Annotated in this window: 46 protein-coding genes and 9 pseudogenes; 24 read left to right on the top strand and 31 right to left on the bottom strand. The window is 60.4% G+C overall.

Annotated features, from left to right (window positions below; translation table 11 throughout):
• Positions 1-498: 498 nt before the first annotated feature.
• From NKH30_RS30320 to NKH30_RS30290, 7 genes are all read right to left on the bottom strand, one after another.
• Positions 499-1,203 carry a GntR family transcriptional regulator gene (locus tag NKH30_RS30320; RefSeq protein WP_352474573.1) on the bottom strand — a complete coding sequence of 235 codons (705 nt, stop codon included), beginning with the start codon at positions 1,201-1,203 and terminating at the stop codon, positions 499-501.
• A 102-nt stretch (positions 1,204-1,305) separates the two neighbouring features.
• Positions 1,306-2,046 carry an aspartate/glutamate racemase family protein gene (locus NKH30_RS30315; RefSeq protein ID WP_352503768.1) on the bottom strand — a complete coding sequence of 247 codons (741 nt, stop codon included), beginning with the start codon at positions 2,044-2,046 and terminating at the stop codon, positions 1,306-1,308.
• 8 nt (positions 2,047-2,054) lie between these two features.
• The gene (locus tag NKH30_RS30310; protein WP_352503769.1) at positions 2,055-2,777 is read right to left on the bottom strand and encodes an ABC transporter ATP-binding protein; all 723 of its coding nucleotides are present in this window, start codon (positions 2,775-2,777) and stop codon (positions 2,055-2,057) included.
• A gap of 2 nt (positions 2,778-2,779) precedes the next feature.
• The gene (locus NKH30_RS30305) at positions 2,780-3,559 is read right to left on the bottom strand and encodes an ABC transporter ATP-binding protein (RefSeq protein ID WP_352474568.1); all 780 of its coding nucleotides are present in this window, start codon (positions 3,557-3,559) and stop codon (positions 2,780-2,782) included.
• Between the two features lie 4 nt (positions 3,560-3,563).
• Positions 3,564-4,538 carry a branched-chain amino acid ABC transporter permease gene (locus NKH30_RS30300; protein WP_352923050.1) on the bottom strand — a complete coding sequence of 325 codons (975 nt, stop codon included), beginning with the start codon at positions 4,536-4,538 and terminating at the stop codon, positions 3,564-3,566.
• A 5-nt stretch (positions 4,539-4,543) separates the two neighbouring features.
• Positions 4,544-5,410 carry a branched-chain amino acid ABC transporter permease gene (locus NKH30_RS30295; RefSeq protein ID WP_352452194.1) on the bottom strand — a complete coding sequence of 289 codons (867 nt, stop codon included), beginning with the start codon at positions 5,408-5,410 and terminating at the stop codon, positions 4,544-4,546.
• A 78-nt stretch (positions 5,411-5,488) separates the two neighbouring features.
• Positions 5,489-6,691 carry an ABC transporter substrate-binding protein gene (locus tag NKH30_RS30290; protein WP_352997797.1) on the bottom strand — a complete coding sequence of 401 codons (1,203 nt, stop codon included), beginning with the start codon at positions 6,689-6,691 and terminating at the stop codon, positions 5,489-5,491.
• 653 nt (positions 6,692-7,344) lie between these two features.
• Here NKH30_RS30290 and NKH30_RS30285 point away from each other — a divergent pair.
• The 8 genes and pseudogenes from NKH30_RS30285 to NKH30_RS30250 all read left to right on the top strand — a co-directional run bounded on the left by NKH30_RS30285 (position 7,345) and on the right by NKH30_RS30250 (position 13,558).
• Positions 7,345-7,626, top strand: coding sequence for a VanZ family protein (locus tag NKH30_RS30285; RefSeq protein ID WP_352503771.1), 282 nt, complete (start codon positions 7,345-7,347; stop codon positions 7,624-7,626).
• 1,291 nt (positions 7,627-8,917) lie between these two features.
• Positions 8,918-9,169, top strand: a pseudogene (locus NKH30_RS30280) (Tn3 family transposase); the annotation flags it as partial.
• A 245-nt stretch (positions 9,170-9,414) separates the two neighbouring features.
• The gene (locus NKH30_RS30275; protein WP_352773274.1) at positions 9,415-9,666 is read left to right on the top strand and encodes a type II toxin-antitoxin system Phd/YefM family antitoxin; all 252 of its coding nucleotides are present in this window, start codon (positions 9,415-9,417) and stop codon (positions 9,664-9,666) included.
• Between the two features lie 119 nt (positions 9,667-9,785).
• Positions 9,786-10,052 carry a hypothetical protein gene (locus NKH30_RS30270; RefSeq protein ID WP_352503773.1) on the top strand — a complete coding sequence of 89 codons (267 nt, stop codon included), beginning with the start codon at positions 9,786-9,788 and terminating at the stop codon, positions 10,050-10,052.
• Positions 10,053-10,736: 684 nt separating this feature from the next.
• Positions 10,737-12,056 (top strand): DUF2130 domain-containing protein, encoded by a 1,320-nt coding sequence (locus NKH30_RS30265; protein ID WP_352923053.1) that lies wholly within the window; start codon positions 10,737-10,739, stop codon positions 12,054-12,056.
• Between the two features lie 187 nt (positions 12,057-12,243).
• On the top strand, positions 12,244-12,591 hold the full coding sequence (locus NKH30_RS30260) for an ArsR/SmtB family transcription factor (protein ID WP_352473191.1): 348 nt from the start codon (positions 12,244-12,246) through the stop codon (positions 12,589-12,591).
• Position 12,592: 1 nt separating this feature from the next.
• Positions 12,593-13,099 (top strand): SRPBCC family protein, encoded by a 507-nt coding sequence (locus NKH30_RS30255; RefSeq protein ID WP_352997795.1) that lies wholly within the window; start codon positions 12,593-12,595, stop codon positions 13,097-13,099.
• A gap of 6 nt (positions 13,100-13,105) precedes the next feature.
• On the top strand, positions 13,106-13,558 hold the full coding sequence (locus NKH30_RS30250; protein ID WP_352473188.1) for an MAPEG family protein: 453 nt from the start codon (positions 13,106-13,108) through the stop codon (positions 13,556-13,558).
• 863 nt (positions 13,559-14,421) lie between these two features.
• On the opposite strand, the gene NKH30_RS30245 is transcribed toward NKH30_RS30250, so the two are convergent.
• From NKH30_RS30245 to NKH30_RS30215, 7 genes are all read right to left on the bottom strand, one after another.
• Positions 14,422-15,300: an SMP-30/gluconolactonase/LRE family protein gene (locus NKH30_RS30245; protein WP_352980016.1), complete on the bottom strand. Its 879-nt coding sequence runs from the start codon at positions 15,298-15,300 to the stop codon at positions 14,422-14,424.
• Positions 15,301-15,335: 35 nt separating this feature from the next.
• Entirely contained in the window at positions 15,336-16,298 is a 963-nt protein-coding gene (gene kce, locus NKH30_RS30240) for a 3,5-dioxohexanoate:acetyl-CoA acetone transferase (protein WP_352686489.1), read from the bottom strand.
• A complete protein-coding gene (locus NKH30_RS30235; protein WP_352923057.1) occupies positions 16,295-17,242 on the bottom strand; it encodes a 3-hydroxyacyl-CoA dehydrogenase in 948 nt (315 codons plus the stop codon). Before NKH30_RS30235 ends, kce begins: the two co-directional genes overlap by 4 nt.
• A gap of 10 nt (positions 17,243-17,252) precedes the next feature.
• Positions 17,253-18,059 carry an SDR family oxidoreductase gene (locus NKH30_RS30230; RefSeq protein ID WP_352923060.1) on the bottom strand — a complete coding sequence of 269 codons (807 nt, stop codon included), beginning with the start codon at positions 18,057-18,059 and terminating at the stop codon, positions 17,253-17,255.
• 13 nt (positions 18,060-18,072) lie between these two features.
• The gene (locus tag NKH30_RS30225) at positions 18,073-20,145 is read right to left on the bottom strand and encodes an ABC transporter permease (protein ID WP_352997793.1); all 2,073 of its coding nucleotides are present in this window, start codon (positions 20,143-20,145) and stop codon (positions 18,073-18,075) included.
• Complete coding sequence (locus tag NKH30_RS30220) at positions 20,142-21,680, bottom strand: sugar ABC transporter ATP-binding protein (RefSeq protein ID WP_352923065.1); 1,539 nt, start codon at positions 21,678-21,680, stop codon at positions 20,142-20,144. The genes NKH30_RS30225 and NKH30_RS30220 overlap by 4 nt, the downstream gene beginning before the upstream one ends.
• A 71-nt stretch (positions 21,681-21,751) precedes the next feature.
• Positions 21,752-22,879, bottom strand: a complete 1,128-nt coding sequence (locus NKH30_RS30215) for a sugar ABC transporter substrate-binding protein (RefSeq protein WP_352542536.1) — start codon at positions 22,877-22,879, stop codon at positions 21,752-21,754.
• A gap of 230 nt (positions 22,880-23,109) precedes the next feature.
• Between NKH30_RS30215 and NKH30_RS30210 the strand changes: the two genes are divergently transcribed.
• Positions 23,110-23,790: a GntR family transcriptional regulator gene (locus NKH30_RS30210; RefSeq protein ID WP_352473177.1), complete on the top strand. Its 681-nt coding sequence runs from the start codon at positions 23,110-23,112 to the stop codon at positions 23,788-23,790.
• Between the two features lie 41 nt (positions 23,791-23,831).
• Here the strand turns inward: NKH30_RS30210 and NKH30_RS30205 are convergent, their stop codons facing one another.
• The 8 genes and pseudogenes from NKH30_RS30205 to NKH30_RS30170 all read right to left on the bottom strand — a co-directional run bounded on the left by NKH30_RS30205 (position 23,832) and on the right by NKH30_RS30170 (position 29,240).
• Entirely contained in the window at positions 23,832-24,011 is a 180-nt protein-coding gene (locus NKH30_RS30205; RefSeq protein ID WP_352503780.1) for a hypothetical protein, read from the bottom strand.
• A gap of 231 nt (positions 24,012-24,242) precedes the next feature.
• Positions 24,243-24,905, bottom strand: a complete 663-nt coding sequence (locus NKH30_RS30200) for a nucleotidyltransferase domain-containing protein (protein ID WP_352923067.1) — start codon at positions 24,903-24,905, stop codon at positions 24,243-24,245.
• Positions 24,906-25,499: 594 nt separating this feature from the next.
• On the bottom strand, positions 25,500-25,643 hold the full coding sequence (locus NKH30_RS30195; RefSeq protein ID WP_352923090.1) for a tyrosine-type recombinase/integrase: 144 nt from the start codon (positions 25,641-25,643) through the stop codon (positions 25,500-25,502).
• 197 nt (positions 25,644-25,840) lie between these two features.
• Positions 25,841-25,969 (bottom strand): annotated as a pseudogene (locus tag NKH30_RS30190) (phage integrase N-terminal SAM-like domain-containing protein); the annotation flags it as partial.
• 146 nt (positions 25,970-26,115) lie between these two features.
• Positions 26,116-26,832 (bottom strand): pentapeptide repeat-containing protein, encoded by a 717-nt coding sequence (locus tag NKH30_RS30185; RefSeq protein ID WP_352456374.1) that lies wholly within the window; start codon positions 26,830-26,832, stop codon positions 26,116-26,118.
• 1,502 nt (positions 26,833-28,334) lie between these two features.
• Positions 28,335-28,553 carry a hypothetical protein gene (locus tag NKH30_RS30180; RefSeq protein WP_352542932.1) on the bottom strand — a complete coding sequence of 73 codons (219 nt, stop codon included), beginning with the start codon at positions 28,551-28,553 and terminating at the stop codon, positions 28,335-28,337.
• Positions 28,554-28,587: 34 nt separating this feature from the next.
• Entirely contained in the window at positions 28,588-28,893 is a 306-nt protein-coding gene (locus NKH30_RS30175; RefSeq protein WP_352997801.1) for a hypothetical protein, read from the bottom strand.
• 185 nt (positions 28,894-29,078) lie between these two features.
• Positions 29,079-29,240, bottom strand: a complete 162-nt coding sequence (locus NKH30_RS30170; protein ID WP_352923072.1) for a hypothetical protein — start codon at positions 29,238-29,240, stop codon at positions 29,079-29,081.
• A 224-nt stretch (positions 29,241-29,464) separates the two neighbouring features.
• Between NKH30_RS30170 and NKH30_RS30165 the strand changes: the two genes are divergently transcribed.
• Both NKH30_RS30165 and NKH30_RS30160 read left to right on the top strand, forming a co-directional pair.
• On the top strand, positions 29,465-30,136 hold the full coding sequence (locus tag NKH30_RS30165; protein WP_029356805.1) for a Crp/Fnr family transcriptional regulator: 672 nt from the start codon (positions 29,465-29,467) through the stop codon (positions 30,134-30,136).
• Positions 30,137-30,358: 222 nt separating this feature from the next.
• Positions 30,359-30,783: pseudogene (locus tag NKH30_RS30160) on the top strand (DUF4062 domain-containing protein).
• Positions 30,784-31,038: 255 nt separating this feature from the next.
• Here NKH30_RS30160 and NKH30_RS30155 read toward each other — a convergent pair.
• Entirely contained in the window at positions 31,039-31,314 is a 276-nt protein-coding gene (locus tag NKH30_RS30155) for a hypothetical protein (RefSeq protein WP_352980024.1), read from the bottom strand.
• A 24-nt stretch (positions 31,315-31,338) separates the two neighbouring features.
• Between NKH30_RS30155 and NKH30_RS30150 the strand changes: the two genes are divergently transcribed.
• The 4 genes from NKH30_RS30150 (at position 31,339) to NKH30_RS30135 (ending at position 32,719) form a co-directional block, all read left to right on the top strand.
• A complete protein-coding gene (locus NKH30_RS30150) occupies positions 31,339-31,554 on the top strand; it encodes a hypothetical protein (protein WP_352473169.1) in 216 nt (71 codons plus the stop codon).
• Positions 31,472-31,720: a hypothetical protein gene (locus tag NKH30_RS30145; protein WP_352997799.1), complete on the top strand. Its 249-nt coding sequence runs from the start codon at positions 31,472-31,474 to the stop codon at positions 31,718-31,720. The genes NKH30_RS30150 and NKH30_RS30145 overlap by 83 nt, the downstream gene beginning before the upstream one ends.
• A gap of 322 nt (positions 31,721-32,042) precedes the next feature.
• Positions 32,043-32,471: a putative toxin-antitoxin system toxin component, PIN family gene (locus tag NKH30_RS30140; protein WP_352923074.1), complete on the top strand. Its 429-nt coding sequence runs from the start codon at positions 32,043-32,045 to the stop codon at positions 32,469-32,471.
• On the top strand, positions 32,468-32,719 hold the full coding sequence (locus NKH30_RS30135; RefSeq protein ID WP_023722511.1) for a hypothetical protein: 252 nt from the start codon (positions 32,468-32,470) through the stop codon (positions 32,717-32,719). The genes NKH30_RS30140 and NKH30_RS30135 overlap by 4 nt, the downstream gene beginning before the upstream one ends.
• A 192-nt stretch (positions 32,720-32,911) precedes the next feature.
• Here the strand turns inward: NKH30_RS30135 and NKH30_RS33290 are convergent, their stop codons facing one another.
• Positions 32,912-33,061, bottom strand: coding sequence for a Y4oE-related protein (locus NKH30_RS33290; protein WP_502906641.1), 150 nt, complete (start codon positions 33,059-33,061; stop codon positions 32,912-32,914).
• A gap of 331 nt (positions 33,062-33,392) precedes the next feature.
• Here NKH30_RS33290 and NKH30_RS30130 point away from each other — a divergent pair, with 331 nt between their 5' ends.
• The 4 genes and pseudogenes from NKH30_RS30130 (at position 33,393) to NKH30_RS30115 (ending at position 35,446) form a co-directional block, all read left to right on the top strand.
• The gene (locus NKH30_RS30130; RefSeq protein WP_352507621.1) at positions 33,393-33,647 is read left to right on the top strand and encodes a type II toxin-antitoxin system VapB family antitoxin; all 255 of its coding nucleotides are present in this window, start codon (positions 33,393-33,395) and stop codon (positions 33,645-33,647) included.
• Positions 33,647-33,748, top strand: a pseudogene (locus NKH30_RS30125) (type II toxin-antitoxin system VapC family toxin); the annotation flags it as partial. The gene NKH30_RS30130 and the pseudogene NKH30_RS30125, both read left to right, overlap by 1 nt.
• A gap of 368 nt (positions 33,749-34,116) precedes the next feature.
• Positions 34,117-35,028: pseudogene (gene adh / locus NKH30_RS30120) on the top strand (aldehyde dehydrogenase); the annotation flags it as partial.
• A gap of 52 nt (positions 35,029-35,080) precedes the next feature.
• Positions 35,081-35,446, top strand: a complete 366-nt coding sequence (locus NKH30_RS30115; RefSeq protein WP_352923092.1) for a DUF779 domain-containing protein — start codon at positions 35,081-35,083, stop codon at positions 35,444-35,446.
• A 34-nt stretch (positions 35,447-35,480) separates the two neighbouring features.
• Here the strand turns inward: NKH30_RS30115 and NKH30_RS30110 are convergent.
• Positions 35,481-35,654, bottom strand: a pseudogene (locus NKH30_RS30110) (coproporphyrinogen III oxidase); the annotation flags it as partial.
• Between the two features lie 371 nt (positions 35,655-36,025).
• Between NKH30_RS30110 and NKH30_RS33285 the strand changes: the two are divergent.
• Positions 36,026-36,109: pseudogene (locus NKH30_RS33285) on the top strand (IS6 family transposase); the annotation flags it as partial.
• On the opposite strand, the pseudogene NKH30_RS30105 reads toward NKH30_RS33285, so the two are convergent.
• Positions 36,102-36,239: pseudogene (locus NKH30_RS30105) on the bottom strand (exopolysaccharide biosynthesis protein); the annotation flags it as partial. The pseudogenes NKH30_RS33285 and NKH30_RS30105 overlap by 8 nt on opposite strands.
• A gap of 5 nt (positions 36,240-36,244) precedes the next feature.
• On the opposite strand from NKH30_RS30105, the pseudogene NKH30_RS30100 reads away from it, so the two are divergent.
• From NKH30_RS30100 to NKH30_RS30085, 4 genes and pseudogenes are all read left to right on the top strand, one after another.
• Positions 36,245-36,393: pseudogene (locus NKH30_RS30100) on the top strand (EAL domain-containing protein); the annotation flags it as partial.
• 160 nt (positions 36,394-36,553) lie between these two features.
• The gene (locus NKH30_RS30095; protein WP_352542777.1) at positions 36,554-37,636 is read left to right on the top strand and encodes a sensor histidine kinase; all 1,083 of its coding nucleotides are present in this window, start codon (positions 36,554-36,556) and stop codon (positions 37,634-37,636) included.
• A 148-nt stretch (positions 37,637-37,784) separates the two neighbouring features.
• Positions 37,785-38,006, top strand: coding sequence for a spore coat protein U domain-containing protein (locus NKH30_RS30090; protein ID WP_352816333.1), 222 nt, complete (start codon positions 37,785-37,787; stop codon positions 38,004-38,006).
• 226 nt (positions 38,007-38,232) lie between these two features.
• A complete protein-coding gene (locus NKH30_RS30085; RefSeq protein WP_352923079.1) occupies positions 38,233-38,685 on the top strand; it encodes a Csu type fimbrial protein in 453 nt (150 codons plus the stop codon).
• 107 nt (positions 38,686-38,792) lie between these two features.
• Here NKH30_RS30085 and NKH30_RS30080 read toward each other — a convergent pair whose 3' ends face one another.
• From NKH30_RS30080 to NKH30_RS30060, 5 genes are all read right to left on the bottom strand, one after another.
• The gene (locus NKH30_RS30080; RefSeq protein WP_352542754.1) at positions 38,793-39,485 is read right to left on the bottom strand and encodes a hypothetical protein; all 693 of its coding nucleotides are present in this window, start codon (positions 39,483-39,485) and stop codon (positions 38,793-38,795) included.
• Positions 39,486-40,135: 650 nt separating this feature from the next.
• On the bottom strand, positions 40,136-40,399 hold the full coding sequence (locus NKH30_RS30075) for a DUF982 domain-containing protein (protein ID WP_352923081.1): 264 nt from the start codon (positions 40,397-40,399) through the stop codon (positions 40,136-40,138).
• A gap of 342 nt (positions 40,400-40,741) precedes the next feature.
• A complete protein-coding gene (locus tag NKH30_RS33280) occupies positions 40,742-40,858 on the bottom strand; it encodes a DUF982 domain-containing protein (RefSeq protein WP_352923083.1) in 117 nt (38 codons plus the stop codon).
• 212 nt (positions 40,859-41,070) lie between these two features.
• The gene (locus NKH30_RS30065; protein WP_352542756.1) at positions 41,071-41,298 is read right to left on the bottom strand and encodes a hypothetical protein; all 228 of its coding nucleotides are present in this window, start codon (positions 41,296-41,298) and stop codon (positions 41,071-41,073) included.
• Between the two features lie 289 nt (positions 41,299-41,587).
• Entirely contained in the window at positions 41,588-41,842 is a 255-nt protein-coding gene (locus NKH30_RS30060) for a DUF1344 domain-containing protein (RefSeq protein WP_352542757.1), read from the bottom strand.
• Between the last annotated feature and the right edge of the window lie 375 nt (positions 41,843-42,217).

Below are 42,217 nucleotides of genomic sequence, written 5' to 3'. Positions count from 1 at the left end.
AAACGTCCGAGCCACTTAAGGCGAGGAGGTCGCGTCGACCTTAATCAAGACGCTTCGGTGCGAGTGGATCCACGGCTTCATCGCCGACTTCTTCAACACTATCGGTCGGATCGCGAAGTTCCCCGCCGCATTGGCGAACGTCCCGAGATGGCGCATGGTGCCGTTTCGGAACCGGGTGGACGGGGGGCAGGATCGCCAATCAACCTGGGATCATGTTGCAACCAAGTTCGAACGTCGCGTTACTGGCAAGTAGAAACGTCGCATTGGGACGTTTCAGAGGTAGGCGCCAGGTCAGAATTGCGGGTTGACGTGCATCCTGGCGTCGCCGTGAGCGCCCGATCGGGGGCGATCCAGTATGGCACTTCGGCTTTACCAGCTTTGAGAGCCACTTACGCGCGAGCTTCGTTGGCCGGTGTCGGTTGCGGGTGATCCGATATTCGTCCAGCATCGCGACGACATGTGCAATGCGAAGCTTGGCGAAGAGTTTGACAGCGCAGATCAGCGCAAGATGTCCGACAGGCTCTCGGGCTTCTTCTCGCCAAGCGACAGATCAAGGCCCGACAGAAGTTCGACGAGGTGGCTTTGCATCAGGTCGGACGCGTTTTGTGCGTCGTGCTTTTCGATGGCATCGACGAGGGCGTGATGGGCGTGGCTTTCGCAGGTGGTGTCGCGGCGGCGCCAGTAGAGCGCGATGATCAGCGACGACCGCGACAGCAGGTCTTTGACGAAACCGGTCAGGATAGAATGGCCGGCGATTTGGGCGATGCCGACATGGAATTTTGCCGACAGCATGATGGCGTCGCTGTCGCGGCCGGCATGCAGGGCCTCGTGCTCTTTTTCGAGATGAAGCCGCAGTTGCGCGATCTCGGCCGGCTTTGCCACTTCGGCGGCAAGCGCGGCGACCTTGGGCTCGATCAGCGCCCGCGCTTCGAACACCTCGCGCGCTTCCTGCTTGGTCGGCTGGGCGACGAACGCGCCGCGGTTCGGCTCGAGCCGAGCCAAGCGGTCATGCGACAGCGCCTGCAGCGCCGCGCGTATCACCGCGCGGCTCACCGAATAGATCGAGGCGAGTTCGTCCTCGGGTAGTTTTGTGCCCGGTGCGAGGCGGTGGCTGACGATGGCGTCGCGCAGGCCGGCATAGACCGGAAACCAGCGCATCGTCGGCTTGTCGCCATCCCGTGGCTTTGGCCCAAGCAGGTCCATCGTCTCATTGTCCCGGCGGCCGGATCGCTTAGCGGCGCGAACACCGCGTTTCCGGCCGGACATCGAACATCCTGTGTGGGAATGTCAACAATTTTGCACGCATCAGGATACACGGCCGGAGGGCGAAAAGGACGCAAAGATTCCGGCGAAGGATTTTTCGAGTGGAACCTGGTAGCCGCCGCGCTTTGAGGTCGACAGGCCAAGGCCGACGAGGCTCTCACAGAGTTTTACTGCGCAGGCGACGCCGTCGAGCACGGGAAGCCTATGTTCGCGGCTGAGCGCGGCGGCGAGGTCGGCCATGCCGGCGCATCCCAGCACAATCGCTTCGGCCCGGTCGTCGCGGATGGCGCGCTCGATCTCCTCCGAAATTCGTTGGCGGGCGTTGGAGCCGGGCACTTCGAGCTCCAGAACGGGAACGTCGCTGGCCCGCACCCTGGCGCAGCGGCTGGCGAGGCCGTAGCGCACCAGATTGTGCTCGATCGCCGGCACCGAACGCGACAGCGTCGTCACCACGCTGAACTTGCCGGCAATCAGGCTCGCCATGTGAAACGCCGCTTCGCCGATACCGACCACCGGCATCTCGCCGACGCAGCGTACTGCGTCGAGGCCGGTGTCGTCGAAGCAGGCGATGACGCAGGCGCTCGCCGCCGGATGTTTTTGGATCTCGCCGATCATTCCCGGGATGGCGAAGACCTCGTCGAAATAGCCTTCGACGCTCGGCGGCCCGTCCTTCGGATTGACGGCGATGATCCTGGTGCCGGCCGAAGCCGCGCGGCGCGCCGCCTCGCCGATCTTTTCGGTCATGGACGCGGTGGTGTTGGGATTGACGACGAGTACGTCCATTTGCGCTTTCATATTTCGCCGCCGAGATAGAGTTTCTTGACCCGGTCGTCGCCAAGCAGCTCAGCCGAATGTCCGGCCAGCGCGATCTTTCCGGTCGTCAGTGCGTAGGCACGCTGCGAGATGCGCAGCGCCATGCGCGAATTCTGCTCGACCAGCAGAACGCTGACCTTTTCGTCGCGGTTGATCGCGACGATCGAGCGGGCGATGTCCTGAACGAGCTTCGGCGCGACGCCGAGCGAGGGTTCATCGAGCAGCAGAAGCTTCGGTTTGGCCATCAGCGCCCGCCCGATCACCAGCATCTGCTGTTCGCCGCCGCTCATCGTACCCGCCGTCTGGGAATAGCGTTCCTTCAGGCGCGGGAAGCGCCCGAGCACCATGTCCAGCGTCCTTGCGATTTCGGCCTTGTCGGTTCGGGTGAAGGCGCCCATCATCAGATTGTCGCGCACCGTCATGTAGGAAAAGACGCGCCGACCCTCAGGTACCATGGCGATGCCCATCCTGACCAGCTCGTCCGGGCGCGTTCCGTCGATGCGGTGGCCCTGGAAATGAATCTCGCCGCTGCGGACCTTCTTCAGGCCGGTGATGGCGCGCAGGATCGAAGATTTGCCCGCGCCGTTCGCGCCGATCAGCGCTACCGTCTCGCCCTCGTTGACGCTCAGCGACACACCCTTCAGTGCATAGACATGGTCGTAGTAGAGTTCGACGTCCGAGACTTTCAGCAGTTCGCTCATGGCTAAAATCCGATCGTCTCATCTTCGGCGCCGAGATAGGCCTCGATGACCTTTTCGTTCTCCTGGATTTCCTTCGGCGTTCCCTCGGCGATTTTCACACCGAAGTTCAGGACGACGATGCGGTCGGAAATGTTCATGACGGCGGGCATATCGTGCTCGACCAGCAGGACCGTCACGCCGCGCTTTCGCACGCCGCGCACCATCTCCACCGCGCGCACGGTTTCGTCATGGTTCATGCCGGCGAAGGGCTCGTCGAGCAGAAGCACGGTCGGGTTCGTGGCGAGCCCGATGGCAATCCCGAGCGCGCGCAGATGGCCGTGCGGCAGCGTGCTGGCGATCTCATGCCGTTGCGCGCCGAGACCCAGGAAGTCGATGATCTCGTCGGCCGAGCGGCCGAATTCATCCTCGTCGCGCCGTGCGGTATTCGTGCCGAGATAGAAGCCGGCAAGGCTGGCATTGGAACGCAGGTGATGCGCGATTATGACATTGTCGCGCACCGTCATGCCCTTGAAGATCGTCGTCTCCTGGAACGTGCGCACCACGCCCTTGCGGGCGACGATATGCGGCGCCAGGCCTGAAATCCGCTCTCCCCGGAACAGCACTTCGCCCGAGGTCGGATTGAGGAAAGAGGAAATCAGCTTGAACAGCGTCGACTTGCCGGCGCCGTTGGGGCCGATGACGGAAAGGATCTCGCGTTCGCGGACCGCGAAGGAAACATTGTTGACCGCGACCAGCCCGCCGAAGCGTTTGGTCACTGCCTTGATCTGGAGAAGCTCAGTCATGGTCCTAGCCCTGCTTCTTGCCGAACAGCCTGAGGCTGAGCAGGCCGTTGGGAAGGAACAGCATCAGCGCGATCAGCACCGAAGAGAAGATCAGCAACTGGAACTCGCCGGTCTCGAACAGGAAATCCCAGCCGAAATAGAGCACGAAGGTGCCGATCATCGGCCCGAAGACGTGGCCGAGCCCGCCGAGGAAGCAGTTCAGCATGAAGTTCACCGAGTCGGTGACGGTGAAGCTCGACGGATAGATCGATTGCGAGATGGCGACGAACATCGCACCGCCGAGACCGCCGAGGAATGAGGAGATGGCATAGGCGATGACGCGCAAATAGGCGATGTTGACGCCGATCGAGGAGGCCAGTTCCTCGTTCTGCTGCAACGACTGGCAGAGTTTGCCGATGCGCGAATGGACAAGGCGGTAAAGCCCGGCAAAGCACAGCACCATCAGCGCAACCGAGACGAGATAGAAGGCGGGACGCGGATTGGCGAGCGTCGCGAAATCCGGAAGGATGCTCAGCCCGAAGATCGAGATGCCGCCGGGGAGCGGAATGCTGACCATGCCTTTGGCTCCGTTGGTGATCGGCAGTGCCAGCGCGAGCAGCCGCGCCACTTCGGTCAAAACCAGCGTGACCATGGCGAAATAGACGCCGCGAAGCCTGAGGATGGGCAGCCCGATCAGCACGCTTGCAGCGGCGCAGAACAGCCCAGCCAGCGGCAGTGTCAGCCAGAACGACACACCATGCTGGACGACAAGGATGGCCGAAACATAGCCGCCCATAAGCGCGAAGGCGCCCTGGCCGATATTGATGCGGCCGATGTAGAAAGTCACCCACACCCCGGCGCTGGCGATGCTGAGCAGCGCGACCGAAGTCAGCGTGTAGTAGAGGTCGAGCCGACCGGTCGCCTCGATCAGCCAGGGCACGCCGATGAGTACGACCAGCAGGAAGAGAGCGACGCCGAGGATGTTGCGTGTACGCTTCATGTCGATCACCCCCACGGCTTGCCCATGAGCCCGTTCGGGCGGATGCTCAGGAACACCATCAGCGCGGCGAAGATGACGAGATAAGTGACGTCGCCATATTGGCGTAGCACCGTCAGGCCGACCGATTCCATCATGCCGAGGATGAAGCCGCCGGCGATCGCTCCGCTGACCACGCCGGCCCCGCCGATCATCACCATCAAGAACGCCTTGATCGAGATCGGGCCGCCGATGCCCGAATTGACGCCGGTGATGGCGACCAGCAGCCCGCCGACTATGCCGGCAAGCATGGCGCCGAGCGCAAAGCCGATCATCGAATAGCGGTCGACCTCGACGCCCATAAGCTGCGCCGCGACCCGGTCCTGCGCCAGCGCCCGCATGGCGCGTCCCGGTTTGCTGTACTGCATGAAAAGCACGAAGGAGGCGATGAACAGTATGGCGAGTGCGCCGACCAGCAGCCGGTCGTAAGGCATTATGAGGCTGTCGGAGACGAAGACGCCGTTGACGATCTTCGGCACGCCGCGCTGCTTTTCACCGAACAGGAGGAGGATCACGGCGTCGAGGAAGAATGCGACCGCCGCCGCGAGAAGCATCGTACTTTCCTCCCGCACGCTTCGCTTGATCACCGTTCTGAAAAGGAATTTCTCGACCAGCGCTCCAATAACCAGCAGCGTGATCCCGGACGCAACGAGCGCGACGACGAAAGGCATGCCGAGCTGGCCATAGACGGTGTAGGTGATGAAGCCGCCGAGAACGTACATCTGCCCATGGGCAAAGTTAAGCACGTTCATCAGCGCGAAGATCAGGGTCAGACCGAGCGCGATCAAGGCGTATTGCGCGCCAAGATAGAGCCCGTTGGCGATGACTTGTTCCATCAGGATGGTTCCCCGGCCATTCAGAGGCTCAAGACGAATGCACGAGCCTCTGCGGCAATCCGCTTCAGTGCAGTTGCGTCAATCGACTTGAGCGACGAAGAGCGTCTCGAACTTGCCGTCGCGGTATTCCGTGACCACCATCGGGACCGAAAGCTGGCGCTTCTGGCCAAACGACGTCATTCCGACATAGGTCAGCTTGGCATCGCCCTTCAGATAGGGATTGGGCGCCGAGAAAGTGTCGATCGTCTTCTTGAACTCCTCGACATTGTCGATCGCGGCCGGGTTCGCCTTCAGCGTCTCGATGATGTATTCGAGCGCGTAGACCTTGGTGTTGGATTCGTCATTGTATTCACCGAACATTTTCGTATAGCGGTCGACGAACTCCTTCGTCATGTCGGACGCGATTTCGGGCGTCGATGCGCCGCCGACTGAGATGAAGCCGTTGGCCAACTCACCCGCGCCCTCTTCCAGCACCTTGGCATCCTGCGCCGTTTCGGTGGAGATCAGACCTTCGTAGCCGAGCTCGCGCGCGGCGCGGATCAGCAGCGGCGCATTGCCGGGCGCGACACCCGAAAGCACCAGCAGGTCCGGTTTTTGCAGAACGATCGGCGTCAGTACCGGTGTGAAATCGCGGGTATCGTTTTGGTAGACGTCCGTGGCAGCCACAACCTCAAGTCCGAGCGCCTTTGCCGCGGCAACACCGCCATCCCGCTGGCTCAGCGGATCGGATTCGTTGGCGGCGACAAAGGCAACTTTTCTCACGCCCCTGTTTTCCATGAGATATTTGTAGATCGCCGGAGCTGACTGGTAGTTGGCGATCATGCCGAGCACAGCGTTGGACGCCGGTGGGGTGTAGAGTTCCTTCGGGAATGCGTAGGGAAAATAGATGATGCCCTTGGATTCTGCCACGGGACGCACCGCCGCCGCGCCATCGTCAACATTCGGACCGACGACATAGTGGATGCCCTCCTGGGCCATCTTCTCCATGCCGGCGATCGCCCGCTTGGGGTCCTTCTGATCGTCGAAGGTGACGATTTTGATGTCATAGGTCTCGTCACCAATCTTCACACCGCCGGTTTCGTTGATCCAGGCGGCGCGCGTCTGCATCGAGCGGACGTTGGATGTGCCCCACGCAGCGGCCGCGCCACTCGTCACGCCGACAAAGCCGATCTTGAGTTCCTTGTTGGCGGCGTGCACCGTGATTGTGCCGCCGGCCATGATTGCCAGCGCAGAGACGGTGCCGAGCGCGGCGAATGTGATTATTGAACGTCTATTGATCATTGTTCTTTCCCCTTTGGAGGCCGCGCATTGTTGCGACAGAACTCGACCGATACGCGGAGTTTTGTGAGTGAGGGCTCAAATCTATTATCTGTCAACAAAACTTTTACAGATTGTTGACAATCTTGTGCGGTCGTAGATGAAGGACGCGGTCCGCAGCATCGCGGCCCTTCCAGAATCACGCTCCGTTCGCTCTGGCTAATATAAGCTTTGTGCCTAGTATTGACTGGGTGCGTAAAATTGTAGTACCGGCGCCGGCCGTCCCGAGTTCATTCCGCCGATGATGCCCACCCGGTCGCCAACGAGAGCAGCTCTCGGGCTCCCGCGACGAACTTCGCAAATGGTGCAGACGGCGCGTGCCGAAAATGCTGGAGCAAGACCGGCTCAGCTCTCGGGTAGTTGGCGCCCGCCCTGATCCTGCCGCATTGAACGCGGAAGGCCAGCTAATGGCTTTTGCCTAGCCCTCCCGCGGCAGTGGACTCTGTTCCGATGTGCCGCTACGTGCGGACGGCTATGTTCGAAGTACCGGCCTGTAACGTCGGAAAAGGAGTGACCCCATTTTTTTGCGTGCAAGATCTTTTCCCATCGCAGCAAGGACTGCTTTTCTGGTCACACTGGCCGGTGTCCTCGTGCTCGCACTCTCACCGGAGTGGCTTTTGCAGAATTTTGGCTTCGGCTTCACCTCTCATGATGACAAGCTCAATCACGCCGCAGCTTTCGTCGTGTTGACGGCTATCGGCAGTCTCGGTTGGCCAGAGCACAGGGCAAGACTGACCATTTTTCTTGCTCTTACCGGCGCCGCGATCGAGATCCTCCAGGGCATGCAAATGATAGGCCGCGACATGGATATGTTCGACTGGTTTGCCGATTGTGTGGGCGTCGCTTGCGGGCTCGCAATTGCAAGCTGGACAAAGAAATTAGTCAGCGGATTCTCCTAGGTCACGACCCGTCAAGCTGGGGCTAATCGGCCGCGTGAAGCATATGCGCGGCGAAGAGGATCTACGTCACGCTTCGCTGCAGGACTTCAGAGAGCATTGAGTAAGGCCGCAGCGATCACTGAGACTATCATCCGCAAGCCGATCTGCGCATAGCAGCCGAGGGGAGTTATGGCCTTCTCTTTTTCATCAGAGCGCGGACTTTAACAATCATCGCTGCATTAGACCTCAATTGAGAGGCATGTATTTTGCGCATGTATCTGTCGGCGATCACCTTGTAACGAAGGGACAATCGCACCACGCGGTCGTACGTTGCGTCTTCTCCCGCGCACAATTGCTGCGCTTTTCTTGCTAAGGTACTCGGGGCGCCAGGCTGGACCGCTAGTTTTGCGGCCCACCCCAAATTACATCTGATTAGCGCGCTCTGTTCGGCCTTGATCATTGGATCGACTGCGGACCTAGCCTGAGAACTAAGAACCACAGATGCGACCAGAACCGCGATAAAAAGCCGCTTCACAGTTGCCCTCAAACGCTGCATAGGCAGCCCAGTGATTAAACATTGACTCCAAGTTTATAGCGCGCCGCCCGTTATGCGCAGCCGCCCACTCCGTTATTTTCGCCCCTGTTTCTGCCGGAAATATGTGATGACTTTGGAGACCATCGCCATCACAACCAGAACTCCGAATAGAATAAGAATCGGAAAATCGGTAGATTGCCGACAAGGTTCGTCATCTGGCGCGCAGTACGACAGGGCGGCCGCGGAATTCATCGTGGTTAGCAGCGCGGAAGTGGAAAGACCGAGTAACTTCATACGCAGGTTTTTGGGAATATCGGCCTGCACCGGTCGGGCCGAGCCCGCGGTGCCGCATTTACTCGCAGCTATGGCGTACCTGATCAGCCACCATGCCCGCGGGACCCAACATAGCCTCGTTGAGCCCGGTGTAGCCATCTGTTTTGTCAACCTCGTTTATAGTGGTGACGGCCGCGGGCTAATGGAGCCGATCGCTGACAATGCCACGGATTCGGGGCGCGCTCTCAACCGGCGCGTGGAAGTGAAAGCCGTGAAATAGTGCGAACGCGAGCAGATTCGGCCATGCGCTGCAGGTATTATAGCCCCGGCTGCCTTAGCCATGGATGATGAGCTTCCGGAGGAATATCCGCTTGTTCGGCAATAGCAGAAGTTCTGTCTATGGTTAATCGGTCCTTAGGCTCATCTACATCGTTCCAGCGCACGTCACGGCGGTCAGCCGCTCCGATACGATCGATGGCTGGCGCGACCGGCGCGGCGACGGCGGCGCTCCGCGCCTCCGGCCTCAACCTCATCGTTAGCGCGATCGTGCATTGGAATACGGTCTATATCGAACGGGCCGTCACCCACTTGCGCAAAATGCACCGCGAGATCCCGGATCATCCGCTCAAGCACGTCTCGCCGCTGAGCTGGGAACACATCAATCTGACCGGCATCTATACCTGGGATACAGAACATCAGATGCGTGAAAGCTTCCGGTCGCTCAGACTTCCGGCTCGGTTACGCCACGCCGCATGACGTTCATGCTCCGTTCAACCTCGTGTCGCTGGGAACTGTTCTTGCTCCGACCCCAGGCTGGGAGGCATGGAAGGATTGGGACGGCCACACGTTCCAGACCAACCGCGCCGCACTCAGCAATGAACGGACAATGCCGCTCTTTCGAGCGGGTCGATGCTGATAGGAAAGGTGGCGCGTGGGCGCCACCATTCTTGCTTTTCTTACGTGAATTACCTATTGTAGGTACTTTAAAAGGAAGTACGGCGATGAAGCAATTCACATTCTCCGACATGAATCGCGTGTCAGGCGAAATCCTCGAAACGGCATTGATCGAGCCGGTGGCCCTGACCAAGCGCGGCAAGGAAAAGCTCGTCATCCTGTCCGCTGCTCAGTACCACCAGCTCGTCGGCCAGCCGCATTCGGTCGCCTATACGATCGAGGACGCACCGGATGAAGTCCACAATGAACTCATGACAGGACTGGATGCCATAATTTCCGGCGACACGCCCGATGCTTAAAGCTGGCGATCTGCTCCGATATTATTACCTATGGGCGCGGGAAGCAGACGCCGGCGAGGAATCCGGACGCAAGGCGAGGCCGGTTTGCATCGTTGTCCGGACGCTAGCAACGCCCAGCCTTGTTTCTCTTTCCGCTGACTTCGCAAAAACCCCACCGGTCGCGCCCGCATCTCGCCATCAGCGAAATCGAATGCCGCCGCGGCGGCCTCGACTATCCGTCATGGCTGATCCTGGACGAATTTAACCGGGTGCCGGTCGATGAAGCCTATGATCTGGTGACGACGACGCCGATCGGCGCGTTCAGCCCCGCATTTGTCCGCAAAATTGCTGGCGTGATCAAAGAGACGGCGGCGCAGCGTCGATTGCGCGGCATCGTTCGCAAATAGCCGTACTGATTTCTTGGCGGGCCTCCGGTCCTTACCCGCATCGAAGGGGCCAGCACCGGAGCGCGGGGCGCCCTACGCCCTCTCCTCGCGCCCCACCCTCCCCTTCTGACGGTGTTTTCTCAAGAGGTGGACATTGCTGTCGTTGGCCGCCTGCAATTCCTCGAAATGCTCCCGAGCAGCCCGTCGACCCAACAAACGGGCGATCGACAGGACGGCTCGTTCAACCATATCTCGTGCCGACATGTCAGCCCTGTAATCTTGTCGTTCCCAGGTTTGGCCTCGTCCACCATGGCATGCCCGCTCTTCTGTATAGATCGAGGGCATTGAGCGGCGTGATGATCGGCAAGACAAGTTCAGTTGCCGCGCGGTCGTAGTGTGGCGTGCAAATACTTGAGCACTGCGATTTGGAATTCCCAAGCCAGGCAATTTACGAAAAGCTCGGTCCTCTTGCAATATCGCACGCGATATCCAATATGCCTGCATGAGACTGCTTCTCGATACGGCGACCATGGTGGCTCCCGGGCCCTCGCCTTCTCAGTCAGCACGCGCAGATACATCGCCGATCACATGGACTTCATGGAGCCGCAGAAAATTGGTTCACTTTTTGTTCTTTTCCGAAAACGCGTGGCGAGATATATAGTCTGGCGTGTCCTTTAACTGATTCCTCAGGGAGGCAGCGCGCAGATGACCGTCCAGCCCATCAATACCATGCTGCAGGGGGACAGGATTCTCAATGAACCGACAATCAGCTGCCCAAGCTGCAAGACGGAAATCAAGCTCAATGAGTCGCTCGCGGCCCCTTTGATTGCCGCCACGCGTGAAGAATACGAAATGCGCCTGGCGCAGAGCAAGGCATCGATGGCTGCCAGAGAAGAGGAGCTCAAGCGCCAGCAGGCCGAGATCGTCGCCGCCAAAGAGGACATCGCCAACCAGGTGGCTGGGCAAATTAAGCTTGAGCGTGCCGGAATCGCGGTCGAGGAAGCCCGCAAGGCAAAATTGCTGCTTTCGGTAGACCTGGAGGACAAGGATACGAAGCTTGCCGAGCTGGAGGCGACGTTGAAGGCGCGCGACGAAAAGCTCACCGAGGCCCAGCAGCAACAGGCGGAATTCCTGAAAAAGCAGCGTGCGCTTGACGACGAAAGCCGGGAGATGGCGCTGACCATCGAAAGGAAGATCCAGGAGGGGCTGGACGCCGTTCGCGTCAAGGCGAGGTCGGAAGCGGAAGACGGGCTCAAAATGAAGGTCGCGGAAAAGGAAGAACAGATCGCAGGCATGCAGCGTCAGATTGAGGAGCTGAAGCGCCGTGCGGAACAGGGTTCCCAGCAGCTGCAGGGTGAAGTTCTGGAGCTTCAGCTGGAAGCCCTCATTGCCGGCCGGTTCCCGATGGACGTCATTGAACCGGTTGCCAAGGGTGAGTTCGGCGGAGATGTCCTGCACCGCGTCGTCGGACCGGCCGGCCAGCCATGCGGCGCCATTTTGTGGGAATCGAAACGCACCAAGAACTGGAGCCAGGGTTGGTTGGGGAAGCTCAGGGCTGATCAGCGGGCCGCAAAGGCGGACATTGCGCTTATGATCTCGGAAGCTCTGCCTGCCGGTGTGGAAACCTTCGATCTTCTGGACGGGGTCTATGTCGCCCATCCCAAATGCGCGATGCCGATCGCAATCATGCTGCGACAATCACTCATCGAGCTGGCGAACTCCCGCCTCGCCCAGGACGGCCAAGCCACCAAAATGGAGCAGGTCTATGGCTATCTGACCGGTCCGCGGTTCCGCCATCGCGTCGAGGCCATCGTCGAAAAGTTCTCTGATATGCAGGAGGACCTGGCCAAGGAACGCAAGGCCACAACACGCCTGTGGGCCAAGCGGGAGGCTCAAATACAAGGCGTAATCGAGTCGACCGCGGGGATGTACGGCGACTTGCAAGGCATCGCTGGAAAGGTGATGCAAGAAATTGACGGCTTGGAGGTCCTGGCCATTGAAACATTTCCGCCCGGTGCCGAATAGGCAATCGGTATGCAGCTCAACAGGAAAACGATTGGCAATCTGGAGCGGCTTCCCCAGACATACCCTTCGGACTCCTCGGATAGGGTAAGCAAAAGAAGCCCGCCCACCCGAGGCAATCGTCGTGCCTAGCCGACGGCCTCTTATCTAAGGTCTTGACTCGTTAATCGCCATATGGCTATATAGTCATATGGCAATATATGGACCCACCGGCGACCGTCTGAGCAAGGCATTCTCGGCCCTCTCCGATCCCACGCGACGCGCGATCCTGGCCCGCCTTGCGACGGGCGAAGCCACGGTGTCGGAACTGCTGGCACCATTCGAACTCAGTCAACCCACGATCTCCAAGCATCTCAAGGTGCTGGAGGATGCGGGTTTCATCGAACGCGGACGTGATGCGCAGCGGCGACCGCGCAAGCTGGTGACAACGGCTCTCAAGGATATTGCCGACTGGGTAGAGCCGTTTCGCAGCCAATGGGAAGACAGGCTCGACAATCTGGATCGCCACCTCGAAAAAATGGGCAAAAAGGAGAAGTAGCATGCTGGCAGGGATCGCGAACACCGACCTGATACTCGACCGGGACAAGCACACGATCATTCTGACGCGCGTGCTTGCTGCGCCCTGTGAACAGGTCTTCGAGGCATGGACGCAGCCGGAGCATGTGGCATGCTGGTGGGATCCATCAGGCGAACCGCTCGCACAATGCGAGATCGACCTGCGTCCGGGAGGGGCCTTCAGGTTCGTCAACCGGCATCCCCCTGGCGCCAACCAGTTCGCTGGCGTCTATCGCGAGATCGCACCGCCGCGTCATCTCGTCTTCGAAGCAATGGAGGCGATCGGGCGTGTCATTCTCGACGAGACTGGCGGCAAGACGTTTCTGACGGTGAGGATCGAGTGCGGCTCGGCGGAACGGTTGGAGCAATATCTGAAAATGGGCATCGACACCGGAACGGCCAAGACATTGGACAACCTTGCCGCACATATTGGCGCGATGGCACAACGGACATCCAGCTCTCCGTCAACTGCTCCGAGCAGCGGCGAGTAACATTAGATGCAACAATCAATCTGGACAGCGGCAGATGCGGCTCTGGTGGCGTATGCCATCACCTGCGTCGTTCTATGCCTTAATCTTCTGATGCTCTGGGCTTCCAGCGGGGCGATCCGCGCGAAGGGTGGCGTGGCAATCAATCCGGAGGATGGGGCTCGCTATGGTGTACCCGTGTCAGAAATTGACCCGCCAACTGTCGCGCGGCTCCTGCGCGCACACCGCAATGCCGAGGCCACGATCTATCCATTTCTGCTGCTGGGCCTGCTCTTTGTTTTCACGGGAGGAAAGGCAGCAATTGCAATTCCCATTTTCGCAATTTTTGTAGTCGCCAGGATCGTACATTCGATAGTCTATCTGAAGGCCATGCAGCCTTGGCGCACGATCGCTTTTGCAGTCTCCCTGCTCGCAATCGTTGTCCTGATGGGCGCCGTAGTCCACGATTTGCTCTTTGCCTGAGGTAGAACCGTATGTCAGTACCGAAAGCTCCAATCCTGTCGTTCACGGACGTCGTCGCCATCGAGGCCTGCGTGTCGACTAGCGAAAGACTGACGAGGACGTCTGTTTGGGGTCGAACTTGCCTATTGGGAGAGCGGACATTCGCGGACCGCCACACTGCTATAGTCAATGCTATGGATCGACTCCAGCACCTGGTGCACGCGCGGCGGCCGTGATGATTTTGTCGGGATCGTCGGTCCAGACGAAGGGCTATGACTGCAGCTTGTGGTCGATGACGAAGCGGTTGATAGCGGAAACCAACCTGCCCTCAACACAGGACTGGTGATAGCCGGCGCACCGCCTGTCGTGCTGCCGCCATCGGTGCTCTTCGTTTTCTGAAGCGCTTTTTCGTGGGCTCAATCGTAAGAGCATCGTCAGGGCGACCTGCGGTTTTCCACTATTATGATCGGCTCGTGCCCGAATTTTCTATCAACGTCGCCGCGACTCGAGTATTAGGTTCCGCTTATGGAGCGTCGACACGCCATCCGAAGGATCAGGGACGGACTTTGGGAAGTCTATGACATAGACAATGAAAAGGTTGTCTTGGTGGACAGCGTAGCTCTGACCAATTTGCGGGATGAAGAGGCACTCGATGCGTTGGAGTTGCTAATGGGTGGATTTCTTGTTGCGAGCAGGTTTCCAACGCTCGGTTGATGGTTTCTCCAGGGACATGTTCGCGCGCACGTCAGGCGAAAGCGCCTCAAGCCTCTCATTGTGGGTTCCATCAGAACCGCAGGGCACGAGTTTCCAGCGCCGGTTGCCCTGCGGCGGGAGGTTGGGGTGGCACCAAGCAGGCAGGAAGGACATCGCCATTACGCACCGATTTACGCGGCAAATCTTGGCTCGGGAACTCCCGTCACGCCGAGGCCGGTGATGGCAAAAAGGCTGCCTCGTAAAACTCCGTCGCCCGGAAAGCGCGGCAGCGGCGGCTTGGCCATCGAAGTGACGTACAAGGTGTCGAGCCTGGGCCCGCCGAACATGACGCTGGTGATCTTCTTGACGGGCATGTCGATGATGCGATCAATGCTGCCGTCGGGCGCGTAACGCACCAGCCTGCCGTCATAGACCAGCGCGTTCCAAAGGAATCCTTCCGCATCGACGGTCGAGCCGTCAGCCGCCCCGCCCCGGCTGGTATCGACACGCGTGAAGGTGCGCCGGTTGGTGGCGGCACCGGTTGCGATGTCGTAGTCGTAGGCCCAGATCTCGCCGGTCCAGGTGTCGGCGAAATAAAAGGTGCGGTCGTCCGGGCTCCAGCACGGACCGTTCGAGCAGATGATGCCGGAATCTATTCTGGTAACCGAGAAATCCGGATCGAGCCGGTAGAGTCCGCCGGAGGGTCCCTCTTCCATCGTGTCCATTGAGCCGGCGAAGAAGCGGCCGCGCCGGTCGACCTTGCCGTCATTGAGCCGGTTCATCGGCCTGTCCGGCTCCGGATCGTGAATCGGCGTCACCTCGCCGGTGGCGAAATCAAGCAGATGGAAACCGCGCTGCAGCGATACCACCGCGCCACCTCCGTCCTTGCGCAATGCCATCGAACCGATCTTCATCGGCACGTCCCAGCAACGGATCTCGCTCCCGTCGGCGGTTGCCCGAAACACACGCCCGTCGAAACTGTCGATCCAGTAGAGGCGCTCCTGTTCAACGTCCCACAGCGGTCCCTCGCCCAGCGTGGTCTTCACGTCCACCACGACTTCGATCTTCATGCCGTCCTCCTCTGTTCGAACCTTGCAGAAACCGGTCAGAACGCGACCTGGTCGCCGCCCTTCAATGACAGGATTTCGCGGGCCTCGTCGGGCGTTGCCACTTCCATGCCGAGGCCTTCGACGATCTTGCGGGCGAGCACCACCTGCTCGGCATTCGACTTGGCAAGCCTGCCCCTACCGGCCCAAAGACTGTCTTCGAGCCCAACGCGAATGTTGCCGCCAAGCGCTGCCGATTGTGCCGCGATGCGCAACTGGCTGGCGCCCGCACCCAGCACCGACCAGCGGAACTGGTCGCCGAACAGGCGATCGGCGGTGCGCTTCATATGGGCGACGTCTTCCGGGTGCGTGCCGATGCCGCCGAGCAGGCCGAACACCGACTGCACGAAGAACGGCGGCTTCACCAGCCCGCGATCGGCGAAATGGGAGAGGTTATAGAGATGGGCGATGTCGTAGCACTCGAACTCGAAGCGCGTCCCATTGTCGTAGCAGGTTGCCAGTATGTATTCGATGTCCTTGAACGAGTTGCGGAAGACCAGATCACGCGTCGCTTCCAGATGCGGCTTTTCCCAATCGAACTTGAACGTCTCGTATTTGTCGGCGAGGTGATAGAGCCCGAAATTGATCGAGCCCATGTTGAGCGAGGCGACCTCCGGCTTGAATTGGGCGGCGGGGCGCACACGCTCCTCCACCTTCATGTAAGGACTGCCGCCGGTGGTGATGTTGATGGCGGCATTGGTGCCTTGCTTGACGCGCGGCAGGAAACGCGCGAACGCCTCTGGCGTCTGGTCGGGCTTGCCGGTCTCGGGGTCGCGGGCATGCAGATGCAGGATCGCCGCACCCGCCTCCGCCGCCGCGATCGCCTCGCGCGCGATCTGGTCCGGCGTGATCGGTAGATAAGGCGACATAGTCGGCGTGTGGATCGCCCCCGTCACCGCGCAGGTGATGATGACCTTGCCGCTGGGTTGCTGGGCGCCGGGCTTGCGGCTTGTTTGCGTCATTGTCCAAACTCCTGATCCGACTTTTTCTTGTGCGCCGCCAGCGCCATCAGCCGGCGGTCGCGCCAGACCTGCCGTTCGCCGAGTTCTTCCCGCGGCAGGCGCTTGCGACGCTCGGCCTCGACCGTTTCCATGACCTCGCCGGCCCAGTCGACGCGGCGCAGCATCTGAGGGAAGATGTTGGAATAGATCGCCTGATAGCGCTCGACATAGTCGCGCACACCACCGGGTGCATTGAGGTCGACCGTCTCGAACGGACCCATGAACGACCAGCGCAGCGCCAGCCCGTCGCGCAGGCCAGTGTCGACGTCCTCGACGCTGGCATAGCCGTCGGCGACGAGCCGAAACGCCTCCTCCAACAGCGCGCCTTGCAAGCGGTTCATGATGAAGCCGTCGAGCTCGCGCTTCATCACCAGTGGCGCATGGCCCGCCTCGACAAGAAACGCGCGGGTCCTTTCCACCGTTTCGGCGGAGGTCCATGGCGCCGGCACCACCTCCGCTGCCGGGATGAGATAGGGCGGATTGATCGGGTGCACGACGAGGCAGCGATGGCGCCCCTCAAGATGATCGGTGAATCTCGACGGCAACAGCGCCGAGGTGGAACTGGCGATCACCGCCTGCGGACCGGAAAGTGCGTCGATGCGGGAGAACACGTCACGCTTCACCTCGAGGTTTTCCGGCGTGTTCTCCTGGACATGGACGGCATCGGCCAAGGCCTCGCCAAGCTCCTCCACAATGATGATGCGGCCAAGCACGGTATCGACCGCCTGTCCCCGCAGCAGATCGTTGGCGGCAAGGTCGCCGAGCACCCCAGCGATATAGTCGCGCGCACCGCTGGCCGCGGCCGGCGCCTGATCCCACATGCGCACATCATGGCCGGCACGAGCGAAGCTGATCGCCCACGCTCGCCCGATGAAGCCGCTTCCGACAATTGCTACCTTCGCCATGATCTCCCCCTCAGAGTGTCTCGACGTTGCCGTCGACGCCGAGCGACTGGCCGGAAATGTTGATGCCCGCATCGGAAAGCAGGAAGGCCACCATCGCCGCGACATCGTATGGACTGGTCATGCGGCGCAGCGAGATGTTCTGCAGATAGCGTTGTGTCATCTCCTCGTTTGAAACGCCGAGCTGCTTTGCCCGGTCGGCAATGACCTTGTCGATGCGCGGCCCTTCGATGATGCCGGGCAAGATGGCATTGACCCTGATCCCATGCGGTCCGAGTTCCTTGGCAAGGCTCTGGGTCAGGCCGACAACGCCGAACTTGGCAGCCGAGTACGGCGTGCGGAACGCGTAGCCATGGCGGCCGGCGGCCGAAGACATCGAAACGATCGAGCCGCCGCCCGCCGCCTTGATCAGCGGCACGGCACGGCGCGCGCACAGGAACTGGCCGGTCAGGCAGATATCTATGCAGCGCCGCCAGTCTGCCGGATCGATCTCATCGACCCCGCCGGTCGGCCCGGCAATGCCGGCATTGTTGATCAGGGCGTCGAGCCCGCCGAGCTTCTCCTTTATGGTCTCGAACAGCCGGTCGACATCGTCGTCGCGTGAAACGTCCGCTTTGACTGCGCCGGCGAGTGTGAGCCTCTCTGGAGCGGCGGCCAGCGCCTCGTCGGAAATGTCGCAGATCACGACACGCGCGCCGAGCCCCGACAGCGTCTCGGCAATAGCAAAGCCGATGCCGCCGGCACCCGCCGTGACCAGCACGCGTTGGCCTTTGAGCCCTGTCAGGAATTCGTCCGCCGATGCCGGTGCGCTGGAGCTCATTATTCCATTCCTTTCATTGAATTCGCCTTTCGCGCAGCGCCATGACCGCAGCGAGCACCACCAGCCCGAACAGGATCGCCCGCGTTGCATAAGGCAGCGTCGTGCCGGCGAGCAGCATCTGCAACGCCGTCAAAAGCAGCACGCCCCCCAGCATGCCGAGATAGTGGCCGCGCCCGCCGGTGATCAGCGCACCGCCGACGACGACTACGGCGATCGAGGGCAGCAGATAGTCGTCACCCATGCCGAGGCTGGCCTGGCCGGAAAAGCCGGTCAGCATGATGCCGACGAGCCCCGCGCAGACCGCCGACAGCACATAGACGAGGATGAGCGTGCGCCCGACCGCGATGCCGGAGAGCTGGGCCGCGCGCAGGCTGTTGCCGATGCCATAAACCCGGCGGCCGAAAGGGGTGCGGCCAAGCAGCAGCACGGCAAAGACGACGAAGGCGATCATGAACAGCACCACCGGCGTCACAACGAATACCTTCCCGGTCATGAACCAGCGCAGCATCGGCGAGGAGAAGCCGGCCGGCGTACCCTGCGAGTAAAGCAGCGCGACGCCTTGCAGAATGCCGTTGGTGGCCAGCGTCATCACGATCGGCGAAATGCCGAGGAAGACGATGCCAATGCCGTTGGCAAGACCGATCAGGCAAGCTGTGAGCAGCACCGCCGGCAGCGCATAGGCAAGCGCACCATCCGAGCCGTTGACCATGCCGGCAAGCAGGATGCCCGAGAGACCGATCGTCCACGGTACAGACAGGTCGAGCCCGCCGGTGAGGATTACGCTGCCTTGCCCAAGCGCCAGGACGGCGAGGAAGCTCGACAGCACGAAAAGCGAGTTCCAGTAGGTGACGTTGACGATGGCGCGTCCGAGCCAGATCTGGGTGACGATCACGACGACGGCCAGGCAGACATAGGCCGGCAGCGCATAACGCAGCGTCTCGGCATTGCGTATATGGAAGGCCGGCTGCGGCGCCTGCTGATCGTCGGTGCTGCCACGCGCGATCCTCAGCCGCCGGTCGGTGCGATCGATCTGCGAGGGCAGCATTCCGGCGCGCCATGCGGCCAACCGCGCCCGCAGCGCACGCAGTTGGCGGGCGAGCACGGAGCCATACGACAGCGAGCCGGCAAGCACGGCAAGGATCAGGATCGTGCCCTCGGCGATCGTCGAATAATAGGCCGAGACGTTGAGTACGAGCAGGATGTTGACGACCATCATCAGGATGTAGGCGCCGAAGACGGTGCCAACCGGCCCGCCTTGACCGCCGCCCAGCCTTGTACCGCCGACGACGACCGCCGCGAACATCGACAGCAACAACGGGTTACCGACGAGCGGATCGCCGCTGCCCGTCTGTGCGCTGATGAAGACGCCGGCGAGCCCGTAGCAGCCGCCGGCTATGACATAGACCAGGAAGCGCACGAGAACGACGCGCACGCCGACCGAAGCGGCCGCGTCCGGATCACTGCCGACGGCATAAAGCGCGGTCCCGAAGCGTGTGCCTTTGAGCCAGAACCAGGCGAGCAGGACGACGCCGATGACCACCAGCGGCATCGGTATCCAGCCGGCGATAGCATCACCGAGATAGAAGGCGCCAAGATCGGGCGAGACGAAGCCGCCCGGCTTGTCCATGACCAGCAGCGTTACCCCCTGCAGGATGAACATGGTCGACAGCGTGACGACGATAGGCTGCATGCGCAGGACGGCAATGAAGAAGCCGTTAAAGGCGCCGACCAGCATGCCGACACCAATTCCGGCCAAGGTCCACAGCGCGACACTGGAGCCGGTCGCCATCGGATCCATACCTTTTGCCAGGACGACATTGACCAGCGAGATCACCGCGCCGGCGGACAGGTCGAAACCGCCGGACAGGATGACCACCGTCTGGCCGACCGCCGCCAGTGCCGAGGTGGCGCCGCCGCTGGAGAGAAACGAAATGTCGAAATAGGTGAGCCGCCCGGCACTGACCAGATCGACGATAAGCAGGAGCACCGCAAAGACGATCGCCGCGATGATCGCGCCGCTGTGCCGCGCGAGAAGCCGCGTCAATGTCGCGGCCGGTGCCGCGGCGGGCAAACTCGTCACGCTCATTCCGCCGCCTCCCGGACCAACTCGCCTTGCCCCAGCGCCGGTCGCATGATCGCGCCTTCCGTGATGTGGTTGCCGGCAAGCTCCGCCACCAAGTGACCGTCATAGAGGACGAGCACTCGGTCGCATTGATGGACCAGCTCGGGAATTTCGGTTGAATGCAGAAGGATCGAGCCGCCGGCCGCCACAAAGTCGCGCATCATCACATAGAGCTCGTGCTTGGTGCCGACGTCGATGCCGCGGGTTGGGTCGAAGAGCAGCAGGATGCGGCTCTCGGCGACCAGCCATTTGGCGATGGCGATCTTCTGCTGGTTACCGCCCGAAAACGCCCCCGCCCTCGTCCACATGGCGCGGTGGTCGACCTCGACCGCCGAGAAGGCGGACTGGACGGCCTGCGCCTCCTCGTGCCTGCTGATCAGGCCAAATCGGGTAAAACGCGCGACGACCGGCAGCGATACGTTTTGCCGGCCCGAGAGCTTCAGGAACAGGCCTTCGGTCTTGCGGTCCTCCGGCACCAGCCCGATCGCCATATTGGGCTTGAGCGCATCGGCGGGCGAGCCGAGCCACACTTCGCGCCCGTCGACCAGGATATGGCCGCGCTCGATCTCGGCCATGCCGAAGCAGGCGAGGAACAGGTCGAGTTGGCCCATGCCCTGAAGCCCGGCAATGCCGAGAATCTCGCCCTTGCGGAGGTCGAAACCGACGCCGTCGAGCTTCATGCCGGCCTTGAGATCGCGTACGCCGAGCACCGGCGGACCGAAGACCGCCTCGCTTTCGGGTTTCGGCGGAAAGGTCTGGGCGATGCTGCGACCGATGATCTTTTCGATCACTTCTCCATCCGGGACGTCGGCCACCGGCGCCGTCACGATGTGACGGCCGTTTCTGAGAATGGTCAGCGTGTCGCAGAAGGCCCGCACCTCTCGCATGCGGTGGGTGATGAACACGACCGTCGTGCCGGCGGCCTTAAGTCGCGCGATGATGCCGCCCAGCCATTCGACATCGCCGCCCGACAGCGTCGAGGTCGGTTCGTCGAGCAGGAGGATGCGCGGCTTGCGATAGAGCGCGCGCGCGATTTCGATCTTCTGGCGGACGGCGAGATCGAGGGTTGCGACCTCGGCATCAAGATCGACCGAAAAGCCGAGATCTGAAATGTGCTGGCGCACCGCCCTGCGCGCGCTCGCCCGCCTGATCAGGCCGCTCGAGCCGACAGGCGCGTAGGGCAGCAGCATGTTGTCGAGAACGCTGAGATCGCGCACCAGCGTCATTTCCTGGAAGGCTGTCTGCACGCCTTTGGCGTGCGCGGCGCGCGGCGAACCGAGTGGCGCCGGTTCACCAAGAACGGTGATTTGCCCTTCGTCGGGCCGCACCAGTCCCGACAGCAGCTTGACGAGCGTCGACTTGCCGGCACCGTTTTCGCCGAGCAGCGCGTGCACGCTGCCCGAAACGATCTCAAAGGAGACGCCATCGAGGGCGACCGTCGCACCAAACGCCTTGCGGACGCCCTCTATGCCGACAGCTGTCGATTGCGCTGACATCATGATCCCAGTCCCGGCCTGCACGGGGTGCGTGGGAGGGCCTCCAAAGCACCCCACGCCCCATTCGGAGAGCCTTACTCCTCGGGCTGGCCGACAAGGGCGGCCGCGAGACCGATTTCAGGTGTCTGGTCGGAGAAGATCGAGGCGAACCAGCCGGGGTTGGAGACCAGCGACGGTTTGAAGGCGTTACAGCCAGCCTTCATCTCTGCCCAGGTGCCTTCGTTACAAAGCTTTATCGTGTCGTTGGTGACGACCGGCAGTGGCAGGATCGTCTTCTTGGCAACCTCCTTGCCGTCAAGTGCCTCGACTGCAAGCTTAAGGGCAAGCGCGCCGGAATAGGGCGGCGATGCATAGGAGATACGCGGCGCGCCGAGCGGCGCATAGGGAGAGGCTGCGCCCTCGACCTCCGTGCCCTCCGGCAGCATCTGGATGCGCCCGCCATTGGAGCCCTCGCCGGCGCAAGGCAGCAGTTCGCTGCTCTTCTTGCCGGCCTCGAGCTGCATGGAATTGGCGGTGAAGCAGCCGACCTGCATCCACAGCCCATTTATGTCGTCCCAGCTGCGCGTCGCCAATATCTTGGAAAGTTCGGTGCGGGCCACCGCCTGGCTCCACATACCGACAGCCTCGCCCACGATCTTGATGTCGGGATGCTTGGCAAACACCTCCTTTGCGGCCTTGGTGCGCAGATCGTCGACCGAGGTGCCGGGAACGCCGGTCACTGCGATGATGTTGCCCTTGCCATTGAGCTTCTTGACCAGCCACTCCGCCGTCACGCGGCCAGCCTCTTCCTGATCGATATGGACGTTGTAGGCGCAGGGCTCTGTGATCTCGGCATCGTAGGCAAACACCTTTACCCCCTTGTCGCAGGCGTTCTTCACCACCTGGTTGAGCGCTGTCGGCGAGATCGGGAAGATCACGATGGCTTCGGCACCTGCCTGCACCATCGCGTTGATCTGCTGGATCTGGCGCTGTGCGTTCGGCCCGGCCACCTGAACCTGGAGGTCGACCTTGTCGGCCATGCTCTTGTGCGACGCCATCGCCTTGACCATGTTGGCGGCCTCGGCCTGCCAATCATTGCCGATGAAGCTCATGCTGAGAAATATTTTGTGCTTTCCGGCCGCCTCGGCCGCCGACATCCCAAAGGCGCAAACAGCCATGCCGGCAAGCAGCGCGAGCCGCCGGGCTTTCGATCCGATACCCATTCGAAACTCCTCCCAATTCAGACGACCAAATGCCTCCCAAGGGCACGAAACGTGCTCCTTGTCATTCGACGCAGCTGACCGTATCATGATTTGATCAAAGATCAATGATGAAATGCTAATGGGTAAAAGCCGGATACGCCGGCGCTTGACGCGGCAATCCGAACCTTGCATTCCGGGCACAGGCGCCGGGTAGGACAAGAGCGTCGCCGTTTGGGGAAAGGTAGGCACAGATGGCTGGGGCGGCATTCAGGAAGCCGGGCGTCGAGATTACGCCGCTGTCCAGGGAAACCCTGCAGGACAGGGTCTACCGGCACGTCACCGAGTTGATCCTCGACGGCAGTATCGTTCCAGGTGAAATGGTGACGGTGCAGAGCCTCGCAGACGCTTTCGGCGTCAGCCCGATGCCGGTTCGCGAGGCACTGCGGCGTCTGAGCGCCGCCAACGCATTGATGGTGGTTTCTGGCCGTTCGATCGGTATCCCGGCATTAAGCCGCGCGCGACTCATCGATCTCAGGAACGTCAGGTTTGAGATCGAGGCGATCGCCGCCGCATGGGCGGCCGAGCGAATGGACGATCCCAGCGTGGCGCTGCTGCGCCAGCATCTGGACGCACTCGAACAGGCCAATGCCGCCGGCGACGTCAAATCCTACCTCAGGGCCAACTACGCCTTTCATTTCTCCATCTATCGAGCCGCGGGTTCGGAAAACATGCTCAACATCATCGAGAACCTGTGGCTGCAGATCAGTCCCTATTTCAACATGCTGCACGATTCTGGAAACTATTCGACCGCCAACCAGCACCATCAGCAGATGTTTGCAGCGCTGCGAGACCGCAACGCGGAAGCTGTCCGGGCCGCGGTTCGCGCTGACATCGACGCGGCTTTCACAGTGCTGATCAAACTGCTGAAGTAACATTCAGGTCGCCATAAGCGACATGCCGCCTCCATTGCTGATCAGACTTCCAGTTCTTTTTCCGCCCACTCCGCGAACTTTTCCAACTTGTCGAGCAAGCTCTCGGCTTCGGGTAGTGATTTTGCCCTGATTCCGTATTGAGCTTCGTCCTTCTCATGGAGAATGCTCCGCAACCGGCTGGCCTGCGCTGCAGGAAGGCGATTTCCAAGCGCATCGCGCATGGTTTTCACCACGGCCGCATGATCCGCGCGGTTGATCGTTCCTGCAAATCGGGCAGTGAGCGCACGGCGTATGCTATTGCCGCATTCACGATCTGCGACATAGCCGGATTGCCGATGTTACCCGTTTCAGACATTGCACCTCCAAACGGGCAGCCTTCAAATATGAGCGGGCGATGCGCAATCGCTCCTCGCCAAAGCCTGTCTCGACTACTTTCGTCGCACCTCTTCTGGTCATGCCAACGCCTTCTGGCGAGTTTTTGTTGCGAGTTCGTCCGGGCGTGGACCCAAGACGAGCAGGGCATTTGCTTCGACGCCGCCCCACCAAGGGTCTCCCGTGCTCGACAGCCTCGTTACATCCTGCGGAGTGAGTCCCACCACCGAGGGATTGAAGCCAAGCTCTTCACCGTGGGTCACCAGTGCCTCACGGATCTCTTGGAGCGCGCTTTCTAGCTTTTCGGATGGCGTAACCGCTGCGATGTCGAGATCGCTGTCTGGACGGTCCTCGCCCCTCGCCACGCTGCCGTAAATCCAGGCCGCGAGTACGTTCGGCCGAACTGCGGAGACCGCCTCAGTGACTAAAGCGCGAATGTTGGAATACCTAAGCGCCTCCTGCTCAAAGAGGGCTTCCAGTGATGTCGCCAGTGGATGGCGATCATTCAACCGATAAAGACGAGCCCTGCCCGTTCCCTCTGAAGATACGATGCCAATCCCCTCCAAGGTTGCGAGAGCAGACCACACGCTTGCCCTCGCAAGCCCGCTACGAGCCGCAAGCAATGGTGAAGAAAGCAAGCCGCCGTGCCGGGATAATTCCCGGAGCAATCTCACGCTTGCGTCGGTGCCGAGCATAATGGTGAGTGGATAGCGCAAAGCGCTTTGAGCGGTCGAGCGTGCCATGGCGCAAGTTCCTTCTGCTCTGGAGCCATAGCACGTCGACTGCCGGATATCACATCTGATGTTTTGTTTTCTAAACAGATGTCCTGTTATCTGAGCCTTGGCGGCTGCTGCGCCGCAATCACGAATGTATCCGAAAGATGTTGATCGCCACGTTCATCCAGTCCATCGTAGGAGCAAGAGCAAGATGCCGCTCTATCTTATCCATTTCATTATCTTTTTTCTGCTTCAGTCCGTCCAATGCCCGGTCGGAAAGACTGAGTATTTCGTCAGACGGAGCTTACTCAGACATAACCTATTTTACGATTGCGCCGCCGCGACCGAAAGCCATTTGGCCACATCACATCTCTCAATGCACACACAGTGCACACGAAAGCCAACGCAGGGCCAAATCATGAATCGTTAACCGGCAAGGACGGCTTGGCGGTAGGTCGGGTTCATGAGGTCTTTGAGGCGCTTACGCTTGAGCGAGTTTGAAGGCTCGCGACGGAGCATGTTGAGCACCCCGCGGCGGATCATGGCGAGGTTGCGCGCCGAATGGTCTTTACGGACGCGGCTCTCGTCTTTGCCGCGCGACAATCAAGGCAACACGCGCTCTCAACTTGATTGTCGCGCGGCACTGCGTCCCTTGCCCTGTTCGACGCAGATAAGCATGCGTGTCGAGTCGATGTCGTCGATCTTGAGTTGCGCGACTTCGGACACGCGCAGGCCCGCGCCATAGGCGACGCCAAGTGCCGCCATGTACTTGATGCCTTGATGCTGGATGCGGCTTCGAGCAGCCGCGCCGCTTCCTCCACGCTCAGCACGTCGGGCAGCTTGCGCTGACACCTCATGATCACCAGCGCACGCGCCAGATCCCGACGCTTCAGCGTCACGAGGGACAGGAACGGCAGTGCCGAGACCGCGCCATTGATCGTCGCAGAGCCGACGCCGCTCTCATGCTGATGCAGCTGGAATCGACGGATGTCCTCAGCCGTCGCAGTGTCGGGCGAGCGGCCAAGGAACACAGCGAAGCGCCGGACGTGACGAACGTAGTCCTGCTGGGTATGGGAGCCCAGGCCACGCATGAGCATGTCGTGCTGCATGCGCTGGCGAAGCGGAGAGATTGGTGCATCGGTCGACAGGGTAGCCATGGCGAGTTCCTCTCGCGAAGGCAGAAGTTAAAGGTTCAAATCCTGTCGGGTGCAGCATTGCACAGTTCGCTTGCCGACAACTATTCCTGCTGGAATTGACAGGGCCAATCTTCAGGCCTCGTCAAGCCAGAAGGCAACTCGGTCCGGGCGTCTCCGCAAGCCATGTTGAGCTGCCACTGGGACAGACCCGCCGAATTGGAAAGATCGACGCCCTCGATACGGGTCAGAAAGAAAAAGGCGCGGTCAAAGTCTATCGGCGCGGTGAACGTCGCTCCTCGGAAGTCCGCCCGTGCGAGATTGGCAAACGAGAAGCGGCTGCCGCTGATATCGGCGTCATGGAACTGCGCACGCCCCAATTCTGCCTTTGTGAAATCAACATTGGTCAGATTGGCGCCCTGGAAATTCGAGCGCTGTATTTCCGCGCTCGCAAACACAGCGCCCTGCGCGTCCATACGGCTGAAGTCGGTCCTGTAGGCCTCGATTCTGTCGAACCGGGCGCCTTTGGCGGTCGAGTCGGCCAGGGAAGCACGCACAAGCGTTGCCTTCTCAAGATTTGCCGCAAGGAGATTGCTGTTCCTGAGGTCGGTCGAAGTGAAATCAACACCGAACAGGTTCGCCCCGCTCAGGTCTTGTCCTTCTAGGATGAGAAGCTTCTTGTCACACTCGTGCCAATTGACGCCAGGCGTCGCGGCTGCGTCGCAATTGTGAGCAGCAGTGGCGTTCTGCCAAGCAAACACAGTGCAAACCGCTAGAACCAAGCCGGATGCGCCGTAAGCTCTGGTTCGCCTCAAAGTCATTGTTGCTGGACCTCTGCTACTCGCCGACACTCAACCTTACCACATCTGCTGACACTCGAGCCACCGTGACCACCGCCGTCACAGTTAGCGCATTTCTCATATTCAAGCTTTGATGTTGATCAACCGATCAACCCGCGCGTAGGGCGCGATTTGCGAGCGCCTCCCCATATCATCGGAGGCCAGCAGAGATTCATTTGTCACCGGCCAGGCGCATCATTCCGTAGGTATGCTTGACTAAGCCGAGGAGAGCGGTCGTTCAGGCTGGCGAAGTCCCTCCGCTCTGGACGTTTGTCTCGCTAATTGGGAGCCTGCTCGGATGCTGACCGCCACCGCCGCCGTCCGCTGCCGACAAGCGTGAATCCGCTCGGTTCCGCACCGATCGGTACTTCCCGACGGCGAGGTTGACCCGGCACGGGGTGCTCGTCGCATATCCTAATTCCGCTGTCGCATGAATCCCACGACTTCGCTTAGCGAAGCCGAAGTTGATCTCTGCCATCTCCCAGCTCGAAGCATCAACCCCGCATATTTGTGTCGTAAGCTGACGTGCCGCGAATACGCCTTTTTCGGTTGGCGGGCTTTATGGCGGACGCGCAATCTATTCTTGTATTTTTATCAACGTAAACAATGTCGTATGGCGGAGAGGGAGGGATTCGAACACCGCGCTTGGAAAAGGGTCCCTCTCGCGTGCAGGCCGCTTACTCTGGGCGGCAGAGTGCCCTTCCGCGCTTCGCCAAACCTGCCGTGGGAAATGCCTTGCCGTTTTTTCCGGCGGGGCTTTGATCAGATCGTGACTATTAGTGATTTATGCTGGAACTGGTTGCGGAGGTTAGAGTCGGACCTATTTGCGCCGATTAAGAAGTCCCGTCAGCAAACGAACTCGGTTACAGCACTGTATCGGCGGTATCCCTCTACCGACTCGAACCGCGACCGTTTCTTAGTCGCGCCTACCGTTTTGCACGCCCTCCTCTGCCCAGCCGTGGCGGAAGGTTGAACCAGTTGGGCGACTGCTAGGTTCCGGACTGGAGGTAAGGTCGCTCGCTGAAAGCACGGCAGGTGGCATGCGGCACATGCGCGACAACGGCGGCGGAGGGTTTGAGAGGGCCGGAGCCCCGACAGCTTTCGGCAGTTCGAACGATATAGTCGAACTGCCGAAATCGGGGCGCAAAGCTGCCATTCGGCACAAAGATAACAAATAGCATCGGCGATCGGCTGAAGCCGCTCCTTCTCAGTCTGCTGGCGAACCGCGTAACCGGGGCAGATTTCCGGGCGAAGGGGTTTGCAGGCGAGCGCGTTCGTGATTCACCCTATGCGTGACGCTACCACCGACTGATTCGTTTGAAGGCTGTCGCTCGCGGAACTCCGCGGGTTGGTTACTGCGCTGATCGGCGAAATGCGCGGTCCAAACATGTTCGAAGTGGTCGATCGCAGGGCCGCGTCGCACGGTGCAGAAGGCCATGCATCGTTGATTATGCGCAAACTGCTATCGCGCGCCTAGTCGGAACTCACGCATCGAACAGTACATCACGTCTTCCGTCCCCAGCGCACCGGCGGCCTCCCCGCTCGCAATCCAAATAGACGTCTTTCAGCTGTTTGATTGGCATGTCAGCGTGAGCGAACGCGAGGTCCTGAGCGTCAGAAGCCGACAATGAAGCCGGACTGATTGCGATCAGCACGGTGCCGAGCGTCACAGGCGCGAGGGACTTAACAACTGACATGATCATTTTGAGATCCTCCCCAGCTCCCGTCGGTCAACATTCAGTCCTTGGGGTCGCAGGTTGTAGTGCCGTTCGAAGGTCCCGTCCGCGCGCCGCTGCTTGTCGAAGCCGATGTAAGGCTCGATCGCGCGCTCGTGGACCAGCCAAAGGGGATCTCGGCCGAGGTGTAGCCACTGCCGGCGGCCAACCGTTTCGGGATCGAGGCCGAAGCGATCCTGGTGCGCTCGATCGTCGTGCCGGCCGCGCCTGCCTCCGCATGACGGATGGCGCGGCTTCGCAAATCGCACATGATTTCGTCACGTGAGATGCCGATGTCGCCAAGGACGTCATCGGGTAAACGGCTCAACTGGTCCGTTGCCGACAAGAGAGCTTTTCGCTCGGCGCGGAGGCGTAACCACCTGCGAAATGGACCAATGGCGGCAGCATGAATTATAACCATGATCAGATCGTCCCTTCATTGATCTGAATTGACCGGTACGGAACGGCGCGAACGGCACTCCGGGCGAGAGCGTCAGCCGTCCGCGAGGCAAATTAGGCGTAGTGGTCGATGGATTGGTTTTGCCGCGGCGTGCCCATACGGCGGGCGGTGGCTGGCCCCGGGCCACGCATGTAATAAAGCTCCGGGCGGTAGCGCGCCGCGACGAATTTGCGAAACCCCGCAGCAAGTTTTGTGACGGGAGCCAAGAATTTCATGACTGTTCCCTTTCCCTTCGCCGGCTTTCACACGAGCCGGCGGGCCTGATGTTGCAACAAGGATATGACAGTCGAACCAGGCTCGGCTGTGGGAATTCCCACACCGGGGAAAACATTGGCGAAATCCGCTCCCAGTTTGCATCCCGGAAAGCGGGGCCTGCGGCCATCAAATATCCTTGGATAGGGAGTAAGGTGAAGTACACTTGATTGAACAAGAGACCGTTGTGACAGGCTCTCTGGCCTTCATCTCAAGACTTTGCGATGCCGACCTCGCCGCGCTGACCAAACGGTGGCACGAGCGCAGCTATCGACACAACGAGCTAATCATTTCCCACGGCGACACTGGTCGCGATGTCTTCTTCCTGCTGGAAGGACGGGCTCGCGTGACACTGGTTTCAGCGGACGGCAGGGAGATAGCGTATCGCGATGTCGAACCGGGCGACATTTTCGGGGAGCTCGGAGGCATTGACGGGATTGCACGCTCTGCCAGCGTAGTCGCGCTGGAGGCAACTCGCGCTGCACGGCTGTCCGGCACAGCATTCCGGGATATCGTGATGACCCACCCGACTTTTGCCTGGATGCTGCTTGAGCATCTGTCTGCCCAGCTCCGGCGCATGACCGAGCGGGTATTCGAATACAGCACTCTGGTCGTGCGAAAACGGCTGATCGTCGAGCTCCTGCATCGGGCGGAGAAAGCCGCACTCGTGGACGGCGAGGTGTCCATAAGCCCGGCACCGACGCATTCCGAGCTGGCGGCAACGATGAGCACGCACAGGGAAGCGGTCTCGCGCGAAATGAGCGACCTCGCCAAGAGAGGCCTGATCGAAAAGCGCGGCAGCAGGTTATTGCTGCATGACGTCTCGGCACTACGGGCGCTGGTCGACAAGAAGGAATAGCGAAGGCTGTCGCTGCGGCGGGGGGCACCGCACGTTTCATGCTCCTCGGCCGCAAGTGATTATTCCTTCCGGCAAACCGGGCAACCTAGCGTGCCAGCGCGTGGGTCGGGCTTTGATCGCTTCACCCCTTGCAAGAATCATGACTCGGCTTCTTGATGCGGGCACGGCGTTATCCCCAGCCTGCTTGCAGACTTACAAGGGCGGATCGAAGGGTGAAGCCGCATGGACGTTAAATACCAGATCTTCGTCAGCTCGACCTACGCCGATTTGGTGGACGAAAGACGGTCGGTCATCGAGTCCGTTCTTAACCTCGGGCATATTCCTGTGGGATGGAGGCATTCCAAGCCAGCGACGACACTCAATGGGATTACATCAAGCGGCGCATCGATGACAGCGACTACTACGTACTCATCGTAGCAGAGCGGTACGGCTCAGTGTTGAAGGGTAGAACTACACCCAGAGGAGTACGAGTACGCCGTCGCCCAAGGCGTGTCTACCGGTGGCGTTTTTGCTCGAAGGCGGTGCTCGCAAGACGTGGGCCGCGGAAAAGGTCGAGTTCGATAAAAAGGCCAAACTCGAGAGATTCCGAAAGCTATATGAAAAGAAGCTCGTCAATATTGGCGCAACAAGGACGATTTGGCGGGTAAGGTTGCGATGGCTATTAGACGTTATGACCGTGGTCTGAGCGGCCGCCCGCCCTTAGTCTTTGCAGCTGTTAAGCAAACGGGGGTTGCTCGGGAGTGCCGAGCCGAGCCCCAAGCGAAGAAAGGACGAGCCATGGAGCAAGATAACGTTTTTTACGTCGGTGTCGATGTGTCGAAAGCCAAGCATGCTGTCGCGATTGCCGAGGGCGGACGCGGTGGAGAGGTCCGGTATTTCTGCGAGGCGTTCCCCGCGCGCCGTCACGGAACGTCGTAGCCGTGAAGCCGAACCGTGCCGGTCCCGTCATCATGAACAAGCGTCACCTCGCCAGTCATCGTGATCGTGTCGCGTTCGGACAGTTTCGCCATCGGCATCGCCCTCGCAAAGGCCGCCGCTGAACTGGACGTGGAAAGCGCCATCATCGACGGTGAGATCGTCGTATTGAACGAGACTGGCCTGTCTGACTTCGGAGCCTTGCGGAAAGCCATCACCCGACGCCAGCACGACCTCTGTTCGTCGCCTTCGATCTTCTGCATCTCAATGGTCACGACCTGCGCGACATGGCGCTGGAGGACCGCCGCGAGATCCTTGCCGAGATGATCCCGGACGGTGGCCGTATCCAATTCAGCCAGGCGCTTCCCGGCGAGGCTAAGGCGATCTTCCCACCTGATAGACCAGGCGGGGCTCGAAGGCATGGTGTCGAGGCGCAAGGACAGCAAATACCGGAGCGGCAATTCGACGGCTTGGCTCAAGACCAAGGCTTACAGCATCGATGAATACGAGTTGCTCGGCGTCGAGCGTGAACCCGGAAAGCCGGCTTTCGCCCTAATGGCCGAGCGTGGCACAGGCCGCTATGTCGGGAGCGACTTTATCACCTTGAACCGGGAGATGCGGGAACGCCTCTGGGAGCGTACAGGAGCATTCTGGGCCCGCGCCAAATGATCGGCTAATGCTCATGGACAAGGCCGCCTATCTGGACTTCGTGGTCGAGGTCATCCGCCGATCAACCATATCTCGTGCCGACATGTCAGCCCTGTAATCTTGTCGTTCCCAGGTTTGGCCTCGTCCAGCATGGCATGCCCGCTCTTCTGTGTGTATCGAGGGCATTGAGCGGCGTGATGATCAGCAAGACAAGTTCAGTTGCCGCGCTGTCGTAGTGTGGCGTGCAAATACTTGAGCACTGCGATTTGGAATTCCCAAGCCAGGCAATTTACGAAAAGCTCGGTCCTCTTGCAATATCGCACGCGATATCCAATATGCCTGCATGAGACTGCTTCTCGATACGGCGACCATGGTGGCGGCGATCCGAAGTGACGCTGGCGCCTCGCGCCAACTGTTGGTGGCGGCTTTGGAGCGCCGGCTGACGCTCATCGCTTCGGTGCCGTTGATGATCGAGTACCAGGCGGTCATGACAAGGCCCGAGCACCTTGAGGCTTCCGGCCTGTCGGCTGAGGATGTGAGCGCGTTGCTAGATGCCATGGCGGCCGTCGCCGAGCCGGTTCGCCTTGTCTTCCTCTGGCGACCGGCCATTCGCGACCCGAACGACGATATGGTGCTGGAAGCGGCGGTCAACGGACGGGCGGATGCTATAGTGACGTTCAACTTACGCGACTTCGGCAAGGTGGCCGAGCGCTTCGGTATCATGGTCCTGTCGCCGGGTGAGGCGCTGAGACGATTGGAGAGAAAGACATGAGGAGAAGCAATTTCGCACTGCGGCTTCAGCTCTCGCTTCTGGATGAGGCGCGCAAGGTGGCGGAGAGCGAAGGCGTGCCGCTCAACCAGTTCATTAACGTGGCAGTCGCTGAAAAGCTTTCGGCGCTGCGCACGGAAAGTTACTTTCAGGAACGCGCCGCCCGTGCCGACCTTCCCAAGGCGCTGCATATCCTGAAACGGGCCGGCAAAGGGAAGGCGCCGATCAAGGGCGACGAATTGCCGGAGTAATGTACCCCGAGGGGTAGAGCGGTACCGCTCGTACCGGAGTTTGCCTGCGTCCCAAGCGTCCGCCGTGCCGGAAACTTCCGGTCAAGGCTGGCGCAGCACGCGCCACAGCGATGCGGCTCTGGCCTTGACGGGCTGACTTCGGTCCGGCGTTCTCTCGACAAGCAGGCAGTTCCCTCGTCGAACATGATTTCCTTATCGGGAAAAGCCTGGACGAACTCTCTCCGACGCTGCTTTCGCTTCGGAATCGGGCGAACCCGCTTGAAGATCGGTGAATATCCGAAACCAGAATCGGAACTCCTGTGTCCGCCCGTCGCAATGCGCCGAGAAGGCGCACCAGGCGATTGTGTCGCGGCTGTCTTTCCCTACAGAGCTTTCGCTGCCTCTGCAGCTTCAGGCACGGTCCGTTTCTGCACGGCGGCATCGCGGTTGAAGGCATCCAACAGATTGGGATCGCTCACCGCCCGATGGTGAGACGTGGCCGCCACAAGATACGGTCGTCATCAGCTGCGAACATCCTTCGGCCGAGCAACGGCAGGCAATGACGGTGCGCCGGCTGAAACGAATTTACTATGTCCGCAGCGTCGAATATTACGCCGCCCCGCGCCGTAGCGACCGAGCACTGAAAAAAGCTACACGATAGCGTAATGATGGATACGCGATTGGAGCTACACATATGACCTTGAACATCCGAAACGACGAGGCTGACAAATTGGCGCGGGAGCTTGCCCGCCTCGACCGCACCAATATCACCGAAGCGGTGATATCCGCTCTCCGTGAGACAATCCGAAACCGGATGCAAAAGGAGCGGCCGCGCGAGACCGCACAGAAGATTCTGGCAAAACATGGCCTGTCTTTCCAACCTGATCGAAAGCCGGTCCCACAAGAAGCCTATCACGACCTGGATCACGATCTGCAGGGCGACGAATAATGTTCGTGGATGCCTGTGCCATCGTGTCGATGATGGCTGGCGAGGACACGGCCGATAGCTATGAAGCCGCCTTGCTGGAAGCGCCCTCCCCCTTCACATCGACGCTCGCCGCGTGGGAGGCGATTATTGTTCTATCCCGGCCGGACCAGCTGAATTGCCCGTACAGCGCCGCCGAGGCGGTCGTGGTCAAATGGCTGGAAGCAGAAGAATCGCGCTTCGCGAGCCAGGATCGCCGCTGCGAGTACTGTCCTATGCCGTCGCGGTTGCCGAAAAACACGGAATTGGCAACGCTACCTCAGCAATTTCGATTGCTTTCACTACGCCTATGCCATGACAATGCGCGCGCCGGTGCTGACGCTCGACGGGCTCTTGCGCGAAACCGAAGTGAAGATCCTGCCACAAAGCACAACGGCCCTTTCCGCGGAAAAAAAGCCATAGCCGGAACGCGCCCCCAGAGCGCGCTGTGTGTATTGGCGATCTGCTGCCGCCGGGCGTGCTCAACATCGTCAACGGCTTTGGTCTCGAGGCGGGCAAGCCACTCGCGTCGTCGCCGCGCATTGCCAAGATCGCCTTTACCGGCGAGACCACGACGGGCCGGCTGATCATGCAATATGCCAGCCAGAACCTTATCCCCGTAACACTGGAATTGGGCGGCAAATCGCCAAACATCTTCTTCAAGGATGTTGTCGCCGAGGACGACGATTTCTTCGACAAGGCGATCGAAGGCTTCGTCACGTTTGCGCTAAACCAGGGCGAGGTCTGTACCTGCCCGAGCCGCGCGCTCATCCATGAATCGATCTACGATACGTTCATGGAACGCGCGCTGAAGCGCGTCGAGGCGATCGTACAGGGCGATCCGCTCGATCCGGCGACGATGATTGGCGCCCAGGCCTCGTCCGAGCAGTTGGAGAAGATCCTGTCCTATATCGACATCGGCCGCCAGGAAGGCGCGGAGGTGCTGACCGGTGGCGCCCGCAATGTTCTGTCTGGTGATCTGGCGGGCGGCTATTACGTCAAGCCGACCGTGTTCAAGGGACACAACAAAATGCGCATCTTCCAGGAGGAGATCTTCGGGCCGGTGGTTTCTGTCACGACCTTCAAGGACGATGACGAAGCGCTCAGCATTGCCAACGATACGCTTTACGGCCTCGGGGCCGGGGTCTGGAGCCGCGATGGCAACCGTGCCTATCGTTTCGGCCGTGCGATCCAGGCCGGCCGCGTCTGGACCAACTGCTACCACGCCTATCCCGCGCATGCGGCCTTCGGCGGCTACAAGCAGTCTGGCATCGGCCGCGAGACACACAAGATGATGCTCGACCACTATCAGCAGACCAAGAACATGCTGGTCAGCTATAGCCCGAAGAAGCTCGGCTTCTTCTGATCACATCTTTGTCCCACAGGCGCGGCCCCGCGCGGGGCCGCGCCCATAATGACTGGAAACCGGATTAGACTATGCATGCAAAAAAGTTACGGCGACGCCGGAAGCCCTTGAACTGATCGCGGAAATTGTTGCCGAGCACGGACCAGTGCTGTTCCACCAATCCGGCGGCTGCTGCGACGGGTCTTCGCCGATGTGCTATCCGCGTGCTGGCTTCATCGTCGGCGATCAGGATGTGTTGCTCGGCCACATCGGCGACGCGCCCTTCTATATCGGGGCTTCGCAATTCGAGGTCTGGAAGCACACCGACCTCATCATCGACGTAGTGCCTGGCCGCGGCGGCATGTTCTGCCTCGATAACGGACGGGAGAAGCGATTCCTGACACGGTCGAAGATCTGCGCTGTTCAGATCGGGACGTAGCCTTCCCATCCGACTGCAGCCGATGCTCAGACCGCTACCGAACGCCCGCCTTGCCGGTTTCGAAATATTTGTCGAACTTTGTCGCGATGCTCCTGACAAAGGGCCGGCTTTCCGCAGGCACGACGAAGCGGTCACCATCAAGTTCAAGCAACCGCGCAGGATCTTGGAGGGCCGTGGAACTCGCTCGGACGAGAAGTCTTTGGCCGGCTGCGCACCGATATTCTTCCTTGGCGCATCGAGGGCGATGTCCTAGAGGTTGTCGGCAATACACCGGTTTTCGGCGGCGAAAAGGCGATCACTTACGCCGATGCGGCTCTGGTCCTTCGCGCTTTGTGCGTGAAGCGGCTCCGGAGCGGCGACGTCGGCAACTAACACGTGACGCTGCGTAGGTTCCCGTCAAAGCCGGAGGAGCCGGGCACAAGGGCAGCTCGGCTCCGTATCATCCACCCAGTATGCGTCACGATTTGCCCTGATCGTCTCTATTTGCCGCGCCCGACAAAGCGCTTCAGTCGACCTCACCTCGTCCACTTCGGCAAGACGTGGCGAGCGTCTGCGCGGCCGGCGAATTCATCCAACCCGACCCGCTTGCTGACACTGAAGAAGCAGGGCCAGATGCCGAAGCGCATGATCCCCGACAAGCTCGGCTCCTATGGAGCAGCGCGACCCTCCGGCTGCCCGCAACGATCTGGAGCGAGGCCAGCGCGAGCCCGCTGCCGAAAACCACGCCGAACGGCCCCGGGATCGGCGTCAGCGCCGGAATGGCCAGAAATAGGATTGTGAAGCCGATGCCGGTTTGGCGAAACGGGCCTCTCGCCAGGGCGGTTGGAACTCGAAATCACTGAAGGGGTTCTGATCCGCGACCCGACTACTGCGTTGTTCTTCGTCGGCTAAAGTCGTTTGGTGTCACGATTGCCATGGATGATTTTGGGACGGGGTATGCTTCACTCCCGTCTGGCGCAGAAGTCTGCGGCGCAGGCGAGCGTGCGGGGCGTGCAATCAATCGTTCGTCAGATATTTCATCCGCTACTTGGAGACGCGGCGCTCAGCGATGGCGTGGCGTCCGCATCGCTGATATTGTCTCGCCAGACTGTAGGACGGCAGCATACGATGAATAGCGACCCCGAGAATCCCGAGTCCGTTGAACAACTACTCGACGTACCGGACCTCGCCAATGCTTTGGAAAACGAACAGTTCAGAAAATTTCTCGATCAAGTGCCGATTGCGATCGCAGTGTCGGACTTGCGAGGCGACGAACGTGTGGTCTACGCCAATCCCGAATTCGAGAAGCTGTCGGGTGTAAAGGCGGAAGAGCTTGCTCGGGAGGATTGGGCGGTCCTTTCCGCCAGCGGTCTCAATGAGCCGGCGGACCAGTCGCTGACCGAGGCGCTCGCGGACGAGACAGATTTCGTCGGGACGTTTCGGCTTCACCGCGGCGAGGATGAGCCCGCTATCGTGGACGTCTATTCGAATCTCATTCAGGAAGACAATGGCAAAGTCTGTTTTCGCCTCGTTGCCCTTGTCGACGTTTCGGCCCACAGCGAGACTGACACCCGCCAGACCGAGGAGCGTATCCGTGAAAAAGACGTTCAGCTGCGCGAACTACAGCACAGGGTAAAGAACAATTTGCAAATGATTACCGCCCTGATCCGAATGGAAGCTCGAAATGCGGTAGAGCCTGACCAAAAGCGTTTCGACCGCCTGGCAGGCCGCGTCAATGCCCTCGCGATGCTCTACCAAGCACTTTCCGGCGGCGAACCAAAGGACGAGGTCGATCTCGGCGTCTATCTCGGTCAGATCGCCTCGGCAGTCATGACGTCGCATGCTACCGAAGGTATCCGGCTTGATATGAGCGTGGACTCGTACCCGGTTTCGATCAATGTCGCCATGCCGGCGGGACTGGTTGTGAATGAACTGCTGACCAATGCACTGAAGCATGCTTTTCAAGGACGCGAAGGCGGCACGATCACTCTGCACAGCACCGTTGAAGGTGACGGGTGTCGTGTGGTCGTTGCCGATGACGGCATCGGCCTGCCAGCAGGCGAGACATGGCCCAGGCATGGCAAGCTCGGCGCGCTAATCGCGCGCTCGCTTATCGAAAACGCCAATGCGCAATTCCATGTGAGCTCCAGCCCCAATGAGGGCACGAAGGTAACTATCCTGTTCAGGCGGTCCGCCGCCGCCGCTCCGTAGATCGGACCTTGTCCAGACGAACCGCGCTGGTGGCTGGAGAGCGAATCCCAAGACTCTTGCCCGCAGATTTCGACGCGCCTTCTTCGATCGCTGACGGCCGCTAACGTCAGGGGAGCGGGTCCTTCAGCTTGCGGTTTTTGCCTTCGCGGTGAGAGCCGTTCCGCGGCAGCCCTGTTGGATCAGACAGCTTGTGGAGGAGCTTTCGCGTCATTTATTCAGAGCCAGCGCGCCCGTCGACAAGGTCAGTTTCGAGCGCCTGCTGAGTGGTTCGAACGTTCTCAACTATCAGCTTTATTCGGACTCAGCCCGTAGTGTCGTCTGGGGCTCTTACTTCTGGGGTTCCCGGCTGGTGCGCCGGCATTTGAGTTGACGTTGAACGCATTTGGAACCGGCGGAGGGGCCGCAACCATATACGGCGCAGTCCTTGGCAGCCAACCAACGGCGCCCCTGGAAGCTATCTCTCGGCTTTCTCCGGTAGCAATGTCGAATTTCGCTACCGGTATACTTCTTCCAGTTCGTGCAGCACGGGAACGGGCGCGATCTCGCGGCCAAGCTTTAGCGTAACGGCTATCGTACCGGCCAACTGCCTGGTCGCCATGCAGAACATCGATTTTGGATCTGTGGGAACGCTAGGCGCAAATGTCGACGCGACGGGGCAGGTGTCGGTCACGTGCACGCCGGCTACCGCCTATACTGTCTCCTTGAATGGAGGCACCACCGGCTCCACGCCAACAGCGCGCAAAATGTCGAAAGGCGCGGAAACAGTCACCTATGGCCTATTTAAGGATGTCGCGCGGTTGCAGCCATGGGGTGATGCATCGACCCCGGGAAGCACGGTGCCGGGGACCGGAGACGGTGCGACCCAAAACCTGACCGTCTATGGACGGGTGCCGCCGCAGGCGACACACTGTGGTGGTGACGATCACTTACTGAACATGCCCGGTACCATGTCTTGCGAAATGACCCAAGACGACCCTGTCGGCGCCTCAACGTGCCGAATCTATGGACGGGTGTGCGTGGTGGATAGCCCCGCAGCGCTGCGATCCTGACCAAGAGAAGCCCGCCACCTTGCGGGTGACGGGCCGGCCGCGAGGCCAGGAGAGTGTTGTCAAAGCCTCACGGCCGATTCGACGCTCCCGTTAACGCCGCACTCTCCTCAGCGGCGCGCGATCAGCATGCAAAGCTGACGCAGATCGCTGTCATACGTGCCTTCGCTGCTGAGCACGTCGGCGCAGCGCTTCTTCATGCGAATCAGCTGGCTGCTGGACAGCTGAGCAACAACGCTCGGCGGGGTGCCGGGCGTCCCTGGCGTTCCAGGTGTCCCCGGCGTTCCGGGAGTCCCAGGGGTGCCGGGAACGGCACCGCCACCAACGCCAACGCCGACACCACCCGTGCCACCAACGTTGGCGCCGACCCCCGCTGTAACGCCGCCCGCGCCACCTACATTTGCGCCTGCGCCGGCAGTGACACCACTCCTGCCGCCTATATTAGCGCCTGCCCCAGCGGTCACGCCGTTCGTGCCACCTATGTTGGCGCCAGCACCGGCAGTGACACCACTCCTGCCGCCAATATTAGCGCCGGCACCGGCGGTAATGCCCCTGCTGCCGCCTATGTTAGCACCAGCGCCGGCATTCACTCCGCCGCGCCCACCGATCGAGGCGCCGGCTCCCGCTCTGATGCCGCCACTACCGCCGATCGAAGCGCCGAGACCAGCGTTGATGCCGCCTGGGCCGCCAATTGATGCGCCGGCACCGACGTTAATTCCCGCCGCACTGGAAGGAAATGATAGAGATAAAACAAGTGCACCACCGGCTAAAGCTGTGGCGAAACTCTTGACGAAATTTGCCATGACACTCTCCTTTGATACTTGCCTCATAGTAGCAGTTTCAATGCCCGCTACTTCAGCGATAACGAGCTCAGAGAGTTAGTGGATTGCTAACCCGGAACTATCTTTAAGATTGTCACTTACGATTAGAAAAATATTCTGAAACAATTTGAAATGAATGGAGCGAGTACATTCTCGGCCCAGGCTCTTTCGTATTCGGCGATGAAGTTCACATGAGGGGTGTCACGCGCAGAGGCGCAAGTGTCGAGAACGGCGGGCACAATCGACCTCCTTACGAAGAGGATAACAGTGCCACGCGGCTTCCTACTCCAGAACGAGCACGCCCTCCTCCTTGGCGGCCTCCTGCAGGACTGCACCGCCAGCGTCCACTTCGGTCCCCTCTTGGTCCACTTCATGAGTTCCTCGGCGGCACCCTCGACATGGCTAACCCCGTACCGGATGCCAGGTCCGTCGGTCCTGACGTACACCGGAGGGGAGAACCAATGGGTTGCCATGGGGGGAACTTAGAGCGGCACAGGCCTGCCGACCAACGCAGGTTATAGGGAACGATGTGGGCCCTCGCGGGTTTAGAACTCGCAGCGCTCGGTTCTTCTCTTGGATGTGCAGCCGCTGTTGGGGCCCGTCGCCTTTCTCATGGGCGACGGGCCTCTTGGTTAGAACAGTCCGCTGGTTGCCATTGGGGGGAGTAACGCCCCCTCCTCTTTTGCAGCAGCCGGGAATGCCTCACCAGCCACTTGAGGTGACACCTTATCGGCCAGCGCGGCCGTGCAGATACGTACCGCAACGTTCCACCGATGTCCCCGGTTAGTCCACCTCATGAGTTCCTCGGCCGCACCCTCGACGCGGCTGATCGCGACGCGGACACCTGGGTGGTCGGTCCTGACGTAGACCGGAGGGGAGAACCAATGGCGAGACATAGAGGAAACTTAAAGCGGAACCAGCCTGCCGATCAACCCAGGTTGTAAGGGAACGATGTAGGCCCCTCGCGGGTTTAGGGGTTGCAGCGGGATTCTTCGTGATGTGCAGCCGCTGTTCGGGTCCGTCGCCTTTCTCACGGGCGGCGGACTCCTTTCGCGAAGGCGGTGTTGGCCAGAGAACGTTTACCGCAGTTCAAGTTAGCTAGTTGTCATTGGGAGAGTAATGTCCCCTCCTCCATGGCTCGCCGGCTGTCTCGGCGTTGTTGACGTTGCGGATTTCCCCTGGACGCCCGGTCTTGACGGGGACCGGAGGGTTGAACCAGTGGCGAGCCATGAGAACTCCTATTCAGGAAAGATCATGCCCTCCTCCTTGGCAGCTTCCTCGAACGCGTCACGGGCCTGCTGTGGAGACACCTTGCCGCTGATGGCATCATACAGGCGCGCTCCGCCTTTTGCCACTTACCACGCTTGGTCCACAAGACGAGTTCCTCGGCCGCAGCCTGAACGTGGTGGACCCGTAGCGGAAGCCGTCATGCTCCGTCTTGACGTACACCGGAGGTGAGAACCAAAGGATTGCCATAGGCGGAACCTAGGGACGGACTTGCTATGCGGCCAGCTTCCGGTCGGGAGTATTGGTTCTGACGTGGGGGCAACCAGGGAGAGCCATGCGGCTATTCCCGAAGATCGAACGCGACGAACAGGCCAAAGGCTGGTGCAACATCAACAATAAGAGCGACCAGCTCGCAGTCACTTACCACCAGATGTGGCCCGTCGCGGCGCACCGCCGCAATAGTGTCATTGACGGAGACGATTTGGCCCCGACGGGCTTGTAAGATCAGCTCTTCAACAAGCTCGTGGGCAGTCATTTTGCTGGGTCGGCAGTTCGTCCAAATGTTCATACCAGGCCTCCCACCTCAGCGAGAACCCAAGCCGCTATTCTGTAGGTCCCACAAAAAAATCAATGTTCCGATCGTACGAAGTAAAGGGGCGGAACGTTTGGCAGAATTTCTGAGCGGGGATCGGATAACTGGCTCGCGCGAAGAGCCCCCGACCTGCTAATCAGGGAAAGAGCCTGCCCTCCTCCTTTGCTGCCTCCTCGAACGCGTCACCGGGCCTGCTGTGGGGACACCTTGCCTCTTATGGCATCCACACAGGCGCGCTCCCGCGCTCGGTCCTCGTTTTGCTGGTTTATTTGGCCTGATGAATGCTCGAAACCGCCAGCTTGCCGGCCTTGATCGAGTAGGTGACAACGACCTTTTCACCGACCTTGAGCGTCTCGGCCTCGATCCCTTCCGGCAAGATGAACGTCTTGCCGTCGGACAGCGTGATCGAGTCGCCACTCTTGTCGACGCTTGCGATCGTGCCGGTGGTTGCCTTGGCGAAGGCACCGGTCGAGGATGCAAGGGCCAGTACCATTGCGGTTGCGATAACTGATTTTTTCATGTTCGTTTTTCCCGTTTGGTTTCGTTGCGATGCCGAAAGGGCCCGTTAGGCCCTGAGCGGCAACGGTGACGATCCGGAGCGGTAGGGCTTGCCGGATCATTTCTCTCATTCGAGAGAAGATGGATCGAGCTTAGGCGGCGGAGTTTGCGACAGGATGGCCGCTACTTTACAAATAGGTAAGCCCGCCGCTGCGCACCCCTGAGGTCAAGCCCGAGGGCAGCCCTTTGCGCGACATCCCTCTATCTCTTTGTTTTGACGCAATTCCGGACGGAAAAACCGTTTCACACTTTTCCTGGAATTGCTTGTCTTATGACTTTCGCTGCCGAATGGGTCAGAAAGGAACGCTGAGAGAGGGTAGCCGCCCTCCCTCAGCGG

This window comes from Mesorhizobium sp. M1273 (assembly GCF_040318195.1).
Classification (GTDB): Bacteria; Pseudomonadota; Alphaproteobacteria; order Rhizobiales; family Rhizobiaceae; genus Mesorhizobium.
This window is presented reverse-complemented; position numbering and strand designations above follow the sequence as displayed.

Bases quoted from the DNA above. Each gene is read 5' to 3' on its own strand.
- NKH30_RS30320 (WP_352474573.1), bottom strand. From the start codon at position 1,203: ATGGACCTGCTTGGGCCAAAGCCACGGGATGGCGACAAGCCGACGATG.
- NKH30_RS30315 (WP_352503768.1), bottom strand. From the start codon at position 2,046: ATGGACGTACTCGTCGTCAATCCCAACACCACCGCGTCCATGACCGAA.
- NKH30_RS30310 (WP_352503769.1), bottom strand. From the start codon at position 2,777: ATGAGCGAACTGCTGAAAGTCTCGGACGTCGAACTCTACTACGACCAT.
- NKH30_RS30305 (WP_352474568.1), bottom strand. From the start codon at position 3,559: ATGACTGAGCTTCTCCAGATCAAGGCAGTGACCAAACGCTTCGGCGGG.
- NKH30_RS30300 (WP_352923050.1), bottom strand. From the start codon at position 4,538: ATGAAGCGTACACGCAACATCCTCGGCGTCGCTCTCTTCCTGCTGGTC.
- NKH30_RS30295 (WP_352452194.1), bottom strand. From the start codon at position 5,410: ATGGAACAAGTCATCGCCAACGGGCTCTATCTTGGCGCGCAATACGCC.
- NKH30_RS30290 (WP_352997797.1), bottom strand. From the start codon at position 6,691: ATGATCAATAGACGTTCAATAATCACATTCGCCGCGCTCGGCACCGTC.
- NKH30_RS30275 (WP_352773274.1), top strand. From the start codon at position 9,415: ATGAAGCAATTCACATTCTCCGACATGAATCGCGTGTCAGGCGAAATC.
- NKH30_RS30265 (WP_352923053.1), top strand. From the start codon at position 10,737: ATGACCGTCCAGCCCATCAATACCATGCTGCAGGGGGACAGGATTCTC.
- NKH30_RS30260 (WP_352473191.1), top strand. From the start codon at position 12,244: ATGGCAATATATGGACCCACCGGCGACCGTCTGAGCAAGGCATTCTCG.
- NKH30_RS30255 (WP_352997795.1), top strand. From the start codon at position 12,593: ATGCTGGCAGGGATCGCGAACACCGACCTGATACTCGACCGGGACAAG.
- NKH30_RS30250 (WP_352473188.1), top strand. From the start codon at position 13,106: ATGCAACAATCAATCTGGACAGCGGCAGATGCGGCTCTGGTGGCGTAT.
- NKH30_RS30245 (WP_352980016.1), bottom strand. From the start codon at position 15,300: ATGAAGATCGAAGTCGTGGTGGACGTGAAGACCACGCTGGGCGAGGGA.
- kce (WP_352686489.1), bottom strand. From the start codon at position 16,298: ATGACGCAAACAAGCCGCAAGCCCGGCGCCCAGCAACCCAGCGGCAAG.
- NKH30_RS30235 (WP_352923057.1), bottom strand. From the start codon at position 17,242: ATGGCGAAGGTAGCAATTGTCGGAAGCGGCTTCATCGGGCGAGCGTGG.
- NKH30_RS30230 (WP_352923060.1), bottom strand. From the start codon at position 18,059: ATGAGCTCCAGCGCACCGGCATCGGCGGACGAATTCCTGACAGGGCTC.
- NKH30_RS30225 (WP_352997793.1), bottom strand. From the start codon at position 20,145: ATGAGCGTGACGAGTTTGCCCGCCGCGGCACCGGCCGCGACATTGACG.
- NKH30_RS30220 (WP_352923065.1), bottom strand. From the start codon at position 21,680: ATGATGTCAGCGCAATCGACAGCTGTCGGCATAGAGGGCGTCCGCAAG.
- NKH30_RS30215 (WP_352542536.1), bottom strand. From the start codon at position 22,879: ATGGGTATCGGATCGAAAGCCCGGCGGCTCGCGCTGCTTGCCGGCATG.
- NKH30_RS30210 (WP_352473177.1), top strand. From the start codon at position 23,110: ATGGCTGGGGCGGCATTCAGGAAGCCGGGCGTCGAGATTACGCCGCTG.
- NKH30_RS30205 (WP_352503780.1), bottom strand. From the start codon at position 24,011: ATGCGCGATGCGCTTGGAAATCGCCTTCCTGCAGCGCAGGCCAGCCGG.
- NKH30_RS30200 (WP_352923067.1), bottom strand. From the start codon at position 24,905: ATGGCACGCTCGACCGCTCAAAGCGCTTTGCGCTATCCACTCACCATT.
- NKH30_RS30195 (WP_352923090.1), bottom strand. From the start codon at position 25,643: ATGGCGGCACTTGGCGTCGCCTATGGCGCGGGCCTGCGCGTGTCCGAA.
- NKH30_RS30185 (WP_352456374.1), bottom strand. From the start codon at position 26,832: ATGACTTTGAGGCGAACCAGAGCTTACGGCGCATCCGGCTTGGTTCTA.
- NKH30_RS30180 (WP_352542932.1), bottom strand. From the start codon at position 28,553: ATGATCATGTCAGTTGTTAAGTCCCTCGCGCCTGTGACGCTCGGCACC.
- NKH30_RS30170 (WP_352923072.1), bottom strand. From the start codon at position 29,240: ATGAAATTCTTGGCTCCCGTCACAAAACTTGCTGCGGGGTTTCGCAAA.
- NKH30_RS30155 (WP_352980024.1), bottom strand. From the start codon at position 31,314: ATGCAGAAGATCGAAGGCGACGAACAGAGGTCGTGCTGGCGTCGGGTG.
- NKH30_RS30150 (WP_352473169.1), top strand. From the start codon at position 31,339: ATGGCGCTGGAGGACCGCCGCGAGATCCTTGCCGAGATGATCCCGGAC.
- NKH30_RS30145 (WP_352997799.1), top strand. From the start codon at position 31,472: ATGGTGTCGAGGCGCAAGGACAGCAAATACCGGAGCGGCAATTCGACG.
- NKH30_RS30140 (WP_352923074.1), top strand. From the start codon at position 32,043: ATGAGACTGCTTCTCGATACGGCGACCATGGTGGCGGCGATCCGAAGT.
- NKH30_RS30135 (WP_023722511.1), top strand. From the start codon at position 32,468: ATGAGGAGAAGCAATTTCGCACTGCGGCTTCAGCTCTCGCTTCTGGAT.
- NKH30_RS30130 (WP_352507621.1), top strand. From the start codon at position 33,393: ATGACCTTGAACATCCGAAACGACGAGGCTGACAAATTGGCGCGGGAG.
- NKH30_RS30095 (WP_352542777.1), top strand. From the start codon at position 36,554: ATGAATAGCGACCCCGAGAATCCCGAGTCCGTTGAACAACTACTCGAC.
- NKH30_RS30085 (WP_352923079.1), top strand. From the start codon at position 38,233: ATGCAGAACATCGATTTTGGATCTGTGGGAACGCTAGGCGCAAATGTC.
- NKH30_RS30080 (WP_352542754.1), bottom strand. From the start codon at position 39,485: ATGGCAAATTTCGTCAAGAGTTTCGCCACAGCTTTAGCCGGTGGTGCA.
- NKH30_RS30075 (WP_352923081.1), bottom strand. From the start codon at position 40,399: ATGTCTCGCCATTGGTTCTCCCCTCCGGTCTACGTCAGGACCGACCAC.
- NKH30_RS30065 (WP_352542756.1), bottom strand. From the start codon at position 41,298: ATGAACATTTGGACGAACTGCCGACCCAGCAAAATGACTGCCCACGAG.
- NKH30_RS30060 (WP_352542757.1), bottom strand. From the start codon at position 41,842: ATGAAAAAATCAGTTATCGCAACCGCAATGGTACTGGCCCTTGCATCC.